Genomic DNA, 43,335 nt, shown 5'->3' on the forward strand with positions numbered 1-43,335 from the left:
GCCCGGTTACATTCCGAACCCGGAAGCTAAGCCTCACAGCGCCGATGGTACTGCAGGGGGGACCCTGTGGGAGAGTAGGACGCCGCCGAACAATCTTTGTGAAGAACCCCCATCCGGTTTCCGGATGGGGGTTCTTTGCGTTTCCCGGAATTCGGCCGGACGTCGGCCGGACAGCACCTCCGGAGCCGACCGGGTCCCTGCCGAGTGACCCCCGCCGAGTGGCTGGTTCACCGTCAATATGCCGCTAAAACCGCCTGATCGGTGGACTGATCAGCGGAAAATCGCTGCTCACGCCGTAGTCTCGAAGGAAGGGGAACAGGTGTCCGGGGGTGGCTCCCGGGCACGGCCGGATCAAGAATGGTGCTCATGGGACGAGGCAGGCTGCGCATCTACCTCGGGGCGGCCCCCGGGGTCGGCAAGACGTACGCCATGCTCGCCGAGGCGCACCGGCGGCACGAGCGTGGCACGGACGTCGTGGTGGCGTTCGTGGAGGACCACGGCCGCCGGCGGACCGCGGACATGGTCGCCGGGCTGGAGGTCGTGCTGCGGCAGCAGGTGCTGCACCGGGGTGCCAGGTTCTCCGAGATGGACCTGGACGCCGTCCTCGCCCGCCGCCCGCAGGTGGCGCTGGTGGACGAGCTGGCCCACACCAACGTGCCCGGCTGCCGCAACGAGAAACGCTGGCAGGACGTCGAGGAGCTGCTGGCGGCCGGGATCGACGTGATCTCCACCGTCAACGTGCAGCACCTGGAGTCGCTGGGGGACGCCGTCGCGGGCATCACGGGGGTGCGCCAGCGGGAGACCGTTCCCGACGAGGTGGTCCGGCGGGCCGATCAGATCGAGCTCGTGGACATGTCCCCGCAGGCCCTGCGACGGCGGCTGGCGCACGGCAACGTGTACGCGCCGGAGAAGGTCGACGCGGCGCTCGCCAACTACTTCCGCCCGGGCAACCTGACCGCGCTGCGCGAGCTGGCGCTGCTGTGGACCGCGGACCGGGTCGACGAGTACCTGCAGAAGTACCGGGCCGAGCAGGGCATCGAGCGCACCTGGCAGGCCCGGGAGCGGATCGTGGTCGGTCTGACCGGCGGCCCCGAGGGGGCGACGCTGATCCGCCGGGCGGCCAGGATCGCGGCCCGGGTCTCCGGCGGCGAGCTCCTCGCCGTCCACATCTCCCGGTCGGACGGGCTGGTGGGTTCCGGCTCGCCGCAGGCGCTGATCGAGCAGCGTGCGCTGGTCGAGAACCTCGGCGGCTCGTTCCACGCGGTGCTGGGCGACGATCCGGCGGTCGGTCTGCTGGACTTCGCGCGGGGGGTGAACGCCACGCAGATCGTGCTGGGCACCAGCCGTCGGCCGGGCTGGCAGTACCTGTACGGGCCGGGCGTCGGCACCACGGTCACCCGGGAGGCCGGGGACATCGACATCCACATGGTCACGCACGAGCACGCCGGGCACGGGCACGGCAGGACACCCGTCCGCCGGATCACCGACCTGGGCCGGACCAGGACGATCGCGGGGTGGCTGATCGGGCTGGCCGGTCCGCCGCTGATGGCGGTCGTGCTGACCGCGATCGGCGGGCTGGGGCTCTCCACCGACATGCTGCTGTTCCTGTCGCTGACGGTGTGCGCGGCGCTGGTGGGCGGGCTGCTGCCGGCGATCGGCTCGGCACTGGTGGCCTCCTCGGTGCTGAACTACTACTTCACGCCGCCGCTGCACACCTTCACCATCAGCGAGCCGCAGAACATCATGGCGGTGGCGATATTCACCATCGTCGGGATATCGGTGGCGTCGGTGGTGGACCTGGCGGCCCGGCGGACCCACCAGGCGGCCCGCAGCCAGACCGAGGCGCAGACGCTCAGCGCGCTCGCCGGCACGGTGCTGCGGGGCGCGCCGAACGGGGACGGCGTGCTGACGGCGCTGATGGAACAGGTCCGGGAGACCTTCGGGCAGGAGAGCACGGCGCTGCTGGAGCGTCCGGACCCGCTCGGCCCGTGGGTCCCGGTGGCCACCGCCGGGCCGCGGCCGCCGGAGCGGCCGGAGGAGGCCGACGTGGACGTCCCGGTCGGCGACAGCCTGGCGCTGGTGCTGCGCGGCCGGGTGCTGCCCGGCGCCGACCGGCGCCTGCTCGGCGCCTTCGCCGCGCAGGCCGCCGTGGTGCTGGAGCGTCGCCGGCTGGCCCGGGAGGCCGCCGCGGCCCGGCGGGAGGCCGAGGGCAACCGGATCCGGACCGCCCTGCTGGCCGCCGTCTCGCACGACCTGCGCACCCCGCTGGCGGGCATCAAGGCCTCGGTGAGCTCGTTGCGCTCGGCGGACGTCGACTGGGACCCGGAGGACGAGGCCGAGCTGCTGGCGGGGATCGAGGCCGGGGCCGACCGGCTGGACCACCTGATCAACAACCTGCTCGACATGAGCCGGCTGCAGACCGGGACCGTCACCCCGCTGATCCAGGAGACCGACCTGGACGAGGTGGTGCCCTGTGCGCTCGGCGGCGTGGCGCCGGAGTCCGTCCGCCTGGACGTCCCGGAGACGCTGCCGATGATCCGGGCCGACGGCGGACTGCTGGAGCGCTCGCTGGCCAACCTGGTCGAGAACGCCGTCAAGTACAGCCCGGAGGGCGTCAAGGTCCTCGTCAAGGCCGATGCGCTGGAGCAGCCGGGGATGCCCGGCCGGGTCGAGCTGAGGATCGTCGACCGCGGCCCGGGGGTGCCCGAGGAGGCCAAGGAGAGGATCTTCGCGCCGTTCCAGCGGTACGGGGACGCGCCGCGCGGCGCCGGCGTGGGCCTCGGGCTCGCGGTGGCGCGCGGCTTCGTCGAGGCGATGGACGGTACCGTCACCGCCGAGGACACCCCCGGCGGCGGTCTCACGATGGTCGTCAGCCTGCCGGCCGTCGAACGGCCGCCCGACCCGGAGGAGCCGGGTGAGCCGACCGGCGACGGGAGCGATCCGGTCTCGGAACCGGTCCCGTGAGAACCGCCGAAGCACCCGTCGGGCCCGTCGCTCCCCGGCGCCGTGCGTCGTACCGCAAGCCAGTCCCACAGTCCTGGAACCAGACAGCCCCGAAAGGCGGAGCCCGCACATGACCCGGGTCCTCGTCGTGGACGACGAACCGCAGATCGTCCGCGCGTTGGTGATCAACCTCAAGGCCCGCAAGTACGAGGTGGACGCGGCCCACGACGGCGCGAGCGCCCTGGAACTGGCCGCGGCCCGCCATCCGGACGTCGTCGTCCTGGACCTGGGCCTGCCCGACATGGACGGGGTCGAGGTGATCCGGGGCCTGCGCGGCTGGACCCGGGTGCCGATCATCGTGCTGTCGGCCCGGCACGCCTCGGACGAGAAGGTCGAGGCCCTGGACGCCGGCGCCGACGACTACGTGACCAAGCCGTTCGGCATGGACGAACTGCTCGCCCGGATGCGGGCCGCCGTGCGGCGGGCCGAGCCGGTGGCGGGGGAAGCCGACTCGTTGGTCGTCACCGAGACCTTCACGGTCGACCTCGCGGCCAAGAAGGTCAACCGGGACGGCGTCGACGTACGCCTCACCCCGACCGAGTGGCACCTGCTGGAGGTGCTGGTCCGCAACGCCGGTCGGCTGGTCAGCCAGACCCAGCTGCTGCAGGAGGTGTGGGGCCCCGCCTACCGCACCGAGACCAACTACCTGCGGGTCTACCTCGCACAGCTGCGCCGCAAGCTGGAGCGGGACCCCTCGCACCCGCGCCACTTCATCACCGAACCGGGAATGGGATACCGGTTCGAGAGCTGACCGTCGTTGCCCCCGGTGGCCGAGCGCCCTGCCGCCGGGGGCCCGGAAACCGGTACCCTTCCGGCATGAGTGGTGACAACAGCAGCGGCCAGCCGCAGGGGCGGTTCCGCCGCATGCTCAGCCGGCTGACGTCCTCGGCCGAGGAGCTGCAGGCCGAGGACCTGCGCCAGGAGAGCGCCGCGGAGTCGGGGTGCACACCGATCGCGGGCTGCTCGGACCGCGCGCTGGTCACCGTCGCGGGCACCCTGCGCACGGTGACGCTCCGCCCGCGGGCCGGGGTGCCCGCCCTGGAGGCCGAACTCTTCGACGGCACCGAGGCGCTGGACGTGGTCTGGCTCGGCCGTCGCTCGATCGCGGGCATAGAGCCCGGCCGCAGGCTGGTCGCCAGCGGTCGGATCAGCCACGCACGCGGGCGCCGCGTGCTGTTCAACCCCCGCTACGAGCTGCGTCCGGTCGGACACGGGAGCGAATGAGCGTGAGCAACCAGCCCGGCGGCGATGCCGCCCAGCTCGACCTGACCCACGACGCGGCGGCCGAGGAGGCCGCCCGCAGGGCCGCCTCCAAGGAGGCTGCCGACACGGTCCTGAAGGCCTTCGGCGGCGTACGCGGCATGATCGACATGACGCTGCCCGGCCTGGTCTTCATCATCACCTACAACATCACCCACCAGGTCAGCACCTCGGCGTGGGCCGCGCTCGGCCTGAGCGCCCTGTTCGTGGTGGCCCGGCTGGCGAAGCGGGAGACCATCCAGCACGCCTTCAGCGGGGTGTTCGGCGTCGCGCTCGGCGCCTGGATCTCGATGAAGAGCGGCAAGGCCGAGGACTTCTACCTGCCCGGTCTGCTCTGGAACGTCGGCTACTGCATCGCCCTGGCGGCCTCCGCCCTGGCGCGCTGGCCGATGATCGGGGTGATGCTCGGCCCGATCACCGGCGAGATGTTCACCTGGCGCAAGGAGAACCCGGGTCGGCTGGCCGCCTACACCAAGGCGACCTGGGCCTGGGTGGCGATCATGGGCCTCAAGCCGGTGATCCTCTTCCCGCTGTACTTCACCCACAACGTCAACCTGCTGGGCTGGCTGAAGGTCGCGCTCGGCATCCCGCCGCTGCTGCTCGCGATGTACGTCACCTGGCAGATCCTGCTGAAGGCGCCGCCGCCGATCAAGGCGCCGCTGGACGAGGAGGAGCCGGCGAAGTAGCCGCTCCCGCACGGCGGAGGGCCCGCACCCGAGTTCGGGGTGCGGGCCCTCCGCCGTTGCGGTCGGTCGCTACTGTGCGCCGGAGATGGGGGACAGCAGGTCCTCCAGCTCCTCCTCGCGTTCCTGCGCGGCGACGAAGAGCAGCTCGTCGCCGCCCTCCAGGGTGTCGTCCTTGCCCGGCACCAGGACCCGGCCCTCGCGGATGATGGTCACCAGCGCGGTGTCCTGCGGCCAGGCCACGTCGCCGACCCGGGTGCCGACCAGCTCGGTGTCGGAGGCCAGGGTCAGCTCGACCAGGTTGGCGTTGCCCTGGCTGAAGCGCATCAGGCGGACCAGGTCGCCGACGCTGACCGCCTCCTCGACCAGGGCGGACATCAGGCGCGGCGTGGACACGGCCACGTCCACGCCCCAGGACTCGTTGAAGAGCCACTCGTTCTTCGGGTTGTTCACCCGGGCGACCACCCGCGGCACCGCGTACTCGGTCTTGGCGAGCAGCGAGACGACCAGGTTGACCTTGTCGTCGCCGGTCGCGGCGATCACCACGTGGCAGCGCTGCAGGGCGGCCTCGTCCAGCGAGGTGATCTCGCAGGCGTCGGCCAGCAGCCACTCCGCCATCGGCACCCGCTCCACGGAGATGGAGTTGGGGTTCTTGTCTATCAGCAGGACCTCGTGGCCGTTCTCCAGCAGCTCGCCCGCGATCGAGCGGCCCACGGCACCGGCCCCGGCAATGGCGACCCGCATCAGTGACCCTCCTCCTTCGGCCCCTGCGCGAACGCGGCCTCGACGGCCGTCAGGTCGGCCCGGCGCAGCATCACGTGCACCAGGTCGCCCTCCTGCACCACCATCTGCGGCGTGGGCAGGACGCCCTCGCCGAGTCGGGTGACGAACGCCACCCGCGCGCCGGAGGCCTCCTCCAGCAGGCTGATCCGGTGGCCGACCCAGCGGGGGTCGTACGCGACCTCGGCCATCTGCACGCCGCCGCTGGGGTCCTGCCACAGCGGCTCGGCGCCGCTCGGCAGCAGCCGACGCAGCATCTGGTCGGCCGTCCAGCGGACCGTCGCGACGGTCGGGATGCCCAGGCGCTGGTACACCTCGGCCCGGCGGGGGTCGTAGATCCGGGCCGCGACGTTCTCGACGCCGAAGTTCTCCCGGGCCACCCGCGCGGCGATGATGTTGGAGTTGTCGCCGCTGGAGACCGCGGCGAACGCGCCGGCCTCCTCGATGCCCGCCTCGCGCAGGGTGTCCTGGTCGAAGCCGACACCGGTCACGCGGCGCCCGTTGAACCCGGCGCCCAGCCGACGGAACGCGGTCGGGTCCTGGTCGACCACGGCCACCGAGTGGCCCTGTTTCTCCAGTGCTCTGGCGAGGGCTGAACCCACGCGGCCGCAGCCCATGATGACGATGTGCACCGGCGCTACCTCACCCGTCCCGTCAGGGTACTGACCTGCGCAAACACCGTTCATCTCCCTTTCCCGCCCGGTCGTCCGGGGCGAGCGTTCTCGTGGGGCGCCGGTCCCGGCAACACCCGACAATCCGAGTGTTGCCCACCGACTCGTATCCGACACGCTAGCCGGTCCGTAGAACGCAGTCGCGACGAAGGGGGGGACAAACGGCGGAGCCTTGTCCGGGGAGCCCCTACGATTCCTTAACGTGCCTATGCCGAAAGACCTTCCGAAACGCATCCTGATCGGGCGTGCCCTTCGCAGCGACAAGCTCGGGGAAACACTTCTCCCGAAGCGGATCGCGCTGCCCGTCTTCGCCTCGGACGCGCTCTCCTCGGTCGCGTACGCCCCCGAGGAGATCCTGCTCACCCTGTCCATCGCGGGCGCCTCGGCGATCCACTTCTCCTGGCAGATCGGCCTCGTCGTCGCGATCGTGATGCTCGCCGTGGTCGCCTCGTACCGGCAGAACGTGCACGCCTACCCCAGTGGTGGCGGCGACTACGAGGTCGCGACCGTCAACCACGGACCCAACGCGGGTCTGGTGGTGGCGAGTGCCCTGATGGTCGACTACGTCCTCACCGTGGCCGTGTCGACCACCTCGGGCGTCGCCAACGTGGTCTCCGCCGTTCCCGCGCTACGCGGCCACGAGCTGACCCTGTCGGTGATCCTGGTCATCCTGCTGATGGGGATGAACCTGCGCGGTGTGCGCGAATCCGGTACCGCCTTCGCCGTTCCCACCTACGCCTTCATGATCGGCGTGATAGGAATGGTCGGTTACGGCGTGTTCCGGCACTACGTGCTGGGCCAGGACATGCCCGCCGAGAGCTCCGGTTTCCACCTCATGCCGACGCCCGGCAACGAGTCGCTCGCCGGCTTCGCGATGGTCTTCCTGCTGCTGAAGTCCTTCTCCTCCGGCTGTGCCGCGCTCACCGGCGTGGAGGCGATCTCCAACGGCGTGCCGGCCTTCCGCAAGCCCAAGAGCAAGAACGCCGCCACCACGCTGCTGCTGATGGCGAGCATCGCCGTCGTGATGTTCATGGGCATCATCTGGCTGGCCCGGCTGACCGGCGTCCAGATGGCCGAGAACCCGGCCGAGCAGCTCGGCGGCGCCTCGGCCGGCTACCACCAGAAGACCGCGCTGGCCCAGATCAGCGAGGCCGTGTTCAGCAACTTCACGCCCGGCTTCTACTTCGTCGCCGCCGTGACCGGCCTGATCCTGGTGCTGGCCGCCAACACCGCCTTCAACGGCTTCCCGGTGCTCGGCTCGATCCTGGCCCAGGACCGCTACCTGCCCCGCCAGCTGCACACCCGCGGCGACCGGCTGGCCTTCTCCAACGGCATCATCCTGCTGGCGATCGCCGCGATCCTGTTCGTCATCGCCTTCGACGCCGACCCGAACCGGCTGATCCAGCTCTACATCGTCGGCGTCTTCGTGTCCTTCAACATGAGCCAGTCCGGCATGATCCGGCACTGGACCCGGCTGTTGCGCACCGAGACCGACCCGACCAAGCGCCGCCACATGCAGCGCAGCCGGGCGATCAACACCTTCGGCCTGGTGATGACCATGGCCGTGCTGATCGTCGTCCTGGTCACCAAGATCAGCCACGCCTGGATCGCGATCGCGGCGATGGTCGTGCTGTTCGTGATGATGAAGGGCATCCGGCGCCACTACGACCGGGTCTCCGAGGAGCTCATCGCCGCCGAGGAGGCGGACGACGTCGTGCTGCCCACCCGGGTGCACGCCATCGTGCTGGTCTCCAAGCTGCACAAGCCGGCGCTGCGCGCCCTCGCGTACGCCAAGCTGGCCCGGGCCCACACCCTGGAGGCCGTCTCGGTCAACGTGGACCCGGCCGACACGGCGGCGCTGCGGCAGGAGTGGGACGAGCGCGGCATCGAGGTGCCGCTGAAGGTGCTGGACTCGCCGTTCCGCGAGATCACCGGGCCGGTCCTGGACTACGTGAAGAACCTGCGGCGCAGCAGCCCGCGCGACGTCGTCTCGGTCTACATCCCCGAGTACGTGGTCGGCCACTGGTACGAGCACCTGCTGCACAACCAGAGTGCGCTGCGGCTCAAGGGCCGGCTGCTGTTCAAGCCCGGCGTGATGGTCACCTCCGTGCCCTGGCAGCTGGAGTCCTCCGAGCGGCGCAAGCCGCAGAAGGCCTGGTCGGCGCCGGGTGCCGTCCGGCGTGGCGAGCCCCGGGCGCCGAAGGCCGTAAAGTCGAAGGATTCCGTCTCCACCGGTGCGAGCACCGGTGACACCTCCGACCGCAGCAAGGACTCCTCCTCGTGACGCGCAACACTCCGCCCCGCTCCTCGGGCTCCTCCGGCAAGGGCTCCCGCCGGGGCGGCTCCAAGCCCGGGCAGGTCTCCCGGCCGCGCTGGGGCCGGCCGTCCCGTCCGGAGGCCACCGACCGCGACGGCCTGACCGCACGCACCGCGCCGGTCGTCCCGGGGGAGCAGCCGCCGGCCGAGGACCGCAAGCCGGTCCGGGGCGCGGCCGACAAGGGTGCCGGCAAGGGCACGGGCAGCGGGAAGGGCACGGGCGCCGGGAAGGGCACCGGTGCCGCCGGGAAGGGCACCGGCGGCAAGGGCGCCGGGAAGGGCGCTCCTGCCGACGCGGCCTCCGGTGCCCCCGGCGGCACCCGGAAGGCCCCGCGCAAGCAGGCGGTGCGTCCGCCGAAGGCGCTCCGCGGTGTCGCCGCGCGGGCGCCGCGGCCCGAGACGCCGTCCGGCGAGCCGCTGGCCGGACAGCGGTACGAGGTCGAGGTCGGCGCCGTCGCGCACGGCGGCGGGCACTGCGTGGCCCGGCACGAGGGGCGGGTGCTGTTCGTGCGGCACGCGCTGCCCGGCGAGAAGGTCGTCGCGCTGGTGACCGAGGGCACCACCACCTCGCGGTTCCTGCGGGCCGACGCGGTGGAGGTGCTGGAGCCGGCCAAGGACCGGATCGAGGCGCCGTGCCCGTTCGCCGGGCCCGGCAAGTGCGGCGGCTGCGACTGGCAGCACGTCACCCCCGGTGGGCAGCGCAAGCTCAAGGCGGCGGTGCTGACCGAGCAGCTGGCCAAGCTCGCCGGGCTCACCCCGGCCGAGGCGGGCTGGGACGGCAGCGTCGAGCCGGTCGGCGGCAAGCTCCCGGCCGGGCAGGTGCCGGCCTGGCGCACCCGGGTCCAGTACGCGGTGGACGCGGAGACCGGGAAGGTCGGCCTGCGCAAGCACCGCTCGCACGACGTGCAGCCGGTGGACCGCTGCCTGATCGCCGCCGAGGGCGTCACCGAGCTGGGCATCGAGTCCCGCGACTGGCCGGGCGTGGCGAGCGTCGAGGTGATCGCCGCGACCGGTTCCTCGGACCGCCAGGTGGTGCTGACCCCGCGGCCCGGCGCGCAGCTGCCGCTGGTCGAGCTGGACAAGCCGGTCTCCATCGCCCGGATCGACGAGCAGGGCGACGCGCACAAGGTGCACGGGCGGAGCTTCGTCCGCGAACGGGCGGCCGGGCGGACCTGGCGGATCAGCAACGGCGGCTTCTGGCAGATCCACCCGGAGGCGCCGGACACCCTGGTCGACGCCGTGCTGGACGGGCTGGACCCGCAGTGGGGCGAGAACGCGCTCGACCTGTACTGCGGTGTCGGCCTGTTCGCGGGCGCGCTGGCCGACCGCGTCGGCGAGGAGGGCGCGGTGCTCGGCATCGAGTCCGCCAAGCAGGCCGTGGTCGACGCCCGGCACAACCTGGCCGCGCTGGACAACGTGCAGATCGAGTGCGACCGGGTCGAGACGCTGCTGCCGCGCACCGGCATCACCGCCACCGACCTGATCGTCCTGGACCCGCCGCGCTCGGGTGCCGGTCGCGAGACCGTCGGGCACCTGGTCGGCCTGGAGGCGCGCCGGATCGCCTACGTGGCCTGCGACCCGGCGGCGCTCGCCCGGGACCTGGGGTTCTTCCGCGAGGGCGGCTACCGGCCGGTGTCGCTGCGGGCGTTCGACCTGTTCCCGATGACGCACCACTTCGAGTGCGTGGCGATCCTGGAGCCGATCGGGGAGTGACCCGGTCCGGCCGGTCGGCCGGTGCGTGCGGCTCGGCTGTCCGGCTTCCCGGCGGCCGGGCCGTTCGGGCCGTTCGGTGTTCGGGCCGTTCGGTGTTCGGTGGAGGAGGCGGTACCCGCTCGGCGGGTGCCGCCTCCCCGTCGTTCGGGGCCGGGCCGGTCAGGGCTCGTTGTGTTCCTCCTCGTCGGCGCTGTGCGGAAGGTGGATGCCGTGCTGGGAGGCGAGCCGGAGGAGCGAGGCGATCCGGCCTTCGTACGCCTGGACGCCGTCGGCGTCCCCTTCGGCCCGTGCCGCCGCGAGGTCCTGCCGGGCCAGGGCGAGCTGCTCGCGCAGCTCCTGGTCGAACATGGCTGTCATTGCCGGCCTCCACACCGGTCGGTGCCGCTCAGTGGAACGCTCAGGGGAGTTCAGAGTCCCGGATGGTGAAGGACTCTTCAAGTCTCGCTCGTTCCGGCGGGGGTGGGGCGGCGGTGGACGGGTATGGGAGGTGGGCGGCCCGGAGCGGGGCGGGCGGCGGCTCCGGCGGGCCCCGGCCGGCTCGGTCGGCTCGGTCGGCGGGCGCGGCTGACGTCCCGGGGACGGTTCCGGTGACGGGTTCGGGGACGGTTTCGGTGACGGGGAGGTTGCGTGGGGGCGTGCGGCAGGTGTGCGGGCGGGGTGCATGCGCCCTTGTTGTGCTAGCACTTCAGCGCTAGCTTGAAGGACATGGCCAAGAAGCAGCTGAACGTCCGCGTGGACGCCACGACCGCGGAGATAGCCCGGGAACGGGCCGAGCAGCAGGGGATCAGCATGAACCAGTACATCGAGCGCCTGGTCCAGCAGGACATGGGCGAGTCCGGGCGGGCCTTCGTCGACGCGGCCGCGCAGTTCATGAAGGAGTACGAGACGGCGTTCCTCGCCGAGTTCGGGGAGCCGGGCGACCTCCAGGACGTGCGCCGTTGAACCTGGAGGTGGACCTCTCGTGGCTGCTCATGACCGCCGAGCAGTACACGCCCGGTGACCCGCAGGTCACCGACTACGGCTCGCTGCTCGCGGCCGTCACCCGGCACCAGGCCGAGATATTCGACATCTCCGTCTACCCCGAACCGCAGGACCGCGCCGCCGCACTGATGCACCAGCTGATCCGGGTGCCGGCCCTGGAGAAGACCAACGAACTGTTCGCGACCGCCGTCGCGTACGCGTACCTCGTCGCCAGCGGCTGCACCGTCGCCACCACCGCCCGCGAGGTGCGCAGCCTCTCCCGGGCCATCCGCGAGGGGCGGCTCGGGGTGTCCGGCGTCGCCGAGCGGCTGGCGGCGTGGGTGGTGGACGAGGCCGAGGGGGAGGGCGTCAGCGGCGGGGACGACGAGGACGAGGACGACGAGTGACCGTCGGTTCCGTCCTCCCGGTCCTCCCGGTCCTTCCCGTACTCCCGGCCCCTGGCGTCGGAGCGCGCCGGACGCGCTCCGGCGCGCTCGACGGGCCCTACGCCTCCGGGGCGGCGGGCTCCGCGATCAGGGCCGTCGCGAACGGGCGGAAGCCCGCCCGGCGGTAGATCCGGGCGACGTCCTCGTCGGCGGCGGACAGGAACACCGTCCGTACGCCGCCCGCCCGGGCGTGCGCGACCAGCGCCGCCGTGACCGCGAGGCCCAGGCCGCGCCGGCGGGCGGAGGGCAGGGTGCCCACCCCGACCACCTCGCCGACCGGGCCCACCGGGTTGTACTGGCCCGCGCACAGGGCGTCGCCGCCGTCCAGTGCGGCGGCCAGCACGGTGGTGCCGTCGGTGATCCGCCGCGCGATCCGCGCCACCCCGCCGTCGGCCGTCAAGGTCGCCGCGCTCGCGGCCAGCTCGGTCGCTCCGGCCGGGCCGACGGCGGTGCCGGGTGCGCCGAAGGCCACGTGCGGGACGGCCGCCGCCGCCGCCAGCTCGGACGCGTCCGCGCCCAGCACCCGGACCTCGACGCGCTCCGGCAGTTCGGGCGCGGGCGCGGGTTCGTCCTGCGGGCCCAGCACCAGCAGCGGGTGCTCGTGCACGGTCAGGCCCGCTGCCTCGACCGCCGCGCGCAGCTCGGGGTTCTGCTCGGCCACCCACTCGAAGGCCTCCGGCGCACCCAGCTCGCGCTGCCGGTCCAGCACGCGGCGGACATCGTCGGCGGTGGCGGCCGGACCGGCGTGGCCGGGCGTCGGGCGCGCGTAGTAGTGCCAGCCGGTCTCGCCCTCGCGGACGAACAGGGTCAGGGGGCCGAAGTCCTCGGCGCGGGCGGCGCTGCGCGGTGCGGCGTCGTAGTAGCGCTCGATCTCGTCGAGCAGCGGGCGGTCAGGTGCATGATCGGCAGGAGTCACGGCGTGCATCCAAGCAGGGGGGCGGTCGGTCTGCCACCGATTTGCGCGCCGGTCCGGCCGGTCGGGCGCCGGTCCGGCCGGCCGGTGGTGGCCGCCGGGGTCGGGAGCCCGCGCTCCGGGCGCGGATTGTTGCCGAACGCTTACCGGTCCGCTGCGATCTTGTGCGGCCACAGAGTGCATGCTGATGCTTTTGCAGCTCTGCCGAGGGGGACGGCGGACGTCTGCACTCGGCGAGGCAAGGGGGAAGACAGGCCCATGAGGCTCTGCTTTCTGGTGGAGGAACACTACCGGCACGACGGCATGCCGCTCGACGTGGCGCGGCAGCTCACCGCGTGGGGGCACCGCGTGGACGTGCTGCGCCCCGGGGACTCGCTGCTGGCGATCTCCGAGGAGGTCCGGGCCGGCAGCCACGACGCGTGGGTGCTCAAGACCGTCTCCGGCGGACCCGGGCTGACCCTGCTGGAGGCGGCCGCCGCCGTCGGACTCACCACGGTGAACGACGTGCGCTCGATCCGCGGCGTCCGGGACAAGGCGCTCGCCGCGGTGATCGGCCGCACCCGCGGGCTGCCCGTCCCGGTGACGTACGCGGCCGCCCGGTGGGAGCGGCTGGCGGAGATCCCGGCCGCCGAGTACCCGTTGGTGGTCAAGCCCGCCGACGGCAGCTCCGGGCGCGCCGTCCGGCTGGTGCGCAGCCCGGACCACCTGATGGAGGTCGGGCCCGAGCTGGCCGGGGAGGGGCTGCTGATCGCGCAGCCGTACGTGCCGAACTCCGGTACCGACCTCAAGGTGTACTGCGTCGACGGCGAGCTCTTCGCGACGGAACGTTCCTCCCCGCTGCACCCCGGGCAGGGCGTGCGGGAGCGGCAGGTGCCGCTGCCGGGGAGCGTCGCACGGATCGTGGCGCAGGTCGGCGAGGTGTTCGGGCTCGACCTGTTCGGGGTCGACGTGCTGCTCGGTCCGGACGGGCCGGTGGTGGTCGACATCAACGACTTCCCGAGCTTCCGGCAGGTGCCGGACGCGGTGGCGCGGGTCGCCCGGGCTGTCCTGCGGCTCGCGCGCAGCGGAACGGCCGTCTCGGTGCCCGGCGAGCCCGCCGCGCTGGTGTCCGCGGGTGGGGCGGCGTACGGACAGCTGGGCTTCGGTGACGGGGAGTTGCTGTGAGGGTAGGGCTGATCGCCGGCGACCCGGGACACCCGGTGCTGGCGGCGACCGCCGCGCTGCTGGTGGAGCGCGGGCACGAGGTGCGGGCCGTTGCGCCCACCGGGCTGGCGGGCGCGCTCGCGGACGTCTACCTGCTCAAGGCCCGTACGCCCGGAGCGCTGGCGCTGGCCCGCGACCTGGAGGGCCGCGGCGTGCCGGTGGTCAACTCGGCGGCGGCGACCGAGCTCTGCCAGGACCGGGTGCGGATGGCCGACCTCGCGCGCTCCGCCGGGCTGCCGTTCGCGGCGACGGTCGACGCCGGGCTGCTGGGCGAACTCACCGCCCCCGGCGATCCGTTCGTCGTCAAGAGCCGGCACAGCAGACGGCACGACCTGGTCGCGCGGGTCGACGGGCCGGCCCGGCTGCGCGAACTCGCCGAACACTGGGCCGAGGAGCCCGTCGTCACCCAGCCGTTCGTCCCCGGGACCGGCTGGGACCAGAAGCTGTGGGTGATCGACGGGCAGGTGTTCGCCGCCCGGCGGCGGTCCGAACTCGCCAGCGGGCCGGGGGAGCCGGGGCGGTCGGCGGACTGGGAGCCGTCCGCCGAGCGGGCCGGGCTCGCGCTGCGCGTCGGTGAGGTGTTCGGACTCGACGTGTACGGGGTCGACCTGCTGGACGGGCCGGCCGAGCCCGTCATCGTGGACGTCAACGCCTTCCCCGGGGTCCGCGGGCGGCCCGGCGCGCCCGAGGCGCTCGCCGCGCTCGCGCTGCGGGTCGCGGCGGCGCGGGGTGACGCGGAGCAGGGTACGGCGGACCGGGTGGCGGTGGGCCCGGTCGCGGTGGAGTAGCGGCGGCGGCCGTCGGGGCGGCGCGTCGGCCCGGCCCGGCCCGGGGCGGCCCGGGGCGGTGGGTCGGGCGGGGTGCGGGTCGGTCGGCGGGGCGGGTCGGGTCGGTCGGCGCGGCCGGGCGGGGCGGGTCGTTAGGCTGACAGGCGCCCCGACCGGCCGGGGCGTACGGCGAGAGAAGACGGAACGTTGCTGCAGGACATCGAGCGCTACCTGGCCTGCCCCCTCTGCGCGCAGGCCCTCACCCGGCACGACCGCAGCCTGCGCTGCCCCGCCGGGCACAGCTTCGACCTCGCCAAGCAGGGCTACGTCAGCCTCCTCGCCGGCGACGCCCACACCGGCACCGGAGACACCGCCGAGATGGTCGCGGCCCGCGCGGACTTCCTCGCCGCCGGGCACTACCGTCCCATCGCGGACGCCCTCGCCGGAGCCGCCGCCGGAGCCGCCGCCGAGGCGCCCGCCGACGAGCCCGACGGACTGGTCGCCGACCTCGGCGCCGGCACCGGGCACTACCTGGCCCACGTCCTCGACGCCCTGCCCGACCGGGTCGGCGCCGCCCTGGACATCTCCAAGTACGCGCTGCGGCGCGCCGCCAAGGCGCACCCGCGGATCGGGGCCGTCGTCTGCGACGCCTGGCGTCCGCTGCCGCTGCGCGACGCCTCCGCCGAGCTGATGCTCAACGTCTTCGCCCCGCGCAACGGGCCCGAGATCCGCCGGGTGCTGCGCCCCGGTGGCACCCTGCTGCTGGTCTCCCCCACCGCCCGGCACCTGCGCGAACTGGTGGACGCGCTGGGGCTGCTGTCGGTGGACGAGGAGAAGCAGCGGCGGATCGACGAGAAGCTCGGGCCGTACCTGACGTCGGCCGGGCGGCGGGAGGTCGAGTTCACCCTGCGGCTCGGTGCCCAGGACGTGCGGACCGTCGTCGGCATGGGGCCCAGCGCCTGGCACACCGACCCGGAGCGGCTCGGCGCCGCGCTCGCGGGGCTGCCGGACCCGGTCGAGGTGACCGCCTCGGTGACGGTGGCCGCGTACCGGCGCTGAGCGCGCGGGGAGACCCAGGGCACTTCGGGGTGCGCGCGGGTGTTCCGGGGTACTCGGGGGGTGCTCCGGGCGCGGGTGGAGGGCCGGTCAGCGGGTCGGGGTGGGGCGCCACGTTGGGATGAATCTGCCGTGCAGGCACGTTTCTGCCGATCGGTCGGAGGCTAACGTCCGACGGGTGAACCGCGACGCCACCAGGCCCGCAGGGCCGGCCCCCCTCCGACCGGGCGCCCCGGAGCCCGACCGGTCGCCCGTGCCACGCCCCACCGTCGAGGAGCTCCGGCTCACCTCGTTCAAGTCCTACCGGCGCGCGGTCCTGCCGCTCGCGCCCCTCACGGTGCTGCACGGGCCCGCCGGGGTCGGCAAGTCCAACGCCCTCGACGCGCTGGCGGTGCTGTCCCGGCTCGCGCTCGGCGAGGAGATCACCGACTCGCTGGACGGGCTGCCCGACCGCGCCGGTCCGCTCGCCCAGCCCGTCCGGGGCGGCCTCGACGGCTGCGTCCCGCACGGCCGGGACGCGATCATCCTCGGCTGCACCGTCCGCTCCCCGCACGGCCGGATCCGGCTCGACGTGGTGATCCGCACCGACGGCCCGGTCCGGATCGCCCGGGAATCGCTCACCCTCGACGGCCGGACCCTGGTGGACACCGGCGAGCAGGACCTCCGCAGCCGGCGGGTCAACGTCTGCTGGCACAACGACACCCGGCAGGGCGACATCCGGGCGCCCTTCCCCAGCGGCACCATGATCACCGCGCAGCTGCCGCTGCGGGTCGCCGGCTCGTCGGCCGGCGAGTGCCTGGTCCTGGCCGCCGCCGAGGACCTGCTCACCGCCCTGCGCGAGGTCTTCCCGCTGCACCCCGTGCCCGCCCTGATGCGCGGCTGGGCCCCGGCCGACCCGCAGGCCCGGCTGCGCGGCAACGCCGCCAACATCTCCGCCGTCATCGCCCGTCTGGGCAACGAGTGCCCGCGCCGGTACGGGCAGCTCCTGCGGGTCGTCCAGTCCGCGGCGCCGTACCCGCTGCTCGGGCTCACGGTGGCCGAGCGCGGGAGCGACGCGGTCACGCGGCGCGTCCTGGCCGTCTTCGACGAGGGCGTCCTCGGGCGCACCGGGGCCGACCAGGCCTCCGACGGGATGCTGCGTCACCTCGCCTTCGCCGCGGTGCTGCTGACCGGGGCCGGGGTGCTCGACCTCGACGTGGCCGCCGAGGTGCCGTGGGCGCACCGACAGCTCATCGTGCTGGCCGAGGACCTGGGGGCCGGGCTCTCCACCGAGCAGACCGCCTCGCTGCTGCGGCTGGCCCGGGAGATGGCGGAGCGCAGCCAGCTGCGGGTGGTGGCGGCGCTGCAGGAGCCGGCGGCGGTGCGGGAGGTGCTGGGCGGCGCGGGCGACGGGCGGTCGGCCGAGGGGTGGCCGGGCGGGGAGCGGCCGGGTGAGGGGCCGTCGGGAGCGGGGCCGTCGGGCGGTGAGCGGCCGGGCGAGGGGCCGTCGGGCGGCCCGAGGCCGGCTGGGGTGGTGGTGGTCGAGTGTCGGCGCGACCCGGATTCGGGGTTCACGGTGCTGCGGCCGGAGACGGCCAGGGTGCCGGCCCAGGGCGGGCGGGGGGAGGGCGCCGACGGGACCGCGGAGGGGGAGCGGCCGGGGGCGGAGGCGTCGGTGACGGAGGGGGCCGGGCCCGCGTCGGACGGCGATGGGGTAGACCTGGAGGGGTGAGCGAACGAGTGACGGGACCGGGGGAGCCGACCCTGGAGGCCCTGCAGCAGCGACTGGTGGACTTCGCGGCGGCCCGGCGGTGGGAGCCCTTCCACACGCCGAAGAACCTGGCGGCGGCGCTGAGCGTGGAGGCCGGGGAGCTGCTGGAGATCTTCCAGTGGCTGACGCCCGAACAAGCGGCCGAGGTGATGTCCGAGCCGGAGCGCGCGCACCGGGTGCGGGACGAGGTGGCCGACGTGCTGGCGTACCTGCTGCAGTTCTGCACGGCGGTCGGGGTGGACCCGCTGGAGGCGCTCGCGGCCAAGATCGAGCGGAACGAGCAGCGCTTCCCGGTGCCGGACGGATCGGTCGACGTCAACCCGGATGTGGACGACCAACCCTTGTGAGGGATGGAAGTTATCCACAACCTCGGGGTTTTCCACAGCTCCTGACAAGCCGGATGCGGGTACCCGCGCCTTCTCGCACGCTGTCGCCGTGACCACCCGGCCGCCCCTCCCGGCGGCCGGGGCGACGGCGACAGCGAGCGAGAGGAGCGGTGGCCATGGAGGCGCTGCGACTGATCAGGACGGCCCGGCACGCCCTGGCCGAGGCCAGGCACGTACCCGATGTGCTGGCCGAGGCGCGGCAGGCCGCGCTGCTCACCGAGGCGATGGGCGCCCGGTTGGCGGAGTCCGAGGACGAGGAGTTCACCGGGCTGGGCCAGCAGCTCTCCGAGGCCGGGGCGCACGCGGCGGTCTGCCTGGACCGCTCCCTCGCCCGGGCCGCCTTGGTCGGCGGCGGCCGGGCCGCGCGCCTCACCGGACTCGGGGAGCTGGCGCCGGCTCTGGGGGCGCTGGACGGGTTGCTGCAGGAGGTCGGGGAGACGCTCGTGGTGCTGGCCTGCGGCGCCGACACCGAGAGCCTCTACTGGACGTGCATCGACGGCGTCGACGCGGTGTCGGAGTGCAAGGACCTGGCCGGGCGGCTGTGGGACGCGGCGGGCCGGGCCGGGGGAGCGGGGAGCACGGCGCCGGTGTCGGGCGGCGCGGAGACCGAACGGGCGGACTGCGGTTCGCCGTTACTCGTCCGGCTCGACCCACCGGGCGGCGAAGGGGCGGCGGGCGGCGGCCGTCCGCCGGGCGAAGCCGGCCCGCCGGAATCCACCGGACTGCCGGATGCCGTCGGCCCGCCGGACGTCGTCGGCCCCCCGGGTGAGGGCGGGCCGACGGATCGGGAGCAGGCGGACCACTACCGGGTGCCCGGTGCGGCCGGGGCGCCGGAGCTGTCCGTGCCGGTCGGGTAGGCGGTGGCGCCGGCGTCCAGGGCGCCGGAGGACTGCAACGCGGCGAGATCCGCGGTGACCGAGGCGAGCAGTTCCTGTATCTGCTCCAGCAGGCGCTTGGAGGCGCCGGGCCCGGCCCAGGCACCGTCGCCCGAGCCCGTGGGGCTGCTCGGGAGTTGCGGCGTGGCGGATGGTTCGGACGTGGCGGCACTTCGTCGGATCGGTGGTGCGGCGTGAAGCGGCCGACGGTGGCTCGGCCCGTGCGGCGGTGGCGGTGGCTGCCCGGCCACCGGGTGCACGCCCGCCTCGGCACCCAACGAACCATCCCGGCGGCCGTCACCTGGCACCACCCGATGCGGTCCGACTCCGGTGCGGCGTAAGCCTCCCGGGTGAGCCGGGGTTGCCGCTGCGGCGCGGGCTGGGCCGGGCGCGGACGGCCGACTGCGGATCGCCGACTGCTGACTGGAGACCGCCGACTGGGGCTGCTGACCGGGGACCGCCGCCCGGGGCTGCCGACCCCGCCGCCCGGGCCGCCGGAGCAGGAGGCGCCGAGGACGAACGGAGCGGGCACTTCGACACGGCGCAACGGCGCCGGAGGGCACGGAACGGCGCCGTGCGGGCGACGGAAGGAGATCCGGAAGAGGGCGGAGAAGGGGGAGTACCCACCCCTTGCCACTCTCAACGTATAGCGCACGGGGGGTCTTGCGGCAAGGCCCCCGTGGTGGCGCACAATCGCAGGCCTCAGATCGGAGCTGATGCCATGACCCCCCTGACCACCAGCGCGTTCGACCTTCCCGACCGCCTCGCCGCCAAGGCCGACCCGGCGCTGATCGGCGGCGACGAGCGGCACTTCGAGGCCGTCGCGGGGAGCCTCGAACAGTCGATCACCGAGCTGTCCGACCGTCTCGACACCCTGCGCCGGGCGCCGGGCGGCCTCGGCCGGGAGGCGATGGACCGGGACATCGAGGTCCACCGGCTGACCGGCCGCCTGCGCGCCCTGCGCCGCTTCGGACTGGACCTCTGCCTCGGACACGTCGTCGCCGCGGACGACCCCGAGCCGGTGTACATCGGGCGGCTCGGGCTCACCGACAGCGAGGGGCGCCGGTTGCTGGTCGACTGGCGTTCCCCGGCGGCCGAGCCGTTCTTCGCGGCGACCCACGCCGACCCGATGGGGCTGGTGAGCCGCCGCAGGTACCGCTGGACCGGCGGGCGGATCAGCGATTACTGGGACGAGGTGTTCACCGCCGAGGCCCTGGAGGGGCACGCCGCACTGGACGACCAGTCCGCGTTCATCGCCGGCCTGAGCGGCAACCGCTCGGCCCGGATGCGGGACGTGCTGGCCACCATCCAGTCCGACCAGGACGCCATCATCCGGGCCGGGTCCCGCGGCGCCCTCGTGGTCGACGGCGGCCCGGGCACCGGCAAGACCGTCGTCGCGCTGCACCGCTCCGCCTACCTGCTGTACTCCGATCCGCGGCTCGGCCACCGGCGCGGCGGCGTGCTGTTCGTCGGCCCGCACCAGCCGTACCTGGCCTACGTCGCCGACGTCCTGCCCAGCCTCGGCGAGGAGGGCGTGCGGACCTGCACCGTGCGGGACCTCGTCGCCGAAGGGGCGGGCGCGCGGGCCGAGGCCGATCCGGAGGTGGCCCGGCTGAAGTCCTCGGTCGCCATGGTGGAGGCGGTCGAGAAGGCCGTTCGGTTCTACGAGGAGCCGCCCACCGAGGGGATGGCTGTCACCACGCACTGGTCCGACCTCTGGCTGAGCGCCTCGGACTGGTCCGACGCGTTCGCCGCACCGGACCCGGGCACCCCGCACAACGAGGCGCGCGAGCAGATCTGGGAGGAGCTCGCCACGATCCTGCTGGAGAAGCTGGAGGTGGACGAGGACGAGGACGGGGTCTCGCCCGAGCTGTTCCTCCGCTCGCTGCGGCAGGACCGGGAGCTGGTGGAGACCCTCAACCGCGCGTGGCCGCTGCTCGAAGCCGCCGACCTGGTCGGCGATCTCTGGTCGGTGCCCGCCTACCTGCGGATGTGCGCGCCCGGGCTCGACCCCGAGGAGGTCCGCAAGCTGCAGCGAAGGGACGCGCCGCAGGACTGGACGGTGTCCGACCTGCCGCTCCTGGACGCCGCCCGGCAGCGGCTCGGCGACCCGGAGGCGGCCCGGCGGCAGCGGCGGCGCGAGGCTGCGGTCGCCGCCGAACGCGCCCGCATGGCCGATGTCATCGGCGACCTGCTCCAGGCCGATGACGACGGGGAGGGCGCGGTGACGATGCTGCGCGGACGGGACCTCCAGGACACCCTGGTCGACGAGACCGCCCTGCCCGTCGCCGACCCCGAGCCGCTGGCCGGCCCGTTCGCGCACATCGTCGTGGACGAGGCCCAGGAACTGACCGACGCGGAGTGGCAGATGCTGCTCCTGCGCTGCCCGTCCCGGAGCTTCACCATCGTCGGGGACCGCGCGCAGGCCAGGCACAGCTTCACGGAGTCCTGGCAGGAGCGGCTGGAGCGGATCGGGCTCGACCGGGCGGCGGTGGCCTCGCTGAGCATCAACTACCGGACACCGGAGGAGGTCATGGCGGAGGCCGAGCCCGCCATCCGGGCCGCGCTGCCGGACGCCAACGTGCCGACTTCCGTCCGCAGCAGCGGCATCCCCGTCGCGCACGGGTCCGTGACGGAGCTGGACGCGGTCCTGGACGGCTGGCTCGCCGAGCACGCCGAGGGGGTCGCCTGCGTGATCGGTGCACCGGACTTCCGGGCCCGGCCCCGGGTCCGGTCACTGACTCCGGAGCTGTCGAAGGGCCTCGAGTTCGACCTGGTCGTCCTGGTCGATCCGGAGGCGTTCGGCGAGGGCGTCGAGGGAGCCGTCGACCGCTACGTCGCGATGACCCGGGCGACCCAGCGGCTCGTGGTCCTCAGGAGTTCGTGACGAGGAAGGAGGGGAGGAAGCGGGGCCGGACGGGGAGAGGCACGGGAGCGGCCGGGAGGCCACGACGGCAGGGCCGGAACGCCCGTCCCCCGGTCGAGTGACGCGGGTGTCCGTCGACGGCGCCCGGAGGCCAGACTGGAGCGATGGACGAGGAGGAACCGCTGGCGTCGTGGGCGGCCAGGCGGGAGCAACGGCTGCGGCCGGTCGGGCAGTTGCGGGCCGTGCCGCTCGCGCACGGGCGGCACCGCGGTGCTCATGTGGCGCCGGGCGAGCCGAGGCTCATCCTGCGCTGGGACGGCTACCAGTGGCTGCCGGAGACGGTGGCCGAGGACTACGCCGTCGCGCAGCGGATCCTGCACGGGATCGAGGGCGACGGCCTGCTGCGCCCGGCTCACCGGGGGCAGCGGCCGAGGAAGGCGCCGGGACGCCACCGCAAGCCCCGGGAGGTGTGAGGAGGCGCCACGCGAGCGGGGCCCGGCGCCACCCGGCGCCGGACCCCGACCGTCGCTGCCCGCAGGTCAGTTGTGGGCGTGCAGGTCCGCGTTCAGACCGCCCCAGGAGCCGGAGCGGGCGATGACCTCGACCGCGCCGGTCTGCGAGTTGCGGCGGAACAGCAGGTTGTCCTGGCCGGACAGCTCGACGGCCTTGGCCACCGTGCCGTCCGGGGTGGTGACCCGGGTGCCGGCGGTGACGTAGAGGCCGGCCTCGACCACGCAGTCGCTGCCGAGCGAGATGCCGATGCCCGCGTTGGCGCCGAGCAGGCAGCGCTCGCCGACCGAGACGACCTGCTTGCCGCCGCCGGACAGGGTGCCCATGATCGAGGCGCCGCCGCCGATGTCGCTGTGGTCGCCGACGACGACGCCCGCGCTGATCCGGCCCTCGACCATGGAGGTGCCCAGCGTGCCGGCGTTGAAGTTGACGAAGCCCTCGTGCATCACGGTGGTGCCGGCGGCCAGGTGGGCGCCGAGCCGGACGCGGTCGGCGTGGGCGATGCGCACACCGGTCGGGGCGACGTAGTCGGTCATCCGCGGGAACTTGTCGACGCCGTACACGGCCAGCTGGCCGCCCTGGGCGCGCACCGCGAGGCGGGCCTGCTCGACCTTGTCCACCGGGACGGGGCCGATGCTGGTCCATGCGACGTTGGCCAGTAGGCCGAAGATGCCGTCCAGGTTCTGGCCGTGCGGCTTGACCAGACGGTGGCTCAGCAGGTGCAGGCGCAGGTACACGTCGTGGGTGTCGAGCGGCTTCTCGTCCAGCGAGGCGATGGTGGTGCGCACGGCGACCACCTCGACGCCGCGGCGCGCGTCGGCGCGCAGCGCCTCGGCCGCGCCGGTGCCGAGCTCGGCCTCGGCCTGCTCGGCGGTCAGGCGGACGGTGCCGGCCGGGCCGGGCTCGGTGGCCAGGACGGGGGCGGGGAACCAGGTGTCGAGAACGGTGCCGTCGGCGGCGATGGTGGCCAGGCCGGTGGCCACGGCGCCGTTCGCCGAGGAGGTGGATTCGAGCGAGGTGGATTCAGCAGTCACATCGTGCACGTTAACCAATGCGGGGCCCCACTGCCGAACACGCCCACCGTGCGGACGCGCCCGGCGGACGTCCCGGCGACCGGGGCGCGGGGTGGGAAAACCCGGTGCTCAGGGCTCCGCCGCTGGGCAATACTTCGGCGGGTGTTCATGTCGATCTCCACCACCGGCAGCGCCGAGGACCCGGCCACGGATCTCGGGTTCCTGCTGCACAAGCACCCCGGCAAGGTCCAGCGGTTCACGACGTCGCACGGCGAGGCCCACGTCTTCTACCCCGAGGCGGGGGACGAGGCCTGCACGGCGGCGTTGCTGCTGGACATCGACCCGGTCGCGCTGGTCCGCAAGGGCCGGGGCGACGGCAGGGGCCGTGGCGGCTCGCCCGACTTCGCGCTCGCCCAGTACGTCAACGACCGGCCGTACGCCGCGTCCTCGCTGCTCGCGGTGGCGCTGCGGACGGTGTTCCGGTCCGCGATGAAGGGCGCCTGCCCGGCCCGGCCCGAACTGCCGGGGCGGGCCCGCCCGCTGCGGATCGAGCTGCCCGCCGTGCCCGCGAACGGCGCGGGCGAGGGCGGCGGCCCGGCGATGGTTGCCCGGCTGTTCGAGCCGCTGGGCTGGCGGGTCGAGGCGACGACGATCCCGCTGGACGAGGCGTTCCCGGAGTGGGGCGACTCCCGGTACGTGCGGATCGGGCTCGCCTCCGACACCGTCCGGCTCGCCGACGCGCTCCAGCAGCTGTACGTGCTGCTCCCGGTGCTGGACGGCGCCAAGCACTACTGGGTCGCCCCGGACGAGGTGGACAAGCTGCTCGCCGCGGGCGAGGGCTGGCTGGCCGCCCACCCGGAGCGCGGCCTGATCACCCGTCGCTACCTCGCCCGGCGCTGGTCGCTGACCCGGGCCGCGATGGAACGCCTGGAGCTGGCCCGGCTGGCGGAGGCGGACGACCGCGAGGTCGAGGAGATCGACAACGCGGTCGACGACCGGCCCGCAGAGGAGTTCGGGCAGGAGCCGGGGCAGGTGGCCGGGCGGGAGCCCGGCGAGCCGGACGGCGGCGGGAGCGGCGAGGGGGACGGCGGCGCGCACGCGGAGCCGGAGCTGCCCCGCGTACCGTCCCTGGCCGAGCAGCGCCGCACCGCGATCCTCGACGCCCTGCGCGAGACCGGCGCCGCCCGCGTCGCCGACCTCGGCTGCGGTCAGGGCGAGCTGATCGGCGCCCTGCTGAAGGACGCCCGGTTCACCGAGATCCTCGGCGTGGACGTGTCCGTGCGGGCCCTGCGGGCGGCGAACCGCAAACTGCGCCTGGAGCGCCTGCCGGAGCGGCAGGCGGCCCGGGTGACGCTGGCGCAGGGTGCGCTGACGTACACCGACGCCCGGTTGAAGGGCTACGACGCGGCGGTGCTGTGCGAGGTGATCGAACACCTGGACCTACCGCGGCTGCCCGCCCTGGAGTACGCCGTGTTCGGGGCCGCCCGGCCGCGGGCCGTCGTGGTCACCACGCCGAACGCCGAGTACAACGTCCGCTGGGAGACCCTGCCGGCGGGCAGCGTCCGGCACGCCGACCACCGCTTCGAGTGGTCCCGCGCGGAGTTCCGTGCCTGGGCCGGGAAGGTCGCGGCGGCCTACGGTTACACGGTGGTGCTGCGCCCGGTCGGCCCGTACGACGAGGAGGTCGGGGCACCGACCCAGCTCGCCCTGTTCACCACCGCCACCGAGCCGGCGCCCGTCGCCCAGCCGACCACCACCACCGAACCCGAGCCGACCACCGTCGACCCGACCACCGCCACCGAACCCGAGCCGACCACCGTCGACCCGGCCCCCGTCACCGAACCCGAGCCGACCGCCACCGACCCGACCCCCGCCACCGACCCGACGACGCCCGAAGGAGGCGAACCCCGATGACCGACGCCGCAGCCGACGAGACCACCGAGAGCACAGCCCCGCGCCGCCTCCCCGTCACCGACGTCTCCCTCGTCGTCCTGATCGGCACCAGCGGCTCGGGCAAGTCCACCTTCGCCCGCCGCCACTTCCTGCCGACCCAGGTCGTCTCCTCCGACTTCTGCCGCGGTCTGGTCGCCGACGACGAGAACGACCAGTCCGCCTCCGCCGAGGCCTTCGACCTCCTGCACTACATCGTCGGCAAGCGACTGGCGGCCGGGCGGCTGACCGTCGTGGACGCCACCAACGTCCAGCCGGAGGCGCGCCGCCAGCTGGTCAGGATCGCCCGCGAGCACGACGTGCTGCCGATCGCGATCGTCCTGGACGTCCCGCCGGGGGTGTGCGCCGAGCGCAACCGCACCCGTCCGGACCGCCAGTTGCCCGCCCACGTCGTCCCGCGGCAGAACCGCGAGCTGCGCCGTTCCCTGCGCGGCCTGGAGCGCGAGGGCTTCCGCAAGGTGCACGTCCTGCGCGGCGAGGCCGAGGTGGTGTCGGCCGAGATCGAGACGGAGAAGCGCTACAACGACCTGCGTCACCTCACCGGCCCGTTCGACATCGTGGGTGACATCCACGGCTGCCGCTCGGAGCTGGAGACCCTGCTGACCCGCCTCGGCTACGCCCTCACCCGGGACGCCGAGGGCCGTCCGGTGGACGCCGAGCACCCGGCGGGCCGCACCGCCGTCTTCGTCGGCGACCTGGTCGACCGCGGCCCCGACACCCCAGGGGTGCTGCGCCTGGTGATGGGCATGGTGGCGGCGGGCCACGCGATCTGCGTGCCCGGGAACCACGAGAACAAGCTCGGCCGCGCGATGGACGGCAAGAAGGTCACCGTCTCGCACGGCCTGCAGGAGTCGCTGGACCAGCTGGCGGGGGAGTCCGAGGAGTTCAGGGCCGAGGTGCGCGCCTTCATGCGCGGCCTGGTCAGCCACTACCTGCTGGACGGCGGCGCGCTGGTGGTCTGCCACGCCGGTCTGCCGGAGAAGTACCACGGCCGGAACTCGGGCCGGGTCCGCTCGCACGCGCTGTACGGGGAGACCACTGGTGAGACCGACGAGTACGGCCTGCCGGTGCGCTACCCGTGGGCGGAGGAGTACCGCGGCCGGGCACTGGTGGTCTACGGCCACACCCCGGTGCCGACCGCGAGCTTCGTCAACAACACCATCTGCCTGGACACCGGCTGCGTCTTCGGCGGCAGCCTGACCGCGCTGCGCTACCCGGAGCGCGAGCTGGTGGGCGTCGAGGCCGAGCGCGAGTGGTACGCCCCGGTGCGTCCGATGATCACGGACGCGCCGGGCGCCCGCGAGGGCCGTCCGCTGGACCTCGCCGACGTCGCCGGGCGCCGGATCGTCGAGACCGGCCTGCACGGGCGGGTCGCCGTCCGGGAGGAGAACGCGGCGGCCGCGCTGGAGGTGATGAGCCGCTTCGCGCTGGACCCGCGGCTGCTCGCCTACCTGCCGCCGACCATGGCGCCGAGTGCGACCTCCCGCCGGGACGGCTACCTGGAGCACCCGGAGGAGGCCTTCCTGGCCTACCGCGCGGACGGCGTGCGGCACCTGGTGTGCGAGGAGAAGCACATGGGTTCGCGCGCGGTGCTGCTGGTCGCCCGGGACGGTGCCGCACTGGAGCGCCGCTTCGGCGTGACGGGTCCGGGCGCGATCTGGACCCGCACCGGCCGCGCGTTCCTCAACGACGACGGGCTGACCGCCGCGGTGCTCGACCGGGTGCGGGCGGCCGCCGAGCGCGCCGGCCTCTTCGACGAGCTGGCCAGCGACTGGCTGCTGGTGGACGCCGAGCTGATGCCGTGGTCGCTGAAGGCGGTGGAGCTGCTGCGCCGTCAGTACGCGGCGGTCGGCGCGGCGGCGGGTGCGGCCCTGCCGGAGGTGCTGTCCGCCCTGGAGCGGGCGGCCGGGCGCGGCCTGGACCTGGCCGGGCTGACCGCCCGCCAGCGGCAGCGCTCCGCCGATGCGCGGGCGTTCACCGAGGCGTACCGGCGCTACTGCTGGCCGACCGAGGGGCTGTCGGGCATCCGGCTGGCGCCGTTCCAGCTGCTGGCCGCCGAGGGGGCGAACCTGGCGGTGCGCCCGCACGACGAGCACCTGGCCCGGATCGACCGCCTGGTGGCCGCCGACGACGGGGAGGAGCCCGTGCTGCACCGCACCGGCCGGGTCCTGGTGGACACCGAGGACGAGGCCTCGACGGCCGCTGCCACCGCCTGGTGGGAGGAGCTGACCGGGGCGGGCGGCGAGGGCATGGTGGTGAAGCCGCTGGCCTCGCTGGTGCGGACCTCGCGCGGCGAGGGCCGTCCGGGCGGGCTGGTGCAGCCCGGGGTGAAGGTGCGCGGCCGGGAGTACCTGCGGATCATCTACGGTCCGGACTACACCGAGCACCTGGACCGGCTGCGGCAGCGCGCGTTGGGCCACAAGCGCTCGCTGGCGTTGCGCGAGTACGCGCTGGGGCTGGAGGCGCTGGACCGGCTGGCGGCGGGGGAGCCGCTGTGGCGGGTGCACGAGCCGGTGTTCGCGGTGCTGGCGCTGGAGTCCGAGCCGGTCGACCCGCGTCTGTAGCGTCGACCCACGTGGCCCGTGGCACCGACCTGCGCGGCCCGTGGCGTCGACCTGCGCGGTCCGTGGCGTCGACCCGCGCCCGTTGGCGGCGGCATAGAGGCAGAGGCCGCCGGTGGAGGGGGAGTCCCGTCCGGGGCTCCCCCTCACTCGACTCACGTCTGTATAGAAATTCCAAGTATCGTATACACTTGCCAGCCTTCCCCCCTCGCCCCGTCACCCCAGGAGCCCGGTATGGCCTTCAACCTCCGGAACAGGCACTTCCTCAAGGAGCTCGACTTCACGCCCCAGGAGTTCCGCTTCCTGGTGGACCTCGCCGCCGGGCTCAAGGCGGCGAAGTACGCGGGCACCGAGCAGCCCCGGCTGCGTGGCAAGAACATCGCGCTGATCTTCGAGAAGACCTCCACCCGCACCCGCTGCGCCTTCGAGGTCGCCGCCCACGACCAGGGGGCCACCACGACCTACCTGGACCCGTCGGCCTCGCAGATCGGACACAAGGAGTCCATCAAGGACACCGCCCGGGTGCTCGGCCGGATGTTCGACGGCATCGAGTACCGCGGCCACGGCCAGGAGGTCGTCGAGGAGCTCGCGACGCACGCGGGTGTCCCGGTCTGGAACGGCCTCACCGACGAGTGGCACCCCACCCAGATGCTGGCCGACGTCCTCACCGTCACCGAGCACACCGTCAAGCCGCTGACCGACGTCGCGCTCGCCTACCTCGGCGACGCCCGGTCCAACATGGGCAACTCGCTGCTGGTGACCGGCGCGCTGCTCGGCATGGACGTCCGCATCGTCGCCCCCCGCGCGCTCTGGCCGACCGAGGACGTGCAGAAGTCGGCGCGGGCCCTGGCCGAGTCGACCGGTGCCCGGATCACCCTGACCGAGGACGTCGCCGGGGGCGTGGCCGGCGCGGACTTCCTCTACACCGACGTCTGGGTCTCGATGGGCGAGCCCAAGGAGGTCTGGGCCGAGCGGATCGAGATGCTCAAGCCGTACCAGGTCTCCATGGAGACCGTCCGGGCCACCGGCAACCCGGCCGTGAAGTTCCTGCACTGCCTGCCCGCGTTCCACGACCTCGGCACGGTGGTCGGGCGGCAGATGTACGAGGCGACCGGTATGACCGAGCTGGAGTGCACCGACGAGTTGTTCGAGTCGCCGCACTCCATCGTCTTCGACCAGGCCGAGAACCGCCTGCACACCATCAAGGCGGTCCTAGTCGCGACCCTCGGCTCCTGACGGGACCGCCGACGATCCGGAGATCCGACGATCCGGAGAACCAAAGGACCGGAGGGCTCACGCGGTCCCGGTCCCCGGAGGACACGCAGGACCCCGGGTCCCCGGAGGCCCCAGGGGCTCAGCGCTCCAGCTTGACGCAGGCCACCCGGTCGCCCGCCCCGTGCGGTCCGGCCGGGGTGCCGGCATGCAGCACCAGCGAGCGCGCCCCGCCCGGCCGCGGCTGCCAGGGCACCGCCGTGGTGGCGGTGCCGTCGCCGTGTCCGTCGGTGCGCAGCACCAGGCGCAGTTCGTTGCGCTCGTTGGCGTACGCCGGGTCGGTGGACGGCTGCACCGGGTCGACGGTGTCCTGGTAGTGCGGCCCGGAGGACGCCGGGTCGGCCCCGCAGCCGCCGGTGTGCAGGTGCGCCGGGAACTCGTGGTCGGGGGCGAGCCCGGACACCGTCAGGGTGAGCGCCGTCCGCCCGGGCACCGAGTGGTCGGTGACGACCCGGGCGTGCGAGCCGTACGGCACCAGGTCCTGCGCGTAGCTGACGGCGGCCGGTGGGACGAAGGCGGTGGCCGGGTCGAAGGCGGCCTCGACGACGGAGACCGGCGGGGCGGCGGGGGCGAGCAGGGCCAGCGGCAGCAGGGCGGCGGCGAGCGGAGCAGTCATCGGTCGGGCCTTCCACGGGCAGGGCGACGGTCACCCTGCTAACGGCGCCGGGCGGGGAAGGACACCGCCGCCGGTGACGGCGCCGACCCGGACTCAGGGGGCCGGTTCGCGCCGGATCCCGCGGATCTCGCAGCGCGGTCCGCTGGCCCGCATCAGCCGCAGGTCGGCGGTGACCAGCGGCGCCCCGTACCGCTCGGCGACGGCGACGTAGGCGGCGTCGTCCGGGGTCAGGTTGTCCTTGAGCTCCCAGATCCGTCCGAGCAGCGGCGCCACCTCGACCTTGCGGATCGCCACGGCGGCCAGTTCGCGGGTGAGTTCGGTGACCCGGTCGGCGGTCAGCTCCTTGGCCAGGTAGAGGCCGCGCAGCGACTGCATCACCTCGACCACGATGTGTTCGGGCGCCGCCCAGTCGCCGTCGGCGGCGAGTTCGGCCCGGGCCGCGGCGCCGCGCGGGCCCTCGTCGGCCAGCGCCAGCACCAGTGCGGACGCGTCCACCACGATCATCGGAGGCCCCCTCTGCCTGTCACGTCACGGGCCACCGTACCCGGAGTCGTATCCGGAGCCGGACCGGGTGGCGACGGGGCGCCGGCGGCGGCTCAGCGTCCGAGCAGGAATCCGGCGAGCACCGAGGCGGCGTTGGCGGTGGCGGAGGCGGCCCAGGGGAGCGCGGTGCGCGCCGACAGCCCGGTGAGCGGGGCGAGCAGGGCGCCCTCGGCGAGGCAGACGGCGGCCTCGCCGAGCCCGAAGGCGGTCCAGTACGCTGCGGCGGGCCCGGCGGCGTACGGCCGCAGGGCCCACCAGAGCAGTGGGTGCGTCGCCAGGTTGACGAGGACGGCGGCTCCGGCCGCCCGGGACGGCCGCACGCCGCCGGCCCGGGTGAGCGCGACGGTGTAGACGGGGACCTCGACCAGCAGGGTCAGGGCCAGGGCGAGGACGTAGGGCACGGCGGGGATCGTGCCACGGGGAGGGGACCATGGCCACCGAGCTCGCACCGGTACCGGTGCCGGCGGCCGCGCGGGTGTGGCCGGCGCCCGGTCCGGCGGCCCGGCTCGGCGCCGCGCCGTTCGCGGGTTTCGCGCTGGCGGCCGTCCTGGCGCTGGTGCTGGCGCTGCGGGCGCCGACCGGTCTGGCGGTGCTGGGTCTGGCCGGGTTCGGCCTGCTGCACAACGTGCTGGAGCTGCGCTACGTGGCCGGCCGTTTCGCCGTCGTGCTGGCCGGTCCGCTGCTGCGGCTGCTGCTGGCGCTGGTGACCGGCATCGTGCTGTGTCGTCTGCTGCCGCCCTCCAGGGCGTCCCAGGCGGCGGAGATCCTGCTCGCGTACGGCCTGCTGGCGGCGGCCTGCCGGTACGGGCTGCGCGGGCGGCCGCGGCTGCTGGCGGGGAGCGCGGTGTTGCTGGCCGGGGCGGGCGCGGCTTCGCTGGCCTTTCCCGCGTACCACTTCGTGGTGCTGGCGCACCTGCACAACGTGGTGCCGCTGCTGTTCCTGGCCGAGTGGTCGCGCCGGCTGCGGCGCGGGCGGGCGGCGTTCCTGGTGCTGCAGTCCGGCTGGGTGCTGGTGGTGCCGGCCCTGCTGCTGAGCGGTCTGCTGGACGGTCTGCTGGTGCAGCGTCCGGGCGGCTGGACGGACCGGCTGGCGGCGGCCTACACGCCGCCGGCCTGGTTGACGCCGACGGCGGGCCTGCGCTTCCTGGCGGTGTTCGCCTTCCTGCAGACGATGCACTACGTCGTCTGGGTCTGGTTCCTGCCCCGGTACGCCCCGGAGGCGGCGGAGCGCTTCGACGCCCGGGTGCCGGCGCTGCGCGGCGTGCGGGCGTGGGCGCTGGGGGCGGGGGCAGGCGCGCTGCTGGCGTTGTTGTTCGCGGTGGACTACGCCCGGGGCCGCTCGTTGTACGCGGCGCTGGCGAGTTACCACGCGTACCTGGAGTTCCCGGTGCTGCTGATGCTGGTGCTCGGCCTGGGTGCGGCCCGGGGCGGGGCCGGGGCGTCGGCGGGTGGACCGGAAGTGGACCGACGTGGAGCGGAGGTGAAGAGATGAGGACGATCCTTCTGGCGGACATCGCCCCCTCGCCGACCGGCGGTTCCGGTGGTGAGCTTGTGGTGGTGCTGCTGATGGCGGCCGGGGTGGTCGCGGGAGCGGTCTGGCTGATCAGGCTGGAGCGCAAGCGGCGCGGCCCGGACGACGAGTGAGTCACGGCATGCACTATGGTTTATCTCGACATCGAGATAACTGCCCCTTACGATATATCTCGACATCAAGATACTTGCCGAGAGGCGCGCACCGGCGATGCGGGCAAGGCGAGCCTAAGTAAGGCTGACCTTACCACCGTGTGGCGGCCGGATATCGCACGAAGCACCCAGAAGGAGTCAGTCGTGTCCGCGAACAGCTTCGACGCCCGCAGCCCGCTGCAGGTGGGCGACGAGTCGTACGAGATCTTCAAGCTCTCCGCCGTCGAGGGTTCCGAGCGGCTGCCGTACAGCCTCAAGGTGCTGCTGGAGAACCTGCTCCGCACGGAGGACGGCGCGAACATCACCGCCGACCACATCCGTGCCCTCGGCAACTGGGACGCCGACGCCCAGCCGAGCCAGGAGATCCAGTTCACGCCGGCCCGCGTGATCATGCAGGACTTCACCGGTGTGCCGTGCGTCGTCGACCTCGCCACCATGCGCGAGGCCGTCAAGGAGCTGGGCGGCGACCCGGCCAAGATCAACCCGCTGGCCCCGGCCGAGCTGGTCATCGACCACTCGGTCATCGCCGACAAGTTCGGCACCAAGGACGCGTTCACCCAGAACGTCGAGATCGAGTACGGCCGCAACAAGGAGCGCTACCAGTTCCTGCGCTGGGGCCAGACCGCGTTCGACGAGTTCAAGGTCGTCCCGCCGGGCACCGGCATCGTCCACCAGGTGAACATCGAGCACCTGGCCCGCACCGTCATGGTCCGCGGCGGCCAGGCCTACCCGGACACCTGCGTCGGCACCGACTCGCACACCACCATGGTCAACGGCCTGGGCGTGCTGGGCTGGGGCGTCGGCGGCATCGAGGCCGAGGCGGCCATGCTCGGCCAGCCGGTCTCCATGCTGATCCCGCGCGTCGTCGGCTTCAAGCTGACCGGCGAGCTCCCGGCCGGCACCACCGCCACCGACCTGGTCCTCACCATCACCGAGATGCTGCGCAAGCACGGTGTGGTCGGCAAGTTCGTCGAGTTCTACGGCGACGGCATCGGGTCCATCCCGCTGGCCAACCGCGCCACCATCGGCAACATGTCGCCGGAGTTCGGCTCGACCTGCGCGATCTTCCCGATCGACGCCGAGACCATCAACTACCTGCGCCTGACCGGCCGCGACGAGCAGCAGCTCGCCCTGGTCGAGGCGTACGCCAAGGAGCAGGGCCTCTGGCACGACCCGTCGGTCGAGCCGGTCTACTCCGAGTACCTGGAGCTGGACGTCTCCACCGTCGTCCCGTCGATCTCCGGCCCGAAGCGCCCGCAGGACCGGGTGATCCTCGCCGAGGCCGCCCAGAAGTTCGCCGAGGCGCTGCCGACCTACTCCGCCGAGGCCTCGAAGCCGACCGCCGTCACCGCCCCCGACGGCTCGACCTACGAGATCGACAACGGCGCGGTCGTGATCGCCTCGATCACCTCCTGCACCAACACCTCCAACCCCTCCGTGATGCTGGGCGCCGCCCTGCTGGCGAAGAAGGCCGTGGAGAAGGGCCTGCACGTCAAGCCCTGGGTCAAGACCACCCTGGCGCCCGGCTCCAAGGTCGTCATGGACTACTACGAGAAGGCCGGCCTGCTCCCGTACATGGAGAAGCTGGGCTTCAACCTGGTCGGCTACGGCTGCGTCACCTGCATCGGCAACTCGGGCCCGCTGCCCGAGGAGGTCTCGGCCGCCGTCAACGAGTCCGACCTCGCGGTCGTCTCGGTGCTCTCCGGCAACCGCAACTTCGAGGGCCGGATCAACCCCGACGTCAAGATGAACTACCTGGCCTCCCCGCCGCTGGTGGTCGCCTACGCCCTCGCCGGCAACATGAACATCGACATCACCAAGGACGCCCTGGGCCAGGACGCCGACGGCAACGACGTCTTCCTCGCCGACATCTGGCCGACCGAGCAGGAGGTCGCCGACACCGTCGCCGGCTCCATCGACGAGGCCATGTTCGACAAGGGCTACCAGGACGTCTTCGCCGGTGACCACCGCTGGCAGTCGCTCCCGGTCCCGACCGGCAACACCTTCGAGTGGGACGCCGAGTCCACCTACGTCCGCAAGCCCCCGTACTTCGAGGGCATGGCCAAGACCCCGAGCCCGGTGACCGACATCGCCGACGCCCGCGTCCTGGCCAAGCTGGGCGACTCGGTCACCACCGACCACATCTCCCCGGCCGGCAACATCAAGCCGGGCACCCCGGCGGCGCAGTACCTGACCGCCAACGGTGTCGAGAAGCGCGACTTCAACTCCTACGGTTCCCGTCGTGGCAACCACGAGGTGATGATCCGCGGCACCTTCGCCAACATCCGCCTGCGCAACCAGATCGCGCCGGGCACCGAGGGCGGCTACACCCGCGACTTCACCCAGGCCGACGCGCCGGTGTCGTTCATCTACGACGCCTCGCAGAACTACCAGGCCGCCGGCACCCCGCTGGTCGTCCTGGCCGGCAAGGAGTACGGCTCCGGCTCGTCCCGCGACTGGGCCGCCAAGGGCACCGCGCTGCTCGGCGTCAAGGCCGTCATCGCCGAGTCCTACGAGCGCATCCACCGCTCGAACCTGATCGGCATGGGCGTTCTGCCGCTGCAGTTCCCGGAGGGCGAGAACGCCGACTCCCTCGGCCTGACCGGCGAGGAGACCTTCTCCTTCACCGGCGTGACCGAGCTCAACGAGGGCCGCACCCCGAAGACCGTCAAGGTCAAGGCGGGCGACAAGGAGTTCGACGCGGTCGTCCGCATCGACACCCCCGGTGAGGCGGACTACTACCGCAACGGCGGCATCCTGCAGTACGTGCTGCGCTCGCTCATCGGCTGAGCCACGCCAGTCCCCGAAGGGGCCGGACCGCACCACGCGGTCCGGCCCCTTCCGCGTGCCGGGCCGGCTTCCGCGCCCCGCGCCGGCCCTCCGCACGATGGGCCGGTTTCCGCGGGCCGGGCTCGTTCCCACAGCGTGGGCCGGCTTCCGAGTGCGCGCGGGCTTTTGCATGCTGCACCGACCCGGCCCGTCCCCTTGCGCGGTGAACGGCAGATGGACTAAACCTCTGTCCCGTCTGGTCCAGACCATTTGACGCCGCTTCAGAGAACAGGTCCGGTATGCCCACTCGCGCCTCAGCCCTGCTCGCCGCCGCCACCGTCGCCGCGCTGCTCGCCGCCCCCGCCACCGCCGACGCCGCCGACGGCCGGCACGGCCCGAAGCCGAAGGGCCAGCGGGTCGGCTACTTCACCCAGTGGGGCGCCGACAGCTCCGCCAAGCGGGTCCAGGAGTCCGGCCAGGCGGCCGGGCTCACCGTCATCAACTACGCCTTCGGCAACGTCTCCGCCGACGGCACCTGCTTCGAGACCGACGCCGCCGGCCAGGGCGACGCGCGCAACGACTACCAGCGCGCCTTCTCCGCCGCCGAGTCGGTGGACGGCGTGGCCGACGCCCCGGGCCAGAAGCTGAAGGGCCACTTCAACCAGCTGCGCAAGCTCAAGGCGAAGAACCCGCAGCTGCGCACGGTCATCTCGCTGGGCGGCTGGAGCTGGTCCACGTACTTCTCGGACGCGGCCGCCACCGACGAGGCCCGCAGGAAGTTCGTCTCCTCCTGCATCGGCCTCTACCTCAAGGGCGACGTGCCGGTCCTGGCCGGCTCCCCGGAGGGCGGCGCCGGCGCGGCCGCGGGCGTCTTCGACGGCATCGACATCGACTGGGAGTACCCGGGCGGCGGCGGGGACGCGGGCAACGTGGTCCGCCCCGAGGACGGCCGCAACTTCACCCTGCTGATGGCGGAGTTCCGCCGCCAGCTCGACGCGCTGGGCGGCAGGAAGGGCAAGCACTATCTGCTGACCGCCGCCGTGGCCGCCAACGAGACCGTCGCCGACCGGCTCGAACTGCCCGAGCTGAGCGAGTCGGTGGACTGGCTCAACGTGATGACCTACGACCTGCACGGCCCCTGGGAGGGCACCGGCCCCGCCGACCACCAGGCAAACCTCTACCCCGACCCGGCCGACCCGGACCCTCGCCGGCGCAGCGCCGACACGGCGGTCACGCACTACCAGGAGCGCGGCCTGCCCTCCGAGCAGCTCGTCCTCGGCGCCCCGCTCTACGGCCACGGCTGGACCGGCGTCGCCCCCGGCAGGCGCGGCGGCCTCTTCCAGAGCGCCACCGCCGCCGCGCCCGACCACTCCTACCAGGAGATCAACGCACTGCCCGGCACGGTCCACGTGGACCGCGACCACGGCGCGTCCTGGAAGTACGACGGCACCACCTTCTACAGCTACGACACCGCCGAGGTGCTCACCCTGAAGGCGCGGTACGCGCGCCGGAACGACCTGGGCGGCGTGATGGTCTGGTCGTTGGACGGCGACGACGCCCGGGGCAGCGCGATCGCCGCCCTGGACCGCGGCCTGCGCCGCGACTGACGCCCGTACGCCCGCCACGGCCGGGCCGAGCCCCCCGGGGGTGCGGCCCGGCCGCCGCCGTAGTACCACGGAACCATGGCGACGACACCGGACCCGTGGGGGACGATCCACCGCGAGCGGCGCGCCCTGCTCGCCGACGTGGAGGGCCTCACCCCGGGGCAGTGGGCGACGCCCTCGCTCTGCGTCGGGCGGACCGTGCAGGACACCCTGGCGCACATGGCGGCGACAGCCCGGATGACCCCGGCGGGCTTCTTCCTGAAGCTGGCCCGGTCCGGCTTCCGCTTCGAGGCGATGACCGCCCGTGAGATCGCCGAGCTGACCGCCGGGATGCCCGCCGACACCCTCGACGCCTTCCGGGCGCGGCTGGACTCGGTCAGCCACCCGCCGGGCCCGGTCGACAGCTGGCTGGGCGAGACCGTGGTGCACGCCGAGGACATCCGGCGCCCGCTCGGCATCGTCCGCGCGTACCCGACGGAGGCCCTGACCCGGCTCGCGGACTTCTACCGGCGCTCCAACCTGATCGTCGGCGGCAAGCGGCGGGCGGCCGGGCTGACCCTGCGGGCCACCGACGCCGACTGGACGGCGGGCACCGGCCCCGAGGTGAGGGGTCCGATCCTCGCGCTCCTGCTGGCCGTCACCGGGCGCCGGATCGCGCACGGCGAACTGGAGGGCGAGGGGACGCCGACGCTGACCGGGCGCGGCTGACCGCCGCCGCGGTCCACGCCGAAGGGGCCCGCCGTGACGCGCACGGCGGGCCCCTTCAGCACGGCAGGAGGGCGCTCAGACCCGGTCGCAGGCCTGCGCCCGCAGCGCACGGGCCAGGTCGTCCCGGCGCTCCAGCACCAGACGGCGCAGCGCCGGCGCGGCCTGCGGGTGCCCGTCCAGCCAGGCGTCGGCCTCGGCGAGGGTCGGCTCGCCGGTCTGGGCGCTCGGGAAGAAGCCGCTGACGAAGCGGATCGCGATCTCGATGGTCCGCTCGGCCCAGATCCTCTCCAGCAGCTTGAAGTACGGCGCCGCGTAGAGGGCGGTCAGGTCGCGGTGGGCGGGCAGCGCGAAGCCCGCGATGTTGGCCTCGACCAGGGCGTTCGGCAGCTCGTCCGAGTCGACCACGGCCGACCAGGCGGCGGCCTTGGCCTCCGGGGTGGGCCGGGCGGCCAGGCAGTGGGTGTACTGCCGCTTGCCGCCGGCGGTGTTGTCGGCGGCCAGCTCGGCGGCCAGCTCCTCGTCGGAGGCCTGGCCGGCGGCGGCCAGGGCCAGCCACAGCGACCAGCGCAGCTCCTGGTCGACGTCCAGGCCGTCGATCCGGGCGCTGCCGGCCAGCAGGCCGCGGACCAGGCCGAGGTGCTCGGCGCCGCCCGCGGTCTGGGCGAGGAAGCGGGCCCAGGCCAGCTGGTGGTCGCTGCCGGGGACGGCGTCGCGCAGCTCGCGCAGGGCGCCGTCGGCGAGCAGCCGGCCGCCCTCGCCGCGCCAGGCCGGGTCGGCGTACAGGTCGACGGCGGTCTTGGCCTGCTGGTGCAGCGACTGCAGGACGCCGATGTTGCCCTCCTGGCCCGCGAAGCGCAGCACCAGGGCGACGTAGTCGCGGGCCGGCATCAGACCGTCCCGGGTGAGGTTCCAGACGGCGGACCAGGCGAGGGCGCGGGCCAGCTCGTCGTGGATGTCGCCGAGTCCGGTGCGCAGGGTCTCCAACGAGTCCCCGTCGAAGCGGATCTTGCAGTAGGTGAGGTCGTCGTCGTTGAGCAGGACGAGCGCGGGGCGGGGGAGGCCGGCCGCCCCGGTGACGACGGTGCGGGCGCCGGTGACGTCCAGCTCGATCCGCCCGGTGCGCACCAGGGCGCCGTCGGCGTCCCGGTCGTACAGGCCGACCGCGATCCGGTGCGGGCGCAGCACGCCACGGGACGGAGTCGCCGGATCGTCCGCCGTGTCCTGCAGCACGGCGAGTTCGGTGATCCGGCCCTCGGCGTCGGTGGTGACCTGCGGGGTGAGCGCGTTGACGCCGGCGGTCTGCAGCCAGGCGGCGGCCCAGGAGGTGAGGTCGCGGCCGCTGGTCTCCTCCAGGATGTCCAGCAGGTCGGTGAGTTCGGTGTTGCCGAACGCGTGGCGCTTGAAGTAGCGGCGGGCGCCCTCGAAGAAGGCCTCCGAACCGGCGTACGCCACCAACTGCTTGAGGACGGAGGCGCCCTTGGCGTAGGTGATGCCGTCGAAGTTGAGCTTGGCGTCCTCCAGGTCGCGGATGTCCGCGGTGATCGGGTGCGTGGTGGGGAACTGGTCCTGCCGGTAGGCCCACGCCTTGCGCTGGTTGGCGAAGGTGACCCAGGCGGAGGAGTAGCGGGTGCGGGCGCCGATCAGGCCGTAGGAGCCCATGAAGTCGGCGAAGGACTCCTTCAGCCACAGGTCGTCCCACCAGCGCATGGTGACCAGGTCGCCGAACCACATGTGCGCCATCTCGTGCAGGATGACGTTGGCCCGGCCCTCGTAGGCGGCGTCGGTGACCTTCGAGCGGAAGACGAACTCCTCGCGGAAGGTGACGCAGCCCGGGTTCTCCATCGCACCGATGTTGTACTCGGGGACGAACGCCTGGTCGTACTTGCCGAAGGGGTACGGGTAGTCGAACTCCTCGTGGAAGAAGTCGAGTCCGAGCTTGGTGACGCCGAGGATCTCGTCCGCGTCGAAGTGCGGGGCCAGGGACCTGCGGCACATCGCGGAGAGCGGGATCTCCAGGGTGGTGCCGTCGGCGAGCTCGCGGCTGTAGTGGTCGCGGGCGACGTGGTAGGGGCCGGCGACGACCGCGGTGAGGTAGGTGGAGATCGGCTTGGTCGGCGCGAACTCCCAGGTGCGGGCGCCGTCCTCGGCGGTGACGTCCTCGTGCGGGGCGTTGGACCACACGTCCCAGGCGGCCGGCGCGGTCACCGTGAAGGTGAACGGGGCCTTCAGGTCGGGCTGTTCGAAGGTCGCGAACACCCGGCGGGCGTCGGCCGGCTCGTAGTGGGTGTAGAGGTAGGTCTCGCCGTCCGCGGGGTCGACGAAGCGGTGCAGGCCCTCGCCGGTGCGGCTGTAGGCGCAGTCCGCCTCGACGGTCAGCACGTTCTCGGCGGCCAGGCCCTCGACGTGCACCCGGGCGCCGTCGTAGGCGACGGCCGGGTCGACGGCGCGCCCGTTGAGGGTGACCGAGCGGACGGCCGGGGCGAGCAGGTCGAGGAAGGTGGCCGCGCCGGGCTCGGAGCAGCGGAAGGTCACCGTGGTGGTGGAGCGGAAGGTGGTGGCCGCCGGGTCCGGCGCCGAGGTCACGTCCAGCCGGACGCGGTAGCCGTCCACGGCCAGGATGCTGGCCCGCTGCTGGGCTTCGTCGCGGCTGAGGTTCTTGCCCGGCACGGCGGTACTCCTTTGTCCGGCTCGCACGGTGGTGCGCGTGTGGGTGGTGCGGTCTCGGTGCCCGGTGTCGTCCGTGCACGCGGCACCATCCTGTCACGCCCCTCGCCGTCGGTACCATTGCACAGACCGACGCGTCCGGAGCGGAATCAGCGGCGTCGGACGGGTGTTGGGCCACCGGGGGAGTTAACCCCTGCCCGGATCACCTCACGAAGGACGACACGCAGTGACGACTGCCGCTGAGCGCAAGACCGCCGACTTCTGGTTCGACCCGGCCTGCCCGTGGGCGTGGATGACCTCCCGCTGGCTGGTCGAGGTCCAGCAGCTGCGCCCGGTCGACGTGCGCTGGCACGTGATGAGCCTGTCGGTGCTGAACGAGCACCGTGACCTCCCCGACAACTACCGCGAGCTCCTGAACAACGCCTGGGGCGCGGTGCGGGTGTGCATCGCCGCCGCCGAGAAGCACGGCGAGGAGGTGCTCGGCCGGCTCTACACCGAACTCGGCGTGCGCTTCCACAACCAGGGCCTGCCGCAGGACCGGGAGACCATAACCGCGGCCCTGGTGGCCGCAGGCCTGCCCGCCGAACTGGCCGACGCCGCCGGCACGGACATCCACGACGAGGCCCTGCGCGCCTCCCACCAGGAGGGCATCACCCTGGTCGGCGAGGACGTCGGCACCCCGGTGATCGCGGTCGAGGGCGTGGACGGCGAGCGGGTCGCCTTCTTCGGCCCGGTGGTCACCCCCGCCCCGAAGGGCGAGGCCGCGGCCCGCCTGTGGGACGGCACCCTGCTGGTGGCCTCCACTCCCGGCTTCTACGAGATCAAGCGCACCCGGACGGCCGGCCCGTCCTTCGAGTAGCGCCGGCGACGCGACGGGGCCCGGTACCGGATCGGTACCGGGCCCCGTCGTCGTGCGGGCGGCGGCTCAGCGGGCGGCGGCGTCCCGGCGCTGCTTGAGCAGGCCGGCGGCGCTCAGCAGCACGACCAGCACCCCGGCCGCGTACAGCTGCTGCCGGTTGCCCTCGGTGGTGGTCATCAGCGCGAGGATGCCGGCCACCCCGGCCATCGCGACCCAGGTCAGGTACGGGTAGCCCCACATCTTCACGGTGAGCAGCTCGGGCGACTCGCGCTCCAGCCGGCGGCGCATCCGCAGCTGGACCACGCAGATGAACAGCCAGACCACCAGGATCGCCACACCGGTGGTGTTCATCAGCCAGGTGAACACGGTGTCCGGCCAGAACTTGGCGGCCAGCACGGCGCCGAAGCCGAACAGGCAGGAGGCCAGCACGGCCCGGCGCGGCACCCCGCCGCTGACCTTGGCCAGCGCCTTGGGGCCCTGGCCGCGGCCGACCAGCGAGTACGCCATCCGGGAGGCGCCGTAGATGTTGGCGTTCATCGCGGACAGCAGCGCGACCAGCACCACGACCTGCATGATCGTCCCGGCGCCGGGCACCCCGAGGTGGCGCAGCACGGTGACGTACGGGCCGTCGGCGACGACCGCCGGGTCCTTCCAGGACACCAGGGTGACCACCAGGGCCATCGAGCCGATGTAGAAGATCGCGATCCGCCACACCGCGGTGCGCACGGCGTTGGCGACGTTCTTCTTGGGGTCGTCGGACTCGGCGGCGGCGATGGTGACGGTCTCCAGACCGCCGTACGCGAAGACCGAGGCGAGCAGGCCGACGATCAGTCCGTTGACGCCGGTGGGCAGGAAGCCGCCGTGGCCGGTGAGGTTGGCCGTGCCGGGGGCGCCGGGGCCGAGGACCCCGGCGATGCCGAGGCCGCCGAGGACCAGGAAGGCGATGATCGCGGCGACCTTGATCGTGGCGAACCAGAACTCGAACTCGCCGAAGTTCTTCACCGCGGTGAGGTTGCTCGCGCAGAAGAAGACCATGAACAGGGCGACCCAGACCCAGGCGGAGACGCCCGGGACCCAGCCGTTGACGATCTTCCCGGCAGCGGTGGCCTCGGCGGCGACGCCGCAGCAGAGCATCACCCAGTACATCCAGCCGGCCGTGATCCCGGCCCACGGGCCGATCTCCTTCTCGGCGTGCACCGAGAACGAGCCGGAGGCGGGGCGGGCCGCCGACATCTCGCCGAGCATCCGCATGATCAGCATGACCAGCAGGCCGGAGAGCACGAAGGCCAGGATGATCGCCGGGCCCGCGGCGGCGATGCCCGCGCCGGAGCCGACGAAGAGGCCCGCGCCGATCACGCCGCCGAGGGCGATCATCGACAGGTGGCGCTGCTTCAGCCCGTGGGTGAGCTGCTGGCCGTTCGACGCCGGGCCCGCGGCCGGGTGGGCGCCGTCGGTGGTCCCGGGCGCCGTGGGCGCGGAGGTGGGGGCCATAGGGATGGTTCCAGACTGTGCGGTATGCGGCATGAGCTGTCCAATATCCGGGGAACCGCGGGCCATGCCAAGAATGTCCGACCGGGGCTCACATGGCGGACCGGGAGGACGCACAGGGTCGCGACGCGGTGACCCTGCGTGATCTCGGGCCGGTTCCGACAACCGCCGAGGGCGGGGCTTTGTCCGAAACCGTGCAGGTCGCGCAGTGGATCACCGCGTAGGTTCACAGGTGTTCACTCATCCGGACCCCCACGGAGGATCCCCCGATGGCCACCGCCACCACCCCGATACCGCGCCGCGCCGTCCTCGCCGACCTGCTGCCCGCCGCCTCCACCCGCCTCGGCGGCCAGGTCCGCGACCTGGCGCTGGTGGCCGGCGGCGCCGCGCTGACCGGCGTGGCCGCCCAGCTCTCGGTGAACGTCCCCGGCTCGCCGGTACCGGTCACCGGTCAGACCTTCGCCGCCCTGTTGGTCGGCACCGCGCTCGGCACCCGCCGCGGCGTCGCCTCGCTCGCCCTCTACCTGCTCGCCGGCATGGCCGGCCTGCCCTGGTTCGCCGAGGGCACCTCCGGATGGGCGATGCCCTCCCTCGGCTACGTGATCGGCTTCGTCCTCGCCGCCGCCCTGACCGGCGCGCTGGCCCGCCGCGGCGCCGACCGCACCCCGGTGAACACCGCCGTCACCATGGTCTTCGGGAGCCTCGCCGTCTACGCGGTCGGCGTCCCGTACCTCGCCCTCTCGCTGCACGTGCCGCTCGCCCGCGCCGCCGAGCTCGGCCTCTACCCGTACCTGGTCGGCGACGCCCTCAAGGCCGTCCTCGCCGCCGGCGCCCTGCCGCTCGCCTGGAAGCTCCTCGGCCGGCGCTGACGCCCCCGTTGTCGGGCCCGAGCGCACGCGCATGCCACACTCATGGCATGCGCGTGTACCTGGGCTCCGACCATGCCGGATACGAACTGAAGAACCACCTCGTGGAGTGGCTCAAGGGGGCCGGCCACGAGCCGGTCGACTGCGGGCCGCACATCTACGACGCCGAGGACGACTACCCGCCGTTCTGCCTGCGCGCCGCCGAGCGCACCGCCGCCGACCCCGAGGCGCTGGGCGTCGTCATCGGCGGCTCGGGCAACGGCGAGGCGATCGCCGCCAACAAGGTCAAGGGCGTCCGGGCCGCGCTGGCCTGGAGCAAGCAGACCGCCGAGCTCGGCCGTCAGCACAACAACGCCAACGTGATCTCCATCGGCGGCCGCATGCACACGCAGGAGGAGGCCACCCGGTTCGTCGAGGTCTTCCTCGGCACCCCCTACAGCGGCGAGCCGCGGCACACCCGCCGGATCGAGATGCTGAGCGAGTACGAGACCACCGGCGAACTCCCGCCGATCCCGGCCCACCACCCCCAGGGCTGATCCCCCCACCCCCGTCCTCCCACGGCCGGCCGCACACTCCCGTGC

At 73.5% G+C, this 43,335-nt stretch carries 37 protein-coding genes and 1 rRNA gene; 28 read left to right on the top strand and 10 right to left on the bottom strand.

Going from position 1 to position 43,335, the window contains the following annotated elements:
- The 5 genes from rrf to ACFV04_RS21300 form a co-directional block, all read left to right on the top strand.
- Window positions 1-91 (top strand): 5S ribosomal RNA (gene rrf, locus ACFV04_RS21280); the annotation flags it as partial.
- Window positions 92-366: 275 nt separating this feature from the next.
- Window positions 367-2,964, top strand: coding sequence for an ATP-binding protein (locus tag ACFV04_RS21285; RefSeq protein WP_380531146.1), 2,598 nt, complete (start codon window positions 367-369; stop codon window positions 2,962-2,964).
- A gap of 109 nt (window positions 2,965-3,073) precedes the next feature.
- Entirely contained in the window at window positions 3,074-3,754 is a 681-nt protein-coding gene (locus tag ACFV04_RS21290) for a response regulator (protein ID WP_360265460.1), read from the top strand.
- 65 nt (window positions 3,755-3,819) lie between these two features.
- A complete protein-coding gene (locus ACFV04_RS21295; protein ID WP_380345952.1) occupies window positions 3,820-4,227 on the top strand; it encodes an OB-fold nucleic acid binding domain-containing protein in 408 nt (135 codons plus the stop codon).
- Entirely contained in the window at window positions 4,224-4,949 is a 726-nt protein-coding gene (locus tag ACFV04_RS21300) for a DUF3159 domain-containing protein (RefSeq protein ID WP_380345954.1), read from the top strand. The genes ACFV04_RS21295 and ACFV04_RS21300 overlap by 4 nt, the downstream gene beginning before the upstream one ends.
- A gap of 69 nt (window positions 4,950-5,018) precedes the next feature.
- On the opposite strand, the gene ACFV04_RS21305 is transcribed toward ACFV04_RS21300, so the two are convergent.
- The gene (locus ACFV04_RS21305; protein ID WP_360265451.1) at window positions 5,019-5,690 is read right to left on the bottom strand and encodes a TrkA family potassium uptake protein; all 672 of its coding nucleotides are present in this window, start codon (window positions 5,688-5,690) and stop codon (window positions 5,019-5,021) included.
- A complete protein-coding gene (locus ACFV04_RS21310) occupies window positions 5,690-6,358 on the bottom strand; it encodes a TrkA family potassium uptake protein (protein WP_360265448.1) in 669 nt (222 codons plus the stop codon). The genes ACFV04_RS21305 and ACFV04_RS21310 overlap by 1 nt, the downstream gene beginning before the upstream one ends.
- A 247-nt stretch (window positions 6,359-6,605) precedes the next feature.
- On the opposite strand from ACFV04_RS21310, the gene ACFV04_RS21315 reads away from it, so the two are divergent.
- Together ACFV04_RS21315 and ACFV04_RS21320 are read left to right on the top strand one after the other, a co-directional pair.
- A complete protein-coding gene (locus ACFV04_RS21315) occupies window positions 6,606-8,681 on the top strand; it encodes an APC family permease (RefSeq protein ID WP_380346038.1) in 2,076 nt (691 codons plus the stop codon).
- Window positions 8,682-9,130: 449 nt separating this feature from the next.
- The gene (locus ACFV04_RS21320; RefSeq protein WP_360265475.1) at window positions 9,131-10,426 is read left to right on the top strand and encodes a class I SAM-dependent RNA methyltransferase; all 1,296 of its coding nucleotides are present in this window, start codon (window positions 9,131-9,133) and stop codon (window positions 10,424-10,426) included.
- 159 nt (window positions 10,427-10,585) lie between these two features.
- On the opposite strand, the gene ACFV04_RS21325 is transcribed toward ACFV04_RS21320, so the two are convergent.
- Window positions 10,586-10,783 (bottom strand): hypothetical protein, encoded by a 198-nt coding sequence (locus ACFV04_RS21325; protein ID WP_360265445.1) that lies wholly within the window; start codon window positions 10,781-10,783, stop codon window positions 10,586-10,588.
- Between the two features lie 348 nt (window positions 10,784-11,131).
- Between ACFV04_RS21325 and ACFV04_RS21330 the strand changes: the two genes are divergently transcribed.
- Window positions 11,132-11,368 carry a toxin-antitoxin system HicB family antitoxin gene (locus ACFV04_RS21330; RefSeq protein ID WP_360265442.1) on the top strand — a complete coding sequence of 79 codons (237 nt, stop codon included), beginning with the start codon at window positions 11,132-11,134 and terminating at the stop codon, window positions 11,366-11,368.
- Window positions 11,365-11,793 carry a fic family toxin-antitoxin system, toxin component gene (locus ACFV04_RS21335; protein WP_360265439.1) on the top strand — a complete coding sequence of 143 codons (429 nt, stop codon included), beginning with the start codon at window positions 11,365-11,367 and terminating at the stop codon, window positions 11,791-11,793. The genes ACFV04_RS21330 and ACFV04_RS21335 overlap by 4 nt, the downstream gene beginning before the upstream one ends.
- Before the next feature lie 97 nt (window positions 11,794-11,890).
- Here the strand turns inward: ACFV04_RS21335 and ACFV04_RS21340 are convergent, their stop codons facing one another.
- Entirely contained in the window at window positions 11,891-12,748 is an 858-nt protein-coding gene (locus ACFV04_RS21340) for a GNAT family N-acetyltransferase (RefSeq protein WP_380345957.1), read from the bottom strand.
- A 255-nt stretch (window positions 12,749-13,003) separates the two neighbouring features.
- Between ACFV04_RS21340 and ACFV04_RS21345 the strand changes: the two genes are divergently transcribed.
- The 8 genes from ACFV04_RS21345 to ACFV04_RS21380 all read left to right on the top strand — a co-directional run bounded on the left by ACFV04_RS21345 (window position 13,004) and on the right by ACFV04_RS21380 (window position 22,121).
- Window positions 13,004-13,909 carry a RimK family alpha-L-glutamate ligase gene (locus ACFV04_RS21345; protein WP_380345959.1) on the top strand — a complete coding sequence of 302 codons (906 nt, stop codon included), beginning with the start codon at window positions 13,004-13,006 and terminating at the stop codon, window positions 13,907-13,909.
- Window positions 13,906-14,736: a RimK family alpha-L-glutamate ligase gene (locus tag ACFV04_RS21350; protein ID WP_380531153.1), complete on the top strand. Its 831-nt coding sequence runs from the start codon at window positions 13,906-13,908 to the stop codon at window positions 14,734-14,736. Before ACFV04_RS21345 ends, ACFV04_RS21350 begins: the two co-directional genes overlap by 4 nt.
- Window positions 14,737-14,922: 186 nt before the next feature.
- Window positions 14,923-15,774, top strand: coding sequence for a putative RNA methyltransferase (locus ACFV04_RS21355; protein ID WP_380531156.1), 852 nt, complete (start codon window positions 14,923-14,925; stop codon window positions 15,772-15,774).
- 250 nt (window positions 15,775-16,024) lie between these two features.
- Window positions 16,025-17,482 carry an AAA family ATPase gene (locus ACFV04_RS21360; protein ID WP_380531159.1) on the top strand — a complete coding sequence of 486 codons (1,458 nt, stop codon included), beginning with the start codon at window positions 16,025-16,027 and terminating at the stop codon, window positions 17,480-17,482.
- Window positions 17,479-17,868: a nucleotide pyrophosphohydrolase gene (locus tag ACFV04_RS21365; protein ID WP_380531162.1), complete on the top strand. Its 390-nt coding sequence runs from the start codon at window positions 17,479-17,481 to the stop codon at window positions 17,866-17,868. Before ACFV04_RS21360 ends, ACFV04_RS21365 begins: the two co-directional genes overlap by 4 nt.
- 155 nt (window positions 17,869-18,023) lie before the next feature.
- Window positions 18,024-18,764 carry a DUF6099 family protein gene (locus ACFV04_RS21370; protein ID WP_380531165.1) on the top strand — a complete coding sequence of 247 codons (741 nt, stop codon included), beginning with the start codon at window positions 18,024-18,026 and terminating at the stop codon, window positions 18,762-18,764.
- Window positions 18,765-19,503: 739 nt separating this feature from the next.
- Window positions 19,504-21,669, top strand: coding sequence for an RNA polymerase recycling motor ATPase HelR (gene helR / locus ACFV04_RS21375; RefSeq protein WP_380531168.1), 2,166 nt, complete (start codon window positions 19,504-19,506; stop codon window positions 21,667-21,669).
- Between the two features lie 143 nt (window positions 21,670-21,812).
- On the top strand, window positions 21,813-22,121 hold the full coding sequence (locus tag ACFV04_RS21380; RefSeq protein WP_380345974.1) for a DUF6087 family protein: 309 nt from the start codon (window positions 21,813-21,815) through the stop codon (window positions 22,119-22,121).
- A gap of 66 nt (window positions 22,122-22,187) precedes the next feature.
- Here ACFV04_RS21380 and dapD read toward each other — a convergent pair whose 3' ends face one another.
- A complete protein-coding gene (dapD, locus tag ACFV04_RS21385) occupies window positions 22,188-23,192 on the bottom strand; it encodes a 2,3,4,5-tetrahydropyridine-2,6-dicarboxylate N-succinyltransferase (RefSeq protein WP_380345975.1) in 1,005 nt (334 codons plus the stop codon).
- Between the two features lie 141 nt (window positions 23,193-23,333).
- On the opposite strand from dapD, the gene ACFV04_RS21390 reads away from it, so the two are divergent.
- The 3 genes from ACFV04_RS21390 to argF all read left to right on the top strand — a co-directional run bounded on the left by ACFV04_RS21390 (window position 23,334) and on the right by argF (window position 28,918).
- Window positions 23,334-25,085, top strand: coding sequence for a 3' terminal RNA ribose 2'-O-methyltransferase Hen1 (locus ACFV04_RS21390; RefSeq protein ID WP_380531172.1), 1,752 nt, complete (start codon window positions 23,334-23,336; stop codon window positions 25,083-25,085).
- Window positions 25,082-27,685: a polynucleotide kinase-phosphatase gene (locus ACFV04_RS21395; protein WP_380531175.1), complete on the top strand. Its 2,604-nt coding sequence runs from the start codon at window positions 25,082-25,084 to the stop codon at window positions 27,683-27,685. The genes ACFV04_RS21390 and ACFV04_RS21395 overlap by 4 nt, the downstream gene beginning before the upstream one ends.
- 231 nt (window positions 27,686-27,916) lie before the next feature.
- Window positions 27,917-28,918: an ornithine carbamoyltransferase gene (argF, locus tag ACFV04_RS21400; RefSeq protein WP_360265404.1), complete on the top strand. Its 1,002-nt coding sequence runs from the start codon at window positions 27,917-27,919 to the stop codon at window positions 28,916-28,918.
- 118 nt (window positions 28,919-29,036) lie between these two features.
- Here the strand turns inward: argF and ACFV04_RS21405 are convergent, their stop codons facing one another.
- The 3 genes from ACFV04_RS21405 to ACFV04_RS21415 all read right to left on the bottom strand — a co-directional run bounded on the left by ACFV04_RS21405 (window position 29,037) and on the right by ACFV04_RS21415 (window position 30,514).
- Window positions 29,037-29,570 (bottom strand): superoxide dismutase family protein, encoded by a 534-nt coding sequence (locus tag ACFV04_RS21405; protein ID WP_380531178.1) that lies wholly within the window; start codon window positions 29,568-29,570, stop codon window positions 29,037-29,039.
- A 93-nt stretch (window positions 29,571-29,663) separates the two neighbouring features.
- A complete protein-coding gene (locus ACFV04_RS21410; RefSeq protein ID WP_380531180.1) occupies window positions 29,664-30,074 on the bottom strand; it encodes a type II toxin-antitoxin system VapC family toxin in 411 nt (136 codons plus the stop codon).
- 92 nt (window positions 30,075-30,166) lie between these two features.
- Window positions 30,167-30,514: a hypothetical protein gene (locus tag ACFV04_RS21415; protein WP_380531183.1), complete on the bottom strand. Its 348-nt coding sequence runs from the start codon at window positions 30,512-30,514 to the stop codon at window positions 30,167-30,169.
- A gap of 29 nt (window positions 30,515-30,543) precedes the next feature.
- Here ACFV04_RS21415 and ACFV04_RS21420 point away from each other — a divergent pair, with 29 nt between their 5' ends.
- The 5 genes from ACFV04_RS21420 (at window position 30,544) to ACFV04_RS21440 (ending at window position 36,877) form a co-directional block, all read left to right on the top strand.
- Window positions 30,544-31,605, top strand: coding sequence for a hypothetical protein (locus tag ACFV04_RS21420; protein WP_380345983.1), 1,062 nt, complete (start codon window positions 30,544-30,546; stop codon window positions 31,603-31,605).
- Window positions 31,602-31,757, top strand: a complete 156-nt coding sequence (locus tag ACFV04_RS21425; RefSeq protein WP_380345984.1) for a hypothetical protein — start codon at window positions 31,602-31,604, stop codon at window positions 31,755-31,757. The genes ACFV04_RS21420 and ACFV04_RS21425 overlap by 4 nt, the downstream gene beginning before the upstream one ends.
- A gap of 183 nt (window positions 31,758-31,940) precedes the next feature.
- Complete coding sequence (acnA, locus tag ACFV04_RS21430; RefSeq protein ID WP_380531186.1) at window positions 31,941-34,586, top strand: aconitate hydratase AcnA; 2,646 nt, start codon at window positions 31,941-31,943, stop codon at window positions 34,584-34,586.
- A gap of 278 nt (window positions 34,587-34,864) precedes the next feature.
- A complete protein-coding gene (locus ACFV04_RS21435; protein WP_380531189.1) occupies window positions 34,865-36,172 on the top strand; it encodes a glycoside hydrolase family 18 protein in 1,308 nt (435 codons plus the stop codon).
- Window positions 36,173-36,247: 75 nt separating this feature from the next.
- Window positions 36,248-36,877 (top strand): maleylpyruvate isomerase family mycothiol-dependent enzyme, encoded by a 630-nt coding sequence (locus tag ACFV04_RS21440; RefSeq protein ID WP_380531191.1) that lies wholly within the window; start codon window positions 36,248-36,250, stop codon window positions 36,875-36,877.
- A gap of 75 nt (window positions 36,878-36,952) precedes the next feature.
- Here ACFV04_RS21440 and pepN read toward each other — a convergent pair whose 3' ends face one another.
- Complete coding sequence (gene pepN, locus ACFV04_RS21445; RefSeq protein WP_380345992.1) at window positions 36,953-39,544, bottom strand: aminopeptidase N; 2,592 nt, start codon at window positions 39,542-39,544, stop codon at window positions 36,953-36,955.
- A 223-nt stretch (window positions 39,545-39,767) separates the two neighbouring features.
- Here pepN and ACFV04_RS21450 point away from each other — a divergent pair, with 223 nt between their 5' ends.
- On the top strand, window positions 39,768-40,400 hold the full coding sequence (locus ACFV04_RS21450; RefSeq protein WP_380345994.1) for a DsbA family protein: 633 nt from the start codon (window positions 39,768-39,770) through the stop codon (window positions 40,398-40,400).
- 66 nt (window positions 40,401-40,466) lie between these two features.
- On the opposite strand, the gene ACFV04_RS21455 is transcribed toward ACFV04_RS21450, so the two are convergent.
- Window positions 40,467-41,891: an amino acid permease gene (locus tag ACFV04_RS21455; protein WP_380345996.1), complete on the bottom strand. Its 1,425-nt coding sequence runs from the start codon at window positions 41,889-41,891 to the stop codon at window positions 40,467-40,469.
- A 266-nt stretch (window positions 41,892-42,157) separates the two neighbouring features.
- Between ACFV04_RS21455 and ACFV04_RS21460 the strand changes: the two genes are divergently transcribed.
- Window positions 42,158-42,757, top strand: coding sequence for a biotin transporter BioY (locus ACFV04_RS21460; protein WP_380531195.1), 600 nt, complete (start codon window positions 42,158-42,160; stop codon window positions 42,755-42,757).
- Between the two features lie 47 nt (window positions 42,758-42,804).
- Window positions 42,805-43,290 carry a ribose-5-phosphate isomerase gene (locus tag ACFV04_RS21465; RefSeq protein WP_380346000.1) on the top strand — a complete coding sequence of 162 codons (486 nt, stop codon included), beginning with the start codon at window positions 42,805-42,807 and terminating at the stop codon, window positions 43,288-43,290.
- Window positions 43,291-43,335: the final 45 nt, after the last annotated feature.

Origin of the sequence: Kitasatospora sp. NPDC059599, assembly GCF_042735125.1 — a bacterium.
GTDB lineage: Bacteria > Actinomycetota > Actinomycetes > Streptomycetales > Streptomycetaceae > Kitasatospora.

Bases quoted from the DNA above. Each gene is read 5' to 3' on its own strand.
- ACFV04_RS21465 (WP_380346000.1), top strand. From the start codon at position 42,805: ATGCGCGTGTACCTGGGCTCCGACCATGCCGGATACGAACTGAAGAAC.
- ACFV04_RS21405 (WP_380531178.1), bottom strand. From the start codon at position 29,570: ATGACTGCTCCGCTCGCCGCCGCCCTGCTGCCGCTGGCCCTGCTCGCC.
- ACFV04_RS21345 (WP_380345959.1), top strand. From the start codon at position 13,004: ATGAGGCTCTGCTTTCTGGTGGAGGAACACTACCGGCACGACGGCATG.
- ACFV04_RS21460 (WP_380531195.1), top strand. From the start codon at position 42,158: ATGGCCACCGCCACCACCCCGATACCGCGCCGCGCCGTCCTCGCCGAC.
- ACFV04_RS21295 (WP_380345952.1), top strand. From the start codon at position 3,820: ATGAGTGGTGACAACAGCAGCGGCCAGCCGCAGGGGCGGTTCCGCCGC.
- ACFV04_RS21420 (WP_380345983.1), top strand. From the start codon at position 30,544: ATGGCCACCGAGCTCGCACCGGTACCGGTGCCGGCGGCCGCGCGGGTG.
- ACFV04_RS21305 (WP_360265451.1), bottom strand. From the start codon at position 5,690: ATGCGGGTCGCCATTGCCGGGGCCGGTGCCGTGGGCCGCTCGATCGCG.
- ACFV04_RS21325 (WP_360265445.1), bottom strand. From the start codon at position 10,783: ATGACAGCCATGTTCGACCAGGAGCTGCGCGAGCAGCTCGCCCTGGCC.
- ACFV04_RS21290 (WP_360265460.1), top strand. From the start codon at position 3,074: ATGACCCGGGTCCTCGTCGTGGACGACGAACCGCAGATCGTCCGCGCG.
- ACFV04_RS21330 (WP_360265442.1), top strand. From the start codon at position 11,132: ATGGCCAAGAAGCAGCTGAACGTCCGCGTGGACGCCACGACCGCGGAG.
- ACFV04_RS21410 (WP_380531180.1), bottom strand. From the start codon at position 30,074: ATGATCGTGGTGGACGCGTCCGCACTGGTGCTGGCGCTGGCCGACGAG.
- ACFV04_RS21395 (WP_380531175.1), top strand. From the start codon at position 25,082: ATGACCGACGCCGCAGCCGACGAGACCACCGAGAGCACAGCCCCGCGC.
- argF (WP_360265404.1), top strand. From the start codon at position 27,917: ATGGCCTTCAACCTCCGGAACAGGCACTTCCTCAAGGAGCTCGACTTC.
- ACFV04_RS21370 (WP_380531165.1), top strand. From the start codon at position 18,024: ATGGAGGCGCTGCGACTGATCAGGACGGCCCGGCACGCCCTGGCCGAG.
- helR (WP_380531168.1), top strand. From the start codon at position 19,504: ATGACCCCCCTGACCACCAGCGCGTTCGACCTTCCCGACCGCCTCGCC.
- ACFV04_RS21380 (WP_380345974.1), top strand. From the start codon at position 21,813: ATGGACGAGGAGGAACCGCTGGCGTCGTGGGCGGCCAGGCGGGAGCAA.
- ACFV04_RS21300 (WP_380345954.1), top strand. From the start codon at position 4,224: ATGAGCGTGAGCAACCAGCCCGGCGGCGATGCCGCCCAGCTCGACCTG.
- ACFV04_RS21425 (WP_380345984.1), top strand. From the start codon at position 31,602: ATGAGGACGATCCTTCTGGCGGACATCGCCCCCTCGCCGACCGGCGGT.
- ACFV04_RS21315 (WP_380346038.1), top strand. From the start codon at position 6,606: ATGCCGAAAGACCTTCCGAAACGCATCCTGATCGGGCGTGCCCTTCGC.
- ACFV04_RS21435 (WP_380531189.1), top strand. From the start codon at position 34,865: ATGCCCACTCGCGCCTCAGCCCTGCTCGCCGCCGCCACCGTCGCCGCG.
- ACFV04_RS21285 (WP_380531146.1), top strand. From the start codon at position 367: ATGGGACGAGGCAGGCTGCGCATCTACCTCGGGGCGGCCCCCGGGGTC.
- ACFV04_RS21455 (WP_380345996.1), bottom strand. From the start codon at position 41,891: ATGGCCCCCACCTCCGCGCCCACGGCGCCCGGGACCACCGACGGCGCC.
- ACFV04_RS21440 (WP_380531191.1), top strand. From the start codon at position 36,248: ATGGCGACGACACCGGACCCGTGGGGGACGATCCACCGCGAGCGGCGC.